49 protein-coding genes and 1 tRNA gene (1 of these 50 cut by a window edge) are annotated in these 57,671 nt (G+C 56.8%); 24 read left to right on the forward strand and 26 right to left on the reverse strand.

Annotated features, from left to right (window positions below):
* Together VGE55_RS04935 and VGE55_RS04940 are read right to left on the reverse strand one after the other, a co-directional pair.
* Positions 1-60: the beginning of a 4a-hydroxytetrahydrobiopterin dehydratase gene (locus tag VGE55_RS04935; RefSeq protein ID WP_331130593.1), read on the reverse strand. The gene continues 324 nt to the left of window position 1, outside the view; only the first 60 of its 384 coding nucleotides appear in the window; its start codon is at positions 58-60; its stop codon lies off the left edge, out of view.
* Positions 57-1,346, reverse strand: coding sequence for a M48 family metallopeptidase (locus VGE55_RS04940; RefSeq protein WP_331130594.1), 1,290 nt, complete (start codon positions 1,344-1,346; stop codon positions 57-59). Before VGE55_RS04940 ends, VGE55_RS04935 begins: the two co-directional genes overlap by 4 nt.
* Positions 1,347-1,434: 88 nt before the next feature.
* Here VGE55_RS04940 and orn point away from each other — a divergent pair, with 88 nt between their 5' ends.
* A complete protein-coding gene (orn, locus tag VGE55_RS04945) occupies positions 1,435-2,046 on the forward strand; it encodes an oligoribonuclease (protein ID WP_331130595.1) in 612 nt (203 codons plus the stop codon).
* Here the strand turns inward: orn and VGE55_RS04950 are convergent.
* The 3 genes from VGE55_RS04950 to VGE55_RS04960 form a co-directional block, all read right to left on the reverse strand.
* Entirely contained in the window at positions 2,043-3,419 is a 1,377-nt protein-coding gene (locus VGE55_RS04950; protein ID WP_331130596.1) for an MATE family efflux transporter, read from the reverse strand. The two genes, orn and VGE55_RS04950, sit on opposite strands and share 4 nt — an antisense overlap.
* Positions 3,406-5,226, reverse strand: coding sequence for a hypothetical protein (locus tag VGE55_RS04955; RefSeq protein ID WP_331130597.1), 1,821 nt, complete (start codon positions 5,224-5,226; stop codon positions 3,406-3,408). The genes VGE55_RS04950 and VGE55_RS04955 overlap by 14 nt, the downstream gene beginning before the upstream one ends.
* A gap of 136 nt (positions 5,227-5,362) precedes the next feature.
* Positions 5,363-5,614 (reverse strand): type B 50S ribosomal protein L31, encoded by a 252-nt coding sequence (locus tag VGE55_RS04960; RefSeq protein ID WP_331130598.1) that lies wholly within the window; start codon positions 5,612-5,614, stop codon positions 5,363-5,365.
* 266 nt (positions 5,615-5,880) lie between these two features.
* On the opposite strand from VGE55_RS04960, the gene VGE55_RS04965 reads away from it, so the two are divergent.
* Positions 5,881-7,551 (forward strand): methyl-accepting chemotaxis protein, encoded by a 1,671-nt coding sequence (locus tag VGE55_RS04965; RefSeq protein WP_331130599.1) that lies wholly within the window; start codon positions 5,881-5,883, stop codon positions 7,549-7,551.
* 250 nt (positions 7,552-7,801) lie between these two features.
* Here VGE55_RS04965 and groL read toward each other — a convergent pair whose 3' ends face one another.
* The 3 genes from groL to VGE55_RS04980 form a co-directional block, all read right to left on the reverse strand.
* Positions 7,802-9,448, reverse strand: a complete 1,647-nt coding sequence (gene groL, locus VGE55_RS04970) for a chaperonin GroEL (protein ID WP_331130600.1) — start codon at positions 9,446-9,448, stop codon at positions 7,802-7,804.
* A 29-nt stretch (positions 9,449-9,477) separates the two neighbouring features.
* Positions 9,478-9,768: a co-chaperone GroES gene (locus VGE55_RS04975; protein ID WP_256764675.1), complete on the reverse strand. Its 291-nt coding sequence runs from the start codon at positions 9,766-9,768 to the stop codon at positions 9,478-9,480.
* A gap of 147 nt (positions 9,769-9,915) precedes the next feature.
* Positions 9,916-10,935 carry a TRAP transporter substrate-binding protein gene (locus VGE55_RS04980; protein ID WP_414674959.1) on the reverse strand — a complete coding sequence of 340 codons (1,020 nt, stop codon included), beginning with the start codon at positions 10,933-10,935 and terminating at the stop codon, positions 9,916-9,918.
* A gap of 111 nt (positions 10,936-11,046) precedes the next feature.
* Between VGE55_RS04980 and VGE55_RS04985 the strand changes: the two genes are divergently transcribed.
* Together VGE55_RS04985 and VGE55_RS04990 are read left to right on the forward strand one after the other, a co-directional pair.
* Entirely contained in the window at positions 11,047-13,068 is a 2,022-nt protein-coding gene (locus VGE55_RS04985) for a PAS domain S-box protein (protein WP_331130601.1), read from the forward strand.
* A complete protein-coding gene (locus VGE55_RS04990; RefSeq protein ID WP_331130602.1) occupies positions 13,019-13,687 on the forward strand; it encodes a response regulator transcription factor in 669 nt (222 codons plus the stop codon). Before VGE55_RS04985 ends, VGE55_RS04990 begins: the two co-directional genes overlap by 50 nt.
* On the opposite strand, the gene VGE55_RS04995 is transcribed toward VGE55_RS04990, so the two are convergent.
* From VGE55_RS04995 to VGE55_RS05005, 3 genes are all read right to left on the reverse strand, one after another.
* Positions 13,669-14,169, reverse strand: a complete 501-nt coding sequence (locus VGE55_RS04995) for a hypothetical protein (RefSeq protein ID WP_331130603.1) — start codon at positions 14,167-14,169, stop codon at positions 13,669-13,671. The genes VGE55_RS04990 and VGE55_RS04995 overlap by 19 nt on opposite strands.
* Positions 14,170-14,225: 56 nt before the next feature.
* Positions 14,226-15,578, reverse strand: coding sequence for a chloride channel protein (locus tag VGE55_RS05000; RefSeq protein ID WP_331130604.1), 1,353 nt, complete (start codon positions 15,576-15,578; stop codon positions 14,226-14,228).
* 114 nt (positions 15,579-15,692) lie between these two features.
* Positions 15,693-17,549, reverse strand: coding sequence for a DEAD/DEAH box helicase (locus tag VGE55_RS05005; RefSeq protein ID WP_331130605.1), 1,857 nt, complete (start codon positions 17,547-17,549; stop codon positions 15,693-15,695).
* A 375-nt stretch (positions 17,550-17,924) separates the two neighbouring features.
* Here VGE55_RS05005 and VGE55_RS05010 point away from each other — a divergent pair, with 375 nt between their 5' ends.
* From VGE55_RS05010 to VGE55_RS05030, 5 genes are all read left to right on the forward strand, one after another.
* Complete coding sequence (locus VGE55_RS05010; protein ID WP_331130606.1) at positions 17,925-18,494, forward strand: hypothetical protein; 570 nt, start codon at positions 17,925-17,927, stop codon at positions 18,492-18,494.
* Positions 18,495-18,567: 73 nt separating this feature from the next.
* Positions 18,568-20,076: a D-alanyl-D-alanine carboxypeptidase/D-alanyl-D-alanine endopeptidase gene (gene dacB, locus VGE55_RS05015; protein WP_331130607.1), complete on the forward strand. Its 1,509-nt coding sequence runs from the start codon at positions 18,568-18,570 to the stop codon at positions 20,074-20,076.
* 95 nt (positions 20,077-20,171) lie between these two features.
* Complete coding sequence (locus tag VGE55_RS05020; RefSeq protein WP_256764666.1) at positions 20,172-20,471, forward strand: DUF883 family protein; 300 nt, start codon at positions 20,172-20,174, stop codon at positions 20,469-20,471.
* Between the two features lie 8 nt (positions 20,472-20,479).
* A complete protein-coding gene (locus tag VGE55_RS05025; RefSeq protein ID WP_331130608.1) occupies positions 20,480-20,911 on the forward strand; it encodes a phage holin family protein in 432 nt (143 codons plus the stop codon).
* On the forward strand, positions 20,911-21,285 hold the full coding sequence (locus tag VGE55_RS05030; RefSeq protein WP_331130609.1) for a hypothetical protein: 375 nt from the start codon (positions 20,911-20,913) through the stop codon (positions 21,283-21,285). Before VGE55_RS05025 ends, VGE55_RS05030 begins: the two co-directional genes overlap by 1 nt.
* Here the strand turns inward: VGE55_RS05030 and VGE55_RS05035 are convergent.
* A complete protein-coding gene (locus VGE55_RS05035) occupies positions 21,254-22,837 on the reverse strand; it encodes a UbiD family decarboxylase (RefSeq protein ID WP_331130610.1) in 1,584 nt (527 codons plus the stop codon). The genes VGE55_RS05030 and VGE55_RS05035 overlap by 32 nt on opposite strands.
* A gap of 409 nt (positions 22,838-23,246) precedes the next feature.
* On the opposite strand from VGE55_RS05035, the gene VGE55_RS05040 reads away from it, so the two are divergent.
* The gene (locus VGE55_RS05040; protein WP_331130611.1) at positions 23,247-24,101 is read left to right on the forward strand and encodes a lytic transglycosylase domain-containing protein; all 855 of its coding nucleotides are present in this window, start codon (positions 23,247-23,249) and stop codon (positions 24,099-24,101) included.
* A gap of 31 nt (positions 24,102-24,132) precedes the next feature.
* Here the strand turns inward: VGE55_RS05040 and VGE55_RS05045 are convergent, their stop codons facing one another.
* The gene (locus VGE55_RS05045; protein ID WP_331130612.1) at positions 24,133-25,338 is read right to left on the reverse strand and encodes an aminotransferase class I/II-fold pyridoxal phosphate-dependent enzyme; all 1,206 of its coding nucleotides are present in this window, start codon (positions 25,336-25,338) and stop codon (positions 24,133-24,135) included.
* A gap of 122 nt (positions 25,339-25,460) precedes the next feature.
* Between VGE55_RS05045 and VGE55_RS05050 the strand changes: the two genes are divergently transcribed.
* The 9 genes from VGE55_RS05050 to VGE55_RS05090 all read left to right on the forward strand — a co-directional run bounded on the left by VGE55_RS05050 (position 25,461) and on the right by VGE55_RS05090 (position 37,050).
* The gene (locus tag VGE55_RS05050; protein ID WP_331130613.1) at positions 25,461-27,776 is read left to right on the forward strand and encodes an NADP-dependent malic enzyme; all 2,316 of its coding nucleotides are present in this window, start codon (positions 25,461-25,463) and stop codon (positions 27,774-27,776) included.
* Positions 27,777-27,852: 76 nt separating this feature from the next.
* Complete coding sequence (locus VGE55_RS05055) at positions 27,853-29,052, forward strand: patatin-like phospholipase family protein (RefSeq protein ID WP_331130614.1); 1,200 nt, start codon at positions 27,853-27,855, stop codon at positions 29,050-29,052.
* Positions 29,053-29,139: 87 nt separating this feature from the next.
* On the forward strand, positions 29,140-31,002 hold the full coding sequence (locus VGE55_RS05060) for a chorismate-binding protein (RefSeq protein WP_331130615.1): 1,863 nt from the start codon (positions 29,140-29,142) through the stop codon (positions 31,000-31,002).
* Between the two features lie 22 nt (positions 31,003-31,024).
* Positions 31,025-32,284, forward strand: a complete 1,260-nt coding sequence (locus tag VGE55_RS05065) for a putative Na+/H+ antiporter (protein WP_331130616.1) — start codon at positions 31,025-31,027, stop codon at positions 32,282-32,284.
* A gap of 71 nt (positions 32,285-32,355) precedes the next feature.
* Positions 32,356-33,840, forward strand: coding sequence for a magnesium transporter (gene mgtE, locus VGE55_RS05070; protein WP_414674968.1), 1,485 nt, complete (start codon positions 32,356-32,358; stop codon positions 33,838-33,840).
* A 48-nt stretch (positions 33,841-33,888) separates the two neighbouring features.
* Positions 33,889-34,581 (forward strand): TIGR04283 family arsenosugar biosynthesis glycosyltransferase, encoded by a 693-nt coding sequence (locus VGE55_RS05075; RefSeq protein ID WP_331130617.1) that lies wholly within the window; start codon positions 33,889-33,891, stop codon positions 34,579-34,581.
* Positions 34,582-34,592: 11 nt separating this feature from the next.
* Complete coding sequence (locus VGE55_RS05080; protein ID WP_331130618.1) at positions 34,593-35,264, forward strand: TIGR04282 family arsenosugar biosynthesis glycosyltransferase; 672 nt, start codon at positions 34,593-34,595, stop codon at positions 35,262-35,264.
* 43 nt (positions 35,265-35,307) lie between these two features.
* On the forward strand, positions 35,308-36,069 hold the full coding sequence (locus VGE55_RS05085; RefSeq protein ID WP_331130619.1) for a DUF3047 domain-containing protein: 762 nt from the start codon (positions 35,308-35,310) through the stop codon (positions 36,067-36,069).
* Positions 36,070-36,609: 540 nt separating this feature from the next.
* A complete protein-coding gene (locus tag VGE55_RS05090) occupies positions 36,610-37,050 on the forward strand; it encodes a hypothetical protein (protein WP_331130620.1) in 441 nt (146 codons plus the stop codon).
* Between the two features lie 12 nt (positions 37,051-37,062).
* Here VGE55_RS05090 and VGE55_RS05095 read toward each other — a convergent pair whose 3' ends face one another.
* From VGE55_RS05095 to tyrS, 6 genes are all read right to left on the reverse strand, one after another.
* The gene (locus tag VGE55_RS05095; protein WP_331130621.1) at positions 37,063-37,686 is read right to left on the reverse strand and encodes a riboflavin synthase; all 624 of its coding nucleotides are present in this window, start codon (positions 37,684-37,686) and stop codon (positions 37,063-37,065) included.
* Between the two features lie 19 nt (positions 37,687-37,705).
* Positions 37,706-38,881, reverse strand: a complete 1,176-nt coding sequence (gene ribD, locus VGE55_RS05100; protein ID WP_331130622.1) for a bifunctional diaminohydroxyphosphoribosylaminopyrimidine deaminase/5-amino-6-(5-phosphoribosylamino)uracil reductase RibD — start codon at positions 38,879-38,881, stop codon at positions 37,706-37,708.
* Positions 38,878-39,390 (reverse strand): transcriptional regulator NrdR, encoded by a 513-nt coding sequence (nrdR, locus tag VGE55_RS05105; RefSeq protein ID WP_331130623.1) that lies wholly within the window; start codon positions 39,388-39,390, stop codon positions 38,878-38,880. Before nrdR ends, ribD begins: the two co-directional genes overlap by 4 nt.
* A gap of 77 nt (positions 39,391-39,467) precedes the next feature.
* Complete coding sequence (gene glyA, locus VGE55_RS05110) at positions 39,468-40,715, reverse strand: serine hydroxymethyltransferase (protein WP_331130624.1); 1,248 nt, start codon at positions 40,713-40,715, stop codon at positions 39,468-39,470.
* 132 nt (positions 40,716-40,847) lie between these two features.
* Positions 40,848-41,570, reverse strand: a complete 723-nt coding sequence (locus VGE55_RS05115; RefSeq protein ID WP_331130625.1) for a histidine phosphatase family protein — start codon at positions 41,568-41,570, stop codon at positions 40,848-40,850.
* The gene (gene tyrS, locus VGE55_RS05120) at positions 41,567-42,838 is read right to left on the reverse strand and encodes a tyrosine--tRNA ligase (protein WP_331130626.1); all 1,272 of its coding nucleotides are present in this window, start codon (positions 42,836-42,838) and stop codon (positions 41,567-41,569) included. Before tyrS ends, VGE55_RS05115 begins: the two co-directional genes overlap by 4 nt.
* Positions 42,839-42,969: 131 nt before the next feature.
* Between tyrS and VGE55_RS05125 the strand changes: the two genes are divergently transcribed.
* Positions 42,970-44,376, forward strand: a complete 1,407-nt coding sequence (locus VGE55_RS05125) for a M23 family metallopeptidase (RefSeq protein ID WP_331130627.1) — start codon at positions 42,970-42,972, stop codon at positions 44,374-44,376.
* Between the two features lie 14 nt (positions 44,377-44,390).
* The gene (locus VGE55_RS05130) at positions 44,391-45,506 is read left to right on the forward strand and encodes an anhydro-N-acetylmuramic acid kinase (RefSeq protein WP_331130628.1); all 1,116 of its coding nucleotides are present in this window, start codon (positions 44,391-44,393) and stop codon (positions 45,504-45,506) included.
* Between the two features lie 7 nt (positions 45,507-45,513).
* Here VGE55_RS05130 and VGE55_RS05135 read toward each other — a convergent pair whose 3' ends face one another.
* Positions 45,514-47,280, reverse strand: a complete 1,767-nt coding sequence (locus tag VGE55_RS05135; RefSeq protein ID WP_331130629.1) for a HAMP domain-containing sensor histidine kinase — start codon at positions 47,278-47,280, stop codon at positions 45,514-45,516.
* A gap of 53 nt (positions 47,281-47,333) precedes the next feature.
* Entirely contained in the window at positions 47,334-48,002 is a 669-nt protein-coding gene (locus VGE55_RS05140) for a response regulator transcription factor (protein ID WP_331130630.1), read from the reverse strand.
* A gap of 317 nt (positions 48,003-48,319) precedes the next feature.
* Between VGE55_RS05140 and fabR the strand changes: the two genes are divergently transcribed.
* Genes fabR through VGE55_RS05155 form a run of 3 tightly spaced genes read left to right on the forward strand, consistent with a single transcriptional unit; the run spans position 48,320 to position 52,019 of the window.
* Positions 48,320-49,021 (forward strand): HTH-type transcriptional repressor FabR, encoded by a 702-nt coding sequence (fabR, locus tag VGE55_RS05145; protein ID WP_331130631.1) that lies wholly within the window; start codon positions 48,320-48,322, stop codon positions 49,019-49,021.
* A complete protein-coding gene (locus tag VGE55_RS05150) occupies positions 49,018-50,430 on the forward strand; it encodes a UbiA family prenyltransferase (RefSeq protein WP_331130632.1) in 1,413 nt (470 codons plus the stop codon). Before fabR ends, VGE55_RS05150 begins: the two co-directional genes overlap by 4 nt.
* Positions 50,431-50,456: 26 nt before the next feature.
* Positions 50,457-52,019: an ArnT family glycosyltransferase gene (locus VGE55_RS05155; RefSeq protein ID WP_331130633.1), complete on the forward strand. Its 1,563-nt coding sequence runs from the start codon at positions 50,457-50,459 to the stop codon at positions 52,017-52,019.
* Between the two features lie 58 nt (positions 52,020-52,077).
* On the opposite strand, the gene VGE55_RS05160 is transcribed toward VGE55_RS05155, so the two are convergent.
* The 5 genes from VGE55_RS05160 to ybgF form a co-directional block, all read right to left on the reverse strand.
* Positions 52,078-53,019: a hypothetical protein gene (locus tag VGE55_RS05160; protein ID WP_331130634.1), complete on the reverse strand. Its 942-nt coding sequence runs from the start codon at positions 53,017-53,019 to the stop codon at positions 52,078-52,080.
* Positions 53,009-55,315, reverse strand: a complete 2,307-nt coding sequence (locus tag VGE55_RS05165) for a galactose oxidase-like domain-containing protein (protein WP_331130635.1) — start codon at positions 55,313-55,315, stop codon at positions 53,009-53,011. The genes VGE55_RS05160 and VGE55_RS05165 overlap by 11 nt, the downstream gene beginning before the upstream one ends.
* A 289-nt stretch (positions 55,316-55,604) precedes the next feature.
* A tRNA-Met gene (locus VGE55_RS05170) sits at positions 55,605-55,681 on the reverse strand.
* A 36-nt stretch (positions 55,682-55,717) separates the two neighbouring features.
* On the reverse strand, positions 55,718-56,824 hold the full coding sequence (locus VGE55_RS05175; RefSeq protein WP_331130636.1) for a YeeE/YedE family protein: 1,107 nt from the start codon (positions 56,822-56,824) through the stop codon (positions 55,718-55,720).
* 73 nt (positions 56,825-56,897) lie between these two features.
* Positions 56,898-57,647: a tol-pal system protein YbgF gene (gene ybgF / locus VGE55_RS05180; protein WP_331130637.1), complete on the reverse strand. Its 750-nt coding sequence runs from the start codon at positions 57,645-57,647 to the stop codon at positions 56,898-56,900.
* Positions 57,648-57,671: the final 24 nt, after the last annotated feature.

The following is a 57,671-nucleotide window of genomic DNA, read 5'->3' on the forward strand; positions in this document are numbered from 1 at the left end:
AGCCACGTGCAGCCAGTCGGCCGTGCTGCGAATGTGTTGGTTGACTGGCTTTGCGCTCATTGGGCACCTTGCGCTTGAAATGTTTGCCAATGGGCGCTGCCCATGCGCTCTTTCAACCGTTGAATCCGGATGGATGCGGGCGGATGGCTGTCGTAAAAAGCGGAGTGAACCGGGTCGGGCGTGAGTGTGGACGCATTGTCTTGGTAGAGCTTGACCAATGCACTCACCAAGTGTTGCGGTGCGCTCTGCTCTGCAGCATAGGCATCGGCTTCAAATTCATGTTTGCGGCTTAGCCACGACATCACCGGGCGTATTGGAAATGTAAAGTAGGGCAGGACCATCATGAACAGCACCAAGGCCATGGCCTCCGAGCCATTCACCAGGTCGGGTGTGACGCCCAAGCCGACATAGAACCAGGTGGTGTTGGCGAGCATACCCAGCGCCCAAAACATCAACAAGCTGCCCATGCCTGAAAATGCGAGGTGCTTCACGATGTGCTTTTTCTTGAAATGCCCCAGCTCATGGGCCAGTACCGCCTCAATCTGGTCATCGCTTAAACGGGCCAGCAGCGTGTCAAAAAACACGATGCGTTTGGCTTTTCCCATGCCGCTGAAATACGCATTGCCGTGGGCAGAGCGCTTGCTGCCATCCATCACGAAAAGCCCGCTGGAATCAAATCCGCAGCGGTTGAGCAGGTTGAGGATGCGTTGTCGGGTTGCGCCGTCTTCCAGCGGTGTGAATTTGTTGAACAGCGGGGCAATCACGGTGGGAAACAGCCACATCATCAAGAGGCTAAAACCGAACCAGACCATCCAGGCCCACAGCCACCACTGGTCGCCAGCTTGACGCATGAGATAAAGCACCACAAACACCAGCGGACCGCCCAGTAAGGTGCCCAGCAACAGCCCCTTGGCCCAATCGGCAAAAAACAGGCCTTTGCTCATTCGATTAAAACCGAAGCGGGCCTCCACCACAAACTGTTTGTAATACGACAAGGGCAGGTCGAGCAGGCTGCCCAGCAACCCCACCATCGCGATCATGCCCAGCCCAGCCCATAAGCCACTGGCCCATTGCGACGACAAGGTCTGCATCAGTTGAAGCCCGCCCAACAAGGTAAAGCCCATCAGAATGATGGCCTCAAGACCCATGTTCAGCATGCCCAGTCGGGTTTTGGTGATGGAATAGTCGGCTGCTTTTTGGTGGGCTTCCAGGGATATTTGCCCTGCAAATTCAGCCGGTACAGCGGCCCTGTGTTGTGCAATGTTTTTCACCTGGCGGGTGGCCAGGTACAAGCGCAAAACCAAACTCACGGCCACCACGGCCACAAACACTTCTGTAAAAACCATCGCGGACTCACCTTTGGATATTCAGCAGGAGCCTGGGGCCTGTGCGACAATAACGCTCTCCCAAGGATCTCTCCCTCACGCCCCGATTATGTCACAAGCCAACGACACTGCCGTCAGCCAAACACCGAGCAACCTGCCCCGCGACGATTCGAGATTGCTTTGGGTCGACATGGAAATGACGGGACTGAACCCGATGACCGATCGCATCATCGAGGTGGCCATTGTGGTGACGGACAGCCAATTGAATGTATTGGCCGAGGGGCCTGTGCTGGCGATTCATCAATCGGATGAAGTCCTGGCTGGGATGGATGCCTGGAATACCAACACCCACGGGCGTTCCGGGCTTACGCAACGGGTGCGAGAATCGACGATTTCCGAGGAGCAAGGCGAGCAATTGTTGCTTGATTTTTTGGCGCAGTACATCGGCCCCAACAAAAGCCCCATGTGTGGCAACAGCATCTGCCAGGACCGTCGTTTTATGGCACGGTACATGCCCCGCCTGGAGGCGTATTTTCACTACCGCAACCTGGATGTGAGCACGCTCAAGGAATTGTGCAAACGATGGAACCCCAGCACGGCACGCAAGTTTGTGAAAAAAACCAAGCACACGGCATTGTCCGACATTCACGAGTCCATCGATGAATTGCGGTTTTACCGCGAGCACTTCATTGTGCCCGCCGAGGACATCCCGGGTATTTAATGCGCAGCCTGTATGGTCTGTGTGACGCTGCGCCGCATGGTGTGTAGCAACAGGCTGCCCAATCCGACTGCGGCCAGCAGCAAACCAGCCACGCTGGCCATCCAGAACCCCTTGGCCTGCAGTGGCGCTGGCTGCCAAACCCCCAGCCACATACCGCCGCCAATGCCCACCACCCACAAGGCGATGAAGTAGATCAACATGGGACGCCCGGACACCTTGTAGGCCCGCAACGAGAACGAGCACACGGTTTGTATGGCATCGATGAAGTGGTAGGCAATCACCCAGGGCATCAATGAAAGTGCCACGGCAATGGTTGTTTCGTCGCGCGTGTACATCTCAATGAGCGGTCGATCCAAGAAATAGAACAACAGGCACACCAGGGTCGCAATGCCCATGGCCAATTCCAGCCCGCGCTTGACCATGGCCACCGCCACGCGGGGTGCACCTGCCCCCAGTTGCTGTGCTGCCATGACTGTGGTGGCGTTTCCCATGGCCAGGCACATCATGTAGGCCACTGCCGCCATGTTGGACACAATTTGATGGCTGCCCACCTGGTTGACACCAAAACGGGACACCAGCAGGGCGATGAAGGTGAATGATGTCACCTCAATCAAATACGATCCCCCAATCGGCAGGCCCAATTTCAGGATATTGAGCAACCGTTTGCTGTCTGGGCCCACCCAGCGATGGATGCGAAACGGGGCGTAACGGGCGTCGATTTTCCACATCGCCACAGACACACCCAGCACCACCCACATGGTCAATGCGGTGGCCCAGCCAAACCCGGCTGCCCCCAGGGCTGGAAGCCCCCAACCCCCTTTCATGAACCACACATTCAACGGCACCTTGAGTGCCAGCATAAGTACCTGAAGGGCCATGACCACGCCCGGGCGCGAAATGGACTGATTCATGGCGTAAAACACCCGAAAGACCAGCGCGGCTGGCAGTCCGACACCGATGCCTGTCAGGTAACCTTTGGCCTCGGTGGCGATGCTGGCAGGGGTGCCTGTGAGCGAGAACAGGAAGTCGGGATTGAACAGAACCAGCAAGCCCAGCGCACTCAGGAGGAGCGCAATCCAGACACCCTGTGCGGCGTCCTGGCCCACTTCACTGTATTGCCCGGCGCCGTAGTGCCCGGAGCAGATGGGGGTGAGCCCGATGATGACCCCCATCAAGCCCACGTACAGGCTGATGTAGACCGATGAGCCCACTGCCATGGCCGCCAACACGTCCGAACCCGCATGGCCAGCCATCATGCTGTCCACCAAGCCATTGGCCATGACCGCCAACTGACCGACCAAAATCGGAATGGCCTGGCGAATCAGCGCACGTCGCGGGTGGTTGGCCGCAAATTCAACATCATTGCTCTGCATGGTTTGCTGCTGGGTGGTGGCTCAGCCAGTCACTTTTTTTCTGGTACAAAAAGAAGTATTCATACTTGTCCGAATTTCGGCGCCCGCTCCACACCTGCTGCCAATCACTGCCCTGGTTTTGCTCAAAGTCAAATTTGACCGGAAATGCCCGGCGGGTGTCATCTTGCAGGATCAGGAAACGGCAACGGTGACGATCCACCGCCGATTGCCGACTGTAAAAAGACAGTCCAGAGTGGTATTCCAGTGTGCCGCGCTGTGCATCGCCCAAGTTGAAATCCCGCACGCATTGCGGGCCTTCGCCCCCTTCTTGCTTCACGGTATTGGCCAGGTTTTGTCCAACCATTTTGAAGGTTTTTGCGTAATCAATTCTGGGAATCCACAGTGTCATCATCAGCAGCCAAATCAGGATCACGCCACCGCAGGACAGCACCATGGGTCGCCACAGCGCCTTCTTGCGTGAGGTGGTTCTCCAGATGATGAGGCGAACCCAGGCATAGGTCGCCAGCATGGCCACCACGAGTTCAATGCCAATCACGTCAGGCACATAGCCTGGCGACAGCTTTTCGAAATTGGACGCAATTTTTGCCGGGAAGCCGAAGGTTGCAGCCGTCCAGCCCAACCAAACCAACACGGCGATCAGCGTGAAACACAACACAGCAAACCAGTCGATGAGGCTGATCAAGCCACGCCGCATGGTCGACAAGCCCAAAGCCGCCAGCACCGACAAAGGCGGCAGCAAGGGAATGTAGTTGGCTTCTTCCGATGGGTTGGTGATCATGAGCACCACAAAACCAGCCAGTGCCGCTGCCATGGGAATGCGCATGGAGGGCTCGCGAAATGCGGCCCGATAACGCCACAGGGTCCAAGCGGCCATGGGCAAAATGGGCCACAAAAACCACAGGCTGGTTTTCAGGGCAGTCACCAGTGTGGCCGCATCCAGCGACTTGGTGGGGTCCAGAATGAGAAAACGCTGGCTGTTCCAGCCCATCCAGGCATGCCACCACGCTTCACCGTGCTTGAGGCTCATCAACCAGATGAACCAGGGGACAAATGCGATGGCCACGATGGCCGCGGCCCGCAGCATGCGCCGCAGTAAACCAAACCGCATCGAGGCATGCGATGCGCTGCTGAGCAGCAACAAAAGCAAAAAGGGCAGCCAATGCGCCCAGCCCCGTGCAAACAGGGCAATCACAATGCCCCAACCCAACATCCAGCCTGCACCAATGGGGCGGTCCAATGCACGCACGGCAGCCAGCAAAATCAGGGACAAACCAGCCAGCTCGGCCACCTCAGGCACCTGGGTGTGGGCCTTCACCAGCAGTCCCAGGGTGGCCAGCAAACACAACACCGATGCATCGGCCACTGCGCGGGCATAGTCTACCCGGGTGGGGGCGGCACCCAGTGGGTCTTCGGGTTGAAGTTCCACACGTTTGGCCAGGCGGTAGGTGGTGTTCCAAATGGCCCAGCCTGCCAAAATCAGCCAGAACACATTGCCCAAGCGCATGGCGTCGTCCAGCCAGGCGTAGGGGATGTGGATGATACTGGCCAATTTGCCCAGCAGGCCAGCCAACCAGGCTGCTGCCAATCCGCCCTCGACATACAGGCGGTCACCGATCTGGGAATAAGCCCACTGCTCGAAGGGCGCCTTGAAAAAATGAAAGCTTTGACCGAACCCGCTGGAGTCTTCCGGTTTCCAGGGCGTCCTGGCAAAAAGACCAGGCAGGATGTAGAGGAGGATCAAGCCCCAAAGCAGTCGCCTTGACAGTCGGGCGTTGTTGGAGGCGGTGAGGGCAGCAGTTAGGACCATGGTTCTTATTGTGTCTCGAATCGGATCAATTCGGTGGCCGGCTCATGCCAATTCCGGCCCTTGAAATGCAAAAGGCAGCCAGGGGTTGCCTGACTGCCTGTGCGCCGCTTTGACAACGGCGAGTGCCAACGTCGAATTACTTCTTGAAGCGGTCGAAGCGGCGACGGAATTTTTCAACGCGACCGGCTGTGTCCACAATGGTGTTTTGTGCGCCAGTGTAAAAAGGGTGCGAATAAGAGGAAACGTCCAACTTGATCAATGGCAACTCACGGCCTTCGTACTGAATGGTTTCTTTGCTGGGCGCTGTGGAGCGACAGATCCACTCTTTGCCGTTGGACATGTCTTTGAAAATGACTTCGCGGTAATTCGGGTGGGTATTCTCTTTCATGGTGCGCTCCGTTTGCAGCCACTTGGGTGGGTTCGATCAGCCCCTTGCCGTCGAACCTGTTAATACCCAAACACTTGCAAAAGTTAAGTTGATTCAAGTAACCCATGATTATAGAAGGGAAAGGATCGTCCGTCAATTCCCGTTTGGACGGGATTCTCACCCGTTTGGCACTCAAAGTCTCGCCCACACTGGGGGCGGAAGCCCCTCGGTTTAAACGAATACTAAGGTTCTACAGTGTGACAACTTGAGATGAGGGCTTGGTCAACATGAATACTTCTTGGACATTAAAACAGCGCGCCATCGGTGTTGTGGCCGTCATCAGCCTGTTGGTGGTGGCCACGGGCCTATTGCTGTATACCCGGGTCAACGCCATGGCCAGCGCGCAGGCTCAAGGGCTTGAGCGTGTGGTGCAGGAAAGCGAGGTGGCCCGTTTGGTGGCCAAAGGGGTTCATGACACCACCAAAATGGCGTCCTCATTCAAAAATGTGATGCTGCGCGGCGCCAGTGAAAAGCACCGGATAAAGTATTCCCGTGAGTTTGATGAATTCATTGCGGGGTTCTTGCAGGACAGTGATCGCCTTAAAAAAATTCCGGTGATTGCCGACAATCCAACACGGTTAAAGGCTGTTGAGGATTGGCGAACCCAATTCAATGCGGTGTCGGAGAAATACCGTGCGCAGCTCAATCAGTATGTGCCCGGCGATGACCTTCAGTACCTGCGTTTGGACGCTGCGGTAAACGGCATCGACCGAGCGGTTGTCGCCTCGGGAAATACACTGCTGAAAGACAGTGAGGCGGCGCAGCAGGCTGCAACGACCGAACTGAAAGCCATTATTGACCATAGCACTTCTAGCCTGAGCCTCTGGTTGACCGGTGCGCTCTCGATGACCTTGGTCGTTCTTGGTGGATGCTTGTATGGTTTTTCTCGATCCATCATTCGGCAACTGGGCGTGGAACCGTCTGAATTGGCAGAGATATCCCAGCGGATTGCGCAGGGTGACCTCAAGGCCACAATGTCGGGCAGCGTGTTGAAAGCATCCGCCGGCAGTGTGGCCCATGCGTTCGAATCCATGCGCGAAGGCTTGGCTGGCTTGGTGTCAGGCCTGCGCGAACGCGCGGCTCAGTTGGACGAGTCTTTGCAGGACATCCAGGCGCAACTGTCGACCGTTGATGAGTCTGCTCAAGAGCAGGCCTGCACCAGCAGCACCATGGCTGCCGGGGTGGAGGAGCTCAGCGTGAGCGTTCAGCAATTGGGCGGGGTAGCCGACCAGACCGCCCGTGCCTCTCAGGCTTCCTGTGCGGTGTCGGCAGAGGGTGTGGCGCTAATTGAGCAGTCAGCCCGTGATGTGCAGAACACGGCACAGGGTGCCGAACGTTTGAGTTCAACCGTCCAAGAACTGGGGCGGCAGTCTGAAAGCATTACCCAAATCATCGCCACCATTGAGGCAATTGCGGAGCAAACCAATCTGTTGGCGCTGAATGCAGCCATTGAAGCTGCTCGTGCCGGTGAAAGTGGCCGGGGCTTCGCAGTGGTCGCCGATGAGGTTCGACGCCTCGCCGAGCGCACCACCGAGTCCACTTCTGAGATCGAGCAAATGGTCAGCGCAATACAGCGCGGTACCCAATCGGCTGTGAACGAAATGGTGGTCTGGGCGGAATCGGTGGGTGCCAACCTGTCGAGAATGCAACAGGCCAGAACTGTTCTGGGTCAACTGGGCAATGCAGCGTCCGAGGTCAGTGGTTTGGTGGTCGAGGTCAATACATCGCTGGCCGAACAACAAAAGGCCACGCATCAACTGTCTACAGACATTGAAAGGCTGGCGGCGCGTTCGGAGGAAAATGCCAGTTGCGTCATGGGGATTCGTCGCACGCTGGACGGTTTGGCCAAGCTTTCTCAGCAACTCTCCAGTGATGCAGGGCGCTTTAAAGTGAATTGAATTGGCTTGTCGAATGCTGAACTTTGCATGACCACTTGACCACTTGACTACTTAATCCTTGAGATCATTTGTTATTCAGTTCGGACGATCTCTCGATTCACGCTCACTTTGGAGAACAGGATGTCTTGTTGCAATGTCCAGCCTGTGTCGTCCTAGACAGACCCAACAAAAAAGCGAGCCAAAGGCTCGCTTTTTTGATGTGCTGCGGGGTGTGCAAACCAACAAAATTGCCGGTTCGCAACGTGGGCAATTACATGCCCATGCCACCCATGCCGCCCATGCCACCCATTGCGCCCATGTCAGGTGCTGCAGGCTTGTCTTCCACCAATTCTGCAACCATGCAGTCGGTGGTCAACATCAGGGAAGCAACAGACGCTGCATTTTGCAATGCGGTGCGTGTTACCTTCGTGGGGTCCAGAACACCCATTTCCACCATGTCACCGTACTCGCCGGTGGCTGCGTTGTAGCCGAAGTTGCCTTCGCCAGCCATCACCTTGTTGGCCACCACGGAGGACTCTTCACCGGCGTTGGTTACGATCATGCGCAGCGGTTCTTCCATGGCGCGCAACACGATCTTGATACCAGCGTCCTGGTCGGGGTTGGCACCCTTCAGGCCAGCAATTTTGGCACGTGCGCGCAGCAGGGCAACGCCACCGCCAGGAACAATACCTTCTTCCACGGCAGCACGTGTGGCATGCAGGGCATCTTCCACGCGGGCTTTCTTTTCTTTCATTTCCACTTCAGTGGCTGCACCAACCTTGATCACAGCAACACCGCCAGCCAGCTTGGCCACGCGTTCTTGCAGTTTTTCACGGTCGTAGTCGGAGGTTGCTTCCTCGATCTGGGCACGGATTTGCTTCACACGTGCTTCGATGTTGGTTGCGTCACCGGCACCGTCGATGATGGTGGTGTTTTCTTTGCCGATTTCAATGCGCTTGGCCTGGCCCAGGTGCTCCAGGGTTACATGCTCCAGGCTCATGCCGGTTTCTTCGGAAATCACCACGCCACCGGTCAGGATGGCGATGTCTTCCAGCATGGCCTTGCGGCGGTCGCCGAAACCAGGGGCTTTCACGGAACAGGTCTTGAGAATGCCGCGGATGTTGTTAACCACCAGTGTGGCCAGGGCCTCACCTTCTACGTCTTCCGCCACGATCAGCAATGGGCGGCCAGCCTTGGCCACTTGTTCCAGTGTGGGCAGCAGGTCACGGATGTTGCTGATCTTCTTGTCATGCAACAGCACGAATGGGTTGTCCAGTGCAGCAACCTGTTTTTCCTGGTTGTTGATGAAGTAGGGGGACAGGTAACCACGGTCGAACTGCATGCCTTCAACCACGTCCAGTTCGTTGTCCAGGCTCTTGCCGTCTTCAACAGTGATCACGCCTTCCTTGCCCACTTTTTCCATGGCTTCAGCAATGATGTTGCCGATGGATTCGTCGCTGTTGGCGGAAATGGAGCCCACTTGGGCGATGGCTTTGGTGGTAGAGCAGGGCTTGGACAGTGCGCGCAGTTCTTCGATGGCGGCAGACACGGCCTTGTCAATACCGCGCTTCAGGTCCATGGGGTTCATGCCAGCAGCCACGAACTTCATGCCTTCCTTCACGATGGCCTGGGCCAGTACTGTCGCGGTGGTAGTGCCGTCACCAGCATTATCAGAGGTCTTGGAAGCCACTTCCTTGACCATCTGGGCACCCATGTTTTCAAACTTGTCTTTCAGTTCGATTTCTTTGGCCACGGAAACGCCGTCCTTGGTCACTGTGGGGGCGCCAAATGAACGCTCCAACACCACATTACGGCCTTTGGGGCCCAAGGTCACTTTCACTGCGTTGGCCAGAATGTTCACGCCACGCACCATGCGGCTGCGTGCATCGTCGCCGAAAAATACTTCTTTAGCTGCCATGTTTAATCTTCCTCTCTGAATTCTTGAAATTAGGCTTCAATGACGCCCATGATGTCTTCTTCGCGCATCACCAACACTTCCTTGCCGTCTACCTTGATGGTCTGGCCGGCGTATTTGCCGAACAACACACGTTGACCCACTTTAACGTCCATGGGGATCAGCTTGCCGGAGTCGTCACGCTTGCCTGGGCCCACGGCCAGAATTTCACCTTGGTCGGGCTTTTCGGCGGCTGCTTCGGGGATCACGATGCCGGATGCTGTGGTGCGCTCGCTGTCGAGGCGCTTCACGATCACACGATCATGCAACGGACGAATGTTCATGGAAACCACTCCTAAATTTGTCTTGAAAATGAATTGCTTAAGGGAATTTGGACGGGAATTTTTAGCACTCACCGTCACCGAGTGCTAATAATAGGGACGACCCGTTCGTATTTCAAGAGCCTGGCTTTAAATTTCTGGTCTCAGGAGTTAGTACAGGGGGGGTTGCGAGTTTTCGCCCACTCGTCGAATGGCGTTGATCAAGTCTCGATCAATCCGGCCTTCCATTTTCCGGTAGACCGGTTCGAGTGCTTTTCGCCACACCGCGCGCTCGGCGTCGGTCAGTTCAATCACCTGGGTTTTTTTCGATTTCTTGACCGCTTCAAGTGCGGACCGATTGAGTTTGTCTGCTTCCAAGTTGTTTTTGCGGGTCGCTTCCTCCAGGCAGTCGTTCAATAGCTTGCGCACATCTCCTGGCAGGCCATCCCAAAATTTTTTGTTCACGATGACCGCATAGCCCAGGTACCCGTGGTTGGTCACCGCCACGTATTTTTGCACCAAGTGCATGTTTTTGGAGTACAGGTTGGATGGGGGGTTCTCGGTGCCGTCCACCAGTCCGGTTTCCAGTGCTGCATAGGCATCGGAAAAGGCCAGCGGAATGGGCGTAGCACCCAATGCCTCCATCTGCGCTTCAATCACGCGCGAGGGTTGAATCCGCATCCGTTTGCCTTTCAGGTCTTCCGGAAAGCGCAAGGGAGCATTTGAACTCATGACCTTGAATCCATTGTCCCAATAGGCCAACCCCTTGATGCCCCGGGCTTCCAGTTGCTCAAAAAGCTTTTTGCCGATCGGGCCCCGGGTCACCGTGTTCAAGGTTTCCCGGTTCGGAAAAATGTAGGGCAAGTCGAAGACTTCGAAGTCTTTCAGCCCCAACTGACCGAATTTGGCCAGCGACGGGGCCAACATTTCAACCGCGCCCAACTGAAGTGCCTCCAGTTCTTCCTTGTCTTTGTACAGTGAGGAATTGGGATACACCTGAACCTGTACCCTGCCACGCGAGCGTGATTCCGCGAGCCGCTTGAATTCCAGTGCTGCCAGGCCTTTGGGCGTGTCCTCCTCCACCACATGGCTAAAGCGAATGACGATGCTGGGCTTGGCCTGCGCCCAACCCGGAGCGGTCAACATTGCACAGGCCAGCAATGTGGTAACCATCAGGACAGTAGGTTTCATGGTGCGTGATGCTTTGGTTTTTTTAGAACATCCCAGAGAGATGAGGCTTGGCCCATTGTGGCTTTCCACAGGACCGGGCTTTCGGATGGGGTTTCGTGGCATGATCCACGCATGCTCAAAAGTGTAGCCCAACTTCTTCAATCCAAAGACCTTCGGACCCGGCAAGCCCTGCGTTTTGGCATGCCGGTGTTGGTCTTTTTGTTGTTGATGGTCATTGTTGGCGGGGCGGTGTATTACACCAAGCAACAAGAGCGAGAAGCCAATCAGAAAAAGCTCATCAGCAACTCGCTGTGGACTGCCGATACCATCCAATTCCAGATCAAACGATTGTCTGCATCGCTGGATTCCCTGGCCAGCGATTCGTCCATCTACAAATCCAATCGGCTGAAAGCCAGCCTTGAGCAGTTGGCCCGCAGCTCGCCCGGTTTGGTGGCTGTTTATCGGGACCCAGCGGTTGAACTGGTGGGGTCCTACACCCAGCAATTGTCGGACATTGCCCTGATGAAAATTCGCCAACAGGTCGAAGAAGCCGTGAACACCCGCATGCTGCTGAAAAGCGACGGCGTCATCGGCCCGTTCAATCTGGATGATTTTCGATACGTGGCGTCGGTCAACATGGGGCCAGACGGCTATTCAGTGCTGGTGGGCATCATTGATCTGGATCGGTTTCTACAGGAAGAAATGCCCAAGTGGCTGTTGGAGTCGACCGATGTGACGATCACCGACTTGGATGGCAACGTGTTTGGCAGTGCCACCCGTCGCCCCCTGGGTGAGCGACCCGAGTTTTCCCAGGTCAGTGAACTGGAACTCGGGGGGCTTGCCCTTCAACTCAGGACCTACAGCAACAGCGATGGTCGACCAGTCTTGCTCAGTCACGTATTCAATTCTCTAACGGTTCTTTTGTTGGCCTTGCTGCTGGGCACCTTTTTGTTGTTGTGGCGTGACTCTCGACAGCGTTTGGAAATTGAAGAAAAGCTGCGCGATGAAAAGCAGTTTCGTCAATCCATGCAGGACTCCATGGCGGTCGGTTTGCGGGTCTGGGATCTGGATGGTGTCATTCGCTATGTGAATCCGGCCTTTTGCAACATGGTGGGCTACCAACCCGACGAATTGATCGGTGTGCCACAGCCGTTGCCGTATTGGCCTACCAAGAGTTCTGAGGAATACAAGCTGCTGGTTGCCAATGTGTTGTCTGGCAATGCGCCTCCGGACGGGTTCGAGACGGTTTATCAGCACAAGTCGGGGCGATTGATCGATGTGCTGATCGTAGAAGCACCCTTGAGAGACGGAAAGGGGGAGCAAACAGGTTGGATGAGCTCAGTGATCGACATCACGGACCGCAAGCGATCGGAAGCTTTGGTCGCCGAGCAGCGTGAAAAGCTGCAGGCTGCATCGCGATTCGCATTGGTCGGTGAGGTGGCGACCAACATCGCCCATGAGTTGAATCAACCCTTGGCCACCATGGTGTCTTTCGCGCAGGCTGGTTTGAACCTGGCCCAGCGGGGTGCTTCGGTGGACAAATTTGCGCAGTTGTTTGAAAAACTGCGCGACCAGGCGCAGCGCGCCGGGCGGGTGGTAGGGTCCGTACAAAACCTGGTCCGGAAACGCAAGCCACAACGCGAGCATGTGCGAGTGGACGAGTTGGTGGATGCAATTCGTTTCATGGTCACCAGCCTTGCGGTTCGACACGATGTCCGTTTGCATTTTCAGATTGAACATGGCGAATGGGTCTTGTTTGTGGACCGGATCATGGTGGAACAGGCCGTGGTCAATCTCGTTAAGAACGCGGCTGAGGCATTCACCGCAGCCCAACGCATTCGAAATGTCTGGATTGTGACCCGCTCCAATTCAGATGTTTTTGAAATTGCTGTCCGAGACGACGGGCCAGGCCTTAGCCTGAACAATCCCGAGAAAATGTTTGAAGCATTGGTTTCCACCAAGCCGGATGGCTTGGGGCTTGGTTTAAGCCTATGCCGCTCTGTTGCTGAAGCGCATGGAGGCCGTCTGCGTGCGGAACCTGTGCCCACCGGAGGCACCTGTTTTACCATGAACCTGCCCATGGCCCTGAAGGATTTCATTGACGATGAACGACCTGGAAATCAGCCGAACCAATCAAGTGCTACTGCTGGATGACGATCAAGACCTTCGAGAAGGCTTGAAATGGATGTTTGAAACCGCCGATCTGCCAGTGCAGGGCTACGGTCGGTTTGACGACTTCAAACGGGATCTGGACAGTTATGTTCACAGCGCGGCGCGGCTGTGCCTGTTGCTCGACCTTCGCATGCCTGACATATCCGGACTGGAGGTTTTTCAGTGGTTGCTGCGGGAAAAGTACAGTCTGGAGCGGTTGCCGGTTATTTTTTTGACTGGCCATGGGGATATTTCCACAGCCGTAGAGGCAGTTAAAAACGGCGCATTCGATTTTTACGAAAAGCCGACGACCGATGCCCGATTGATTGAGCGCGTTCGGCAAGCCCTTCACAAGTCCAGCGAGTTCCTCGACAACCAGGATTCACTGAAAGAGTGGATGAATCGGATTGACACCCTCTCGCCCCGTGAACGAGAGGTCATGGCCCTGGTGGCCCAAGGGCGTTTGAACAAAGTGATCGCCGCCGATCTCGACATTTCGATGCGAACGGTTGAGGTGCATCGGGCCAATGTGTTTGAAAAATTGAAGATTCGCTCGGCCGCTGAGCTGGCCACGTTGCTGAGCAAGCTGCAAGAACGGTTGGGTTACGATCCACTGGCCTGAGAAAAGTAAATCTCAACCACACGTGGCACCTCAACAGAGTCTTCAATCAGCGGGCTGGATGGGGCGGGGTGTAGTTCAAGGATCAACGCGGTGCGCGCCACCCGTTGATTTCGAAAGTACGTTTTCAATTGCTCCAGCCGCGCATCGGCAATCGCCAAGTCCATCTCTGAACTGCTGGCTGTTTTGGTTGCAGATCGAATCAGCAATTTGCTGCCCCGCGTGGACTTGACCCGCTCGGCCAGTGTGTTGAGTGTGTTTTGGCAATTGTTGGGCACAGCCGATGAGCCCGCTGCAAAGTGAATCACCAAGGCGAGTTGCCGGTTCCCCCGACGCAACTTGAGGTCGGACGCGTTGCTTGGCTGGGTGGCCAAAGCGCCCATCAAACCTTCGTAGGCGTCCAATTCATACGCTTCGCCGCAGTGCAGGTCCGGGTTTTTGATGGTGTCCAGCGCTGGTTGAGATGCCTGGGCAATGACAGTCATGCAAAGGCTGCCGCAGCTTAGAAGCGCACAGGCAATTCGATTGACCCATGCCTGCTTCAAGGCTTTGAGTCCTCGGGTTTGTGTTCGGGCGGTGTTGGGTTGTGAAAACTCACTTTGATTTGGTTGGCCAGCATGTGGTAGATCGATGCAGGCAAAATCCGCTTGCTGACCTGTGTTGAAATGGCGGACACAAAAATCAGTGGCATCACCAATTCGTGGTTGTCCACCATCTCCAGCAAAATCACAAATGCGGTGATTGGGCAATGTGTGATGGCAGACAATACGCCCACCATGGCCAGCAGCATCAGCGGCGCAGCATCGTGATTCACCAAACCTGCGAAGAACTGACCCACACCAGCACCAATGGACAAGGTGGGTGCAAACACGCCGCCCGGTACGCCACTGGCGTAGGAAATCAGCGTGGCCACCATTTTGGTGGCGAAATAACCGGCCGGCAGTGCTTCGTCGTCTTGCAGAGCCAGCTTGGTTTCGTGGTAGCCGGCACCCAATACTTCTGAGCCTATGAAATAAGCCATGAGTGACAGCAACCCACCGCAGATGGCAGCAAACCAGTAAGGGTGTTGGCTCCGGAATCGACCCACAGCAGTGTTCTTGTTCACCACAATCAGCATGGCCCGCCCATACAAACCACCAATTACCCCGCAAAACACGGCCAAAGCCAGAATGGTGAGCCATTCCTCGCCCCAATCAATGGTCGCATTGGAATAGCCGAAATAGGAGTAATTCCCTTGGGCAATCAGGGTCACCAAGCCTGCGAGAACAATCGCCATCAATAGCGTGGACGTGTGTTTCATGAGTTTGCTGCGGCCCAGTTCCTCGAAGGCAAACATCAGTCCACCCAGCGGCGTGTTGAATGCTGCAGCCAAACCCGCAGCGCCGCCGGCAATCACCAAAGAACGCGCATCAAACAAACGGGCAATGGCCGGTACCCGGTGGGCAAAACCCATGAATGCAGCACCGAGTTGAATCGTGGGGCCCTCACGGCCACTGGATGCCCCGGCGGCCAGCACCACCGGTGTGAGAATCAGCTTGCCAAAAAAGGACTTGGGCCCCAGAAGGTGGCTGATGAGTCGAGGTTTGGGGTGACGAATGATTTTGATGGCTTGGGGAATGCCGCCGCCTGCGGCCCCCGGGAAAAATTGATTGCATATCCAGAGCACGGCGGGAAACACCAAAGGTGGTAGGCAAAGGGCCAACAGCGTGTGGTTCTCGAACAGCTCTTTGTTCCACTCGGCCGCGTAGTCAGCCACGTAAGCAAAGCCCACGGCCACAGCCCCAACCATCAAGGCGAATGCATAGACCATGATGGCGACAATGCTGCGGTCTGCCATAAAGCGCGACCGACGGGCACTGTGTGCCAGCCACTGGTATTTGGGTTTGGGGTTCACGTGGACAACATCCGGATTGGGTTTGTTTGAGTTTGAATGGATTGTCGCACAAAAAGAAAAAACCCTCAGTGAGCACACTGAGGGTTTTGGGTTGGGGTTTGTCCCGTCTACCGATTAACTGGCGCGACGTCGAGCAAATCCACCGCGATCCTGACCAAACTTGGCCGCTTGCTCACGGCGGGCACCGCTGGGGGCACCGGGCCGGAAGGCTGGACGGTTGCGGTCCTCAGAGCGGGGTGCTGCTGTGCGCTCTGTGTCGCGGTTCCATTTTTTGTTGGGGCTCGCTGCTTCGCCTGCGCCGCTTCGGTCGCGGTTAAATGGCTTGCGGTCGTCGAACTTGCGCTCGCCGCCGAAACTGCGCTCACCACCAAAACTGCGCTCACCCTGGGGTTTGCGGTCACCGCCGAATGGGCGGTCTTGGCCGAACGAACGTTCGGCACGTTGAGGGCGATCTTCGCGGTTGAAAGGCTTGCGGTCGTCAAACTTGCGCTCGCCGCCGAAGCTGCGCTCACCACCAAAACTGCGTTCGCCGCCGAAGCTGCGTTCGCCATGCGGTTTGCGGTCACCACCGAATGGGCGGTCTTGGCCGAACGAACGCTCGGCACGCTGAGGACGATCTTCCCGATTGAACGGTTTGCGGTCTTCGAACTTGCGTTCGCCGCCGAAACTGCGCTCACCACCCCCAAAACTGCGCTCGCCACCAAATTTGCGTTCGCCTTCGTAGCCTCCGCTGCGACGGCCACCTTGGCCACCACCAGAGCTGCGACCACCGCCACTGCCACCGCGTTTGTTGCCACCGCGTGGCGCAACGTTGAAGTTGCCTTTGGGTTCCAGGCCTTCGACTTGTTCTTCAGGAATGCGGGCGTTGATGAAACGCTCGATGCCGCGCACGGTGATGATGTCACTGGCTTCGGCCAAGGTGACTGCAATACCGGAACGGCCCGCGCGACCTGTACGGCCAATGCGGTGCACATAGTCTTCCGACTTCATGGGCATGCCGTAGTTGATCACGTGGGAGATGGCTGGCACATCCAGACCGCGGGCCGCCACGTCGGTGGCCACCAACACCTTGATGTCACCTTTGCGTACGCTGGCCAGTCGGCGGTTGCGCACAACCTGGGGCATGCCACCGTGTAGCGCGCAGGCACGCATGCCTTCGTCCATCAGGTCACGGGCCAGGTTCTCGGCGTCAATTTGTGTGCTGGTAAAGACCACGGCCTGCACCATGTCCGGGTGTTCCAGCCAGTGGTTCAGCAGTTTGCGCTTGTGGCCACGGCTGTCGGCCCACATCAGCTTTTGTGCAATGTCTGCATTGGTTTCATTTTGTGCGGCCATTTCGACGCGCACCGGTTCATTCATCAGGTTTTCAGCCAGGCCCACAATGCGTTTGGCAAAGGTGGCCGAAAACATCAGGGTTTGTTCGCGCTGGGCGCACAGGGCGTTAATCGCTTCCAGGTCTTCAGAAAAGCCCAGGTCCAACATGCGGTCGGCTTCGTCCACAATCAGCGCATTCACAGTGGACAGGTTCAATTTGCCTTGTTGGGCCAGGTCTAGCAGACGACCAGGCGTACCCACCACCAGGCGGGCACCGCGCAGCGCAGCCATTTGTTTGCCGTAGGGCATGCCGCCCACCACGGTCGCAATGCGCAGGCCTTTGAAAAACTTGACCAGATTGATCGCGTCTTGGCTCACTTGTTGGGCCAGTTCGCGGGTGGGGCAGAGCACCAGCACTTCAGGGCCGGCCAGTGCAGCCATTGGGCTTTGCTCGCTTTCCATCATGCGGTGCATGACGGGCAGCAGGAAACCGAAGGTTTTACCAGAGCCGGTTTGGCTGGACACCATGAGGTCGCCACCGGGCAAGGCCAATGGAATGACTTCAGCCTGTACGGCGGTGGGTACAGAAATATTCAGGGCATTCAAGGCTTGCAGCAAAGGCGCGGCAAGACCCATTTCTTCAAACGAGGTCAACATGACAATTGTTCCAAATCGATGTGGAATCTAGCAATCATCGACGAACAGAAATGACGCAACCTTAAGTGCGTGGCGAGTATAGCCAAGCGGTGGTGCAGAAGAACTGGCGGCGATGGGCGAAAGCGAAAGCCAAAACGGCTTGCGCAACAAAGGCAACCCAACGCGGTCCAGAAAAGGGGTGATAACGACCCGTTGATTTGCAATCTGCGCGCAGTGTACTGGGTTACGGTGCAATGCACAAGAAAAATGTGCTGTCGCCGTGTGTCTTTAGAAGCGCTCCTCGATTGGGTGAAGTGCTGACCCTTCGAGACCATCAACTTTTGGATTTTCCGGTCGTTAACCCATTAGAGGTCCATTGTTGACAGGAAATTGGTCATGAGAAAACTGAAACTATTCATGGTGGCGGGTGCAGCCACCATGCTGAGCTCGTGCGATCTATCGCAGATCCCCGGGCTGGATGGCAAGTTGTCGATTGAGGACAGCAAAGCCATTGGTGCGGCCTGTCGACACTCAGGCCGGGCGCTGGAGGATTGCTTTGCGCTAAACCCAAAGAGTCACCCGGCTGGTGTGTTTGATGGCTGGCGGGACATGAACGATTACATGATTGCCAACCAGATTGATGTGGTGAAGCCAGAAATCCAGCCCTCGGCGTACAAGCCGGAGCACGGAGAGAAGGCATCTTCAGCCAGCGGCCCCGGGGCAGACTCTTCAGACAGCTCAGCGAGCACGCCTTCGGAAGGTGAGGGGCCACCTGGCGCGCCCCGGCAGCGTTGGTTGCCGAAATCAGCCTCGCCCGAGTCACCGACAGCCGCCAAAAAGCCCGACGCGGTGGTCGAAGAAGGTGCAGCCGTGAAGGATTCCGCCCCCGTGGAGCCAAAGTCGGAGGTGAAGCCGGACAAAGCGCGACCCTGGGAGCGCAAAAAAGACGTCCACAGTCGAACCTGATTCAAGCCTGTCCTCATGAGTGCGCAAGGTGGAGTGATAAGCTCATGTCCTTCAGTATTCAGGGGGCAGCGGCATGTTGGGGCAAATCGGCAGCGAAAAGCGGGATGGGTTATCCACATGGATGCAGGCGTTGATCGGTGCAGGCCTTTTGGCCTTTGCCAGTGCGCTCGCTACTCCCGCCACGGCGAGCCCCTCCACCGCAGCGCCAAAAAGCTATCCCGAGCCGGTTTTCCGTGACTTGCCCGGCAAGCTCCTCAAGCCCTTCAGCAAGGTTGGTATTTCACCTGACGATTTGGCTGTGCAAGCCATGCCCATTCCCCCCTATGTCAAATCACGCCCCCTGGCTTATACCCATGGTGCGGACCGTTTGATGAACCCTGCCTCGGTGGCCAAGGTGTTCACCACCGGTTTGGCATTGGATGCCCTAAACAGCACGTACCGGTTCAAAACCGCATTCATGGCGGCGGCTGAACCTGTGGACGGCGTGCTCAATGGGCCACTGTACATTCGGGGTGGTGGCGCACCCGACTTCATGACGCAAGACCTGTGGTCTGCCCTGCGTGCGCTGCGGATGAAAGGTATTAAAACCATTCGGGGCCCGGTGGTGTTGGACGACACCCTGTTTTCAGACGTGGGTGTAGCGCTGACAGCCGCCGATGCAGAGGCGTTTGATGAGGCCCCCCACCGTGCCTACAACGCACAACCTTATGCACTGCTAATGAACCTCGGTGCCATGTCGTTAACCCTGGAGATCAATCAAGGGGTTGTACAGGTTATCGCAGAGGAAGCGCCTGCCAATTGGGCTTTTGTGTCTGACATCAAGCTGACGCCTGGTGTTTGCGGTGCCTGGAAAAACAGCATGGATGTGGATTTTGCAAAGAAGGGCGGCAACGTGGTGGTGACGGTGAAAGGCGCCTACCCGCGTGGATGTGGCACTGCGCGCTTGCCGATCCGTATTCCGCCGCAGGACTGGTTGTGGGAATCCTGGTTTCGGGAGATTTGGGCGCAGCTGGGAGGTGAGCTTGGTGGCCCTGTCATCAAAGGAAAAACGCCGACCAACACCGTGGAGTTGTACACCGCAGTGGGCAAAACGCTGGCTGAGGATGTGCGGCAGGTCAACAAGTGGTCCAACAACGTGATGGCTCGGCATTTGGAACTGGCTGTGGCGGGTTCACCGCAGGCCTTCAACAACAAGATGATCCAGTGGTTGCAAGGGCAGGGCATACGCACGCCGGACTGGTATTTCGAAAATGGGTCAGGTCTGTCTCGCTCAACCCGCGTCGATGCGCGCGGACTGACCGAGTTTTTGCGGAACATGGCCTTGAGGGCTGATTTCCCCGATTACCTGTCGAGCTTCCCGCGGGCTGGCGTGGATGGAACACTTCAAAAACGCGTGAATTCAGTGGATGGATATGCCTATTTGAAAACAGGCAGCTTGAGTGGCGTGCGCTCGGTAGCGGGCTACCTGCGCGACCGTGAGGGGCAATGGTGGTCTGTGGCGGTGTTGGTGAAAAGCCCCAATGCAGCGGAGGCGTGGTCCGGCATCGACGCAGTGATGGATTTTCTCTACAGAGGTGATTGAAATTGCGGCCCTACAAGCGGCTGGCAGCCTCGCAAGCGGCCTTCCTTTGTTAGACTAAACCCTCGAAAACCCCAACCCTTGTCGAGGATAAAAACATGGACAACAGCAAAGACAAACTGTTCAGTGACATGAAGATCGTGCTGAGCGATGCCGAGGACCTGCTCAAGGCAGCCGCTTCTTCTTCTGGCGAGCGTGCTGTTGAACTGCGTGAAAAAGCCCTGACCAGCCTGCGCCGCGCGCGGGAAGTGATGCAGGACGCCCAGTCTGCCGTGGTTGAAAAAGGCAAAGCCGCTGCCCGCGCTACCGATGACTATGTGCACGATCATCCATGGCGCGCAGTGGGTATTGCCGCCGCTGTTGGCTTCGTGTTGGGTTTGATCGTTAACCGCCGCTGATCGCTTCCGTGTTGAATCCCAATTCACGCTCTGCCCTGAAACGGGTGGCGGCCAGCCTGCTGGGCATGGGGCAAACCCGACTCGAGCTCATGGGTGTTGAGTTGGCCCAAGCGCGCCAAGCGGTGGTGTCCACCGTGCTGTGGGGCGTGGTGGTGGTTATGGCGGTGGCCTTTGCCTCACTGTTTTTGGGCATGGCCGTGGTGGTGTTGGCCTGGGATTCACATCGCCTGGCCGCCATACTGGGTTGCATGGTTGCTTACCTGTTGATGGCTTTGTGGGCTTTCAGCCGTTTGAAAGCGGCGTTGGCCGCTCAGCCTCCGTTGTTTGAGGCAACCATTGCTGAATTTGGTCGAGACCGGCAGGCCATTCTGGATTCCATGGCTGAGGCCCCGCAGGGTTCGCAGGCTCCGATGACCAGTTCCTCCGGGGGGTCAGTCTAATGGCCCAGAAATTTGATGCCTTGGCCGCCCGCAAGGAACTGCTCCAAATGAAGGCTCAACTTCAGCGCATGGAGTTGGGGGCTGAAGTGACTGTGCTCAAGCAGGAGTTTGCCTGGTTGGGCGCATTCAAGCAGGTGGGGGCGTTTTTCGCCAACCGGAATTTGAGCAGCTTGGGCCCTTTGTCTGCCCTCGGTGGTCAGTTGGTGCAAGACCAATTGAAAAAACATCCCCTGCTGGGTTTTGTGGCCTCGGCCGCACTGGTGCGTTTTCGCCAACCTTTGGTCAAGGCAACCTGGCGTGCTGGCCTGGGTGCCTTGGTGTTGGCCGGCGCCATGATGTGGTTCAAAGGCCGAGGCGGAGCATCAGCTCCCTGACCCGTTCATTCAAGCCCGCATCGGGTTCAATGGCGCGGCCCCATTCCCGGTTGGTCTCCCCGGGCCACTTGTTGGTGGCATCCAGCCCCATTTTCCCACCCAAGCCACTCACTGGGCTGGCAAAGTCCAGGTAGTCGATCGGTGTGTTTTCCAGCAAAACCGTGTCACGCACCGGGTCCATGCGGGTCGTGATGGCCCAAATCACTTCCTTCCAGTCACGGGCATCCACATCGTCATCCACCACGACGATGAACTTGGTGTACATGAATTGACGCAGAAAACTCCAGGTGCCCATCATGACCCGCTTGGCATGACCGGCATAAGCTTTCTTCATGGAAATGACCGCCATGCGGTAGCTGCAACCTTCTGGCGGCAGGTAAAAATCCACAATTTCCGGAAATTGTTTTTGCAAGATGGGTACAAACACTTCATTGAGCGCCACACCCAGGATGGCGGGTTCATCCGGTGGTTTTCCGGTGTAGGTGGAGTGGTAGATCGCATCGTCTCGCAGGGTGATCCGGTCGACCGTGAACACTGGAAACCAATCCTGCTCATTGTAGTAGCCGGTGTGGTCGCCATACGGGCCCTCCAGCGCCACATCCCAGCCTTTCAAATAGGCTGGTACGGGCGGTGGGTCCCGCAACACTTTTACGCCGTCGCGGATGGTGGGCACTTGGCCATCGCTTCGCCCTTGCCGTGCAGCCACTGCAATCGGGTGGTTAGCCGGGTAAATGTGGCCTTCCAACACCATTTCCGCTTCAGCAGGCACTTGCAGCGCATTGCCCAAACACTGGGTCAGTTCGGTGCGGCTGCCGCGAAGCAGGCCGGCAAACTGGTATTCAGAGAGTGTATCGGGCACGGGTGTAACAGCGCCCAGGATGGTGGCTGGGTCTGCACCCAGCACCACCGAAATCGGGAAGGGCTGCCCCGGGTTTTTTAGTGCATGGTCGCGAAAGTCGAGCGCACCGCCCCGGTGGGCCAGCCACCGCATGATCAGCCGATTCTTTCCAATTTGCTGCTGGCGGTAAATACCCAGATTTTGCCGTTTGCGATGGGGGCCTTTGGTGACCACCAAACCCCATGTCAGCAATGGCGCTGCATCGTCGGGCCAACAGGTCCAGATGGGAATCTGGTTCAAATCCACGTCCGAACCCTCCAACACATGGGTGTGGCAGGGAGCGTTCCGAACCGTTTTCGGCGCCATCGACAGCACCTGTTTAACCAATGGCAGCTTGTCGAATGCATCCCGCAGCCCCTTGGGTGGATCGGGTTCTTTCAAATACGAAAGTGTTTTTCCGATCTCTCGCAGGGCCTGTGTGTCGGAGGCACCCATGCCCATCGCCACCCGCTTTGGGGTGCCAAACAGGTTGCCCAATACCCTGTGGGGGTATCCATGGGGGGCATCGAACAACAAGGCTGGGCCTTGAGCACGCAACACTTTGTCGCACAAATGCGTCATTTCCAGCACCGGACTGACCGACTCGGGTACCCGCAACAACTCACCATTTTTGTACAGCAAGTCTATGAAATCACGGAGGTTTTTGTATTTCATGCGGTGGCGCTACGGAGTGCGATTGATAAGGATTGTTGATTCAAGTAAGGGTTTTCCCTGATTCGAGTCGGTCTTCAGTTCTGCGGAACCCGCATGAACACACGCGTTCGGAGGGGGGGCCTGTTTTGAGTAGAAAAACTCTACCAGATTTTGGATTGACCCCCGGAACTCTTGCCCATAGAATCCGCTCAACTTCATCGGGGTACACACAAGCCCTGAACGAAATCCGCGTGGTCGGCATGCGCGAACGAACTTTAGCATGCCGCGTGACCACAATCCGAGTGCAAGGCCCCAGTCAACGGTAGTAGGGGGCCAAGCAGAACGTTCTGCCTCACGGGTCAAATCGAGGCAGATGCAACGCTGAGTCAAACAATGCAAGCAATTGCGTTTGCGTAGCGAAGGAGGTTGCATGAAGAAGCAGTACGACACATTTCTGACCGTTGAGTTGAATGAAGGTCAGATTAAAGCGTTTAAAAAAGTTCGCAATTGGATGTCCTTGTTGGGCGTTTCGTCTGTATTATTGGGCGCCGGCACCGCCACCGCTTTGGCAGTGAACCCAGAGCTGCGCAATCAGGTGTTTTTCTCTGAGCCTGTTCAGGCGGTGTTTGCCAATCAAATCGACATGGTGAGCACTGGTTTGGTCAATCCTGAAGCTCAGGAAGCCGTAGCGTCTGCGCAACCAACCAAAGTGGCGTTCAATCTGATCCCCGCCAAATACAGCGTGGCAGAAACACACAAATCCTTGAACCCGGGCCAAAGAGAGGTTGTTGAATACCTGTCAGAGCGTTATCGGGTGTCTTCTGAGGCATTGGAAACCATTGTTCGCCTGGCCTACAAAGTGGGCCGTGAGGAACAGGTCGATCCAACGCTGATTCTTGCTGTGGTTGCGGTTGAGTCGGGTTTCAACCCCTTTGCAGCCAGCCCAGTGGGTGCCAAGGGCCTGATGCAAATCATGCCCAAAATTCACCAAGACAAGTTTGAAGAGATTGCCCCCGGCGATTGGTCTGCCCTGAACCCTGAGCACAACATGCGGGTGGGTGCGCAAATCATCCATGAGTACACCCGTCGCACCGGTTCGGTTCAAACGGGTTTGCGCTGGTACGTGGGTGCGGCTGTGTCGGGCAACGACAATGGTTACCCAGCAAAGGTGTTGGGCATCAAGGCCAAAATCGACTCGGTGTACCGCACAGGCAGCTTGGTGGCCGCACGTGAAGCCGACGAAAAGGCTGGTGTAACCAAAGTGGCGACACGTTTCGAGGGCTAAAGCTGAGGCAGGTCAATTGCCTTGGCTTTTCTTAAGCCACACCCAAACTTGTGTTGAACGCGCGAATGCGCTCAACAGCTTGATGCAAGTTGTTCAAGCTGTTGGCATACGACAGGCGCATGCGTTCATGGCCCAGGTTAATTGAAAAATCCTTTCCGGGCACTGCACACACCCAATGTTGGTTGAGCAGGCGGTTGCAATAGTTGTCGCTGTCGATGGGTGTTTTTACATACAAATAAAAGGCAGAGTCTGGCGTGGTGTCTACCACCAGCCCAGCTTCAGGCAACGCCTTCAGCAAAAAATCCCGGCGCTGCCCAAATTCTGCACGCCTGGCCTCGCAAATATCCAGTGCGGCCTGATCAAAACACGCCAAAGCTGCCCATTGGGCGGGTGCAGGCGGGCAAATCGACAGGTTCTGCGCCAATTTTTCCACGCCTTCTACCAAATAGTCTGGAACAACCATCCAGCCCAATCGAAGCCCGGTCATTCCAAAATACTTTGAAAAACTGTTGATCACCACCAGTTGGTTGTGCTCATCGGGTGGGCCCATGGTTTGCAGAATGCTGCGGGCTGGCGAGCCATAGCACAGGGACTGGTATATCTCGTCCATGATCAAAAACCCCCCTCGCTGCGCAATTGCGGTGCAAATGGCTTGGCACTGCGATGCACTCAGGCGGGTACCCGTGGGGTTGTTGGGCGAGGCCAGCAGTGCGCCGCGGGTGTTTGGTCGCCATGCGGCGGACAAATCCTCGGCGGTGGGTTGAAAATTGTTCGCGGCGTTGGTCTGGACAAACCTGGGCTGACCGCCGGCCGCTTGCACAAAGGTTTTGTTGCAGGGGTAGCCAGGGTCGGTCAGCAGTACCTCGTCGCCCGGGTTCAACAGGGCCAGGCAGGCAAATTGAAGGGCTGCCGAAGCACCCGATGTCACCACAATCTGTTCGGGTCGAACCAACACGCCAAACTGACTTTGGTAAAAGCCGGCGATGGCTTCTCGAAGCGGCATCAGCCCCAAGGCAGCGGTGTAGCGGGTTTTGTGCTCAGCCAATGCGGTGCAATAGGCCTCCAGCACCGGGGGTGGGGTGCCAAAGTCGGGCTCACCAATCGACAGGTGGACCACTGGATGCCCCTGCTGGGCCAGTGCATCGGCCTGTTTCACCAGTTCCATCACGTGGAAGGGTGCAATCTGCTGGCTAAGCGTGGACTGAATGAGTGCGGGCTGAATGGGCGTGGACTGCATGATGGAGCCGTGGGGAATGGAAGTTCAGCGGAAGTTGAGCCTTTTGTGGAAACCCCTAAATACAGGCCTGTGGCCTGCACCTATAATTCCGGATTGGTCGTTAACCGCGAAGAGAAGATTATATGGCTCAACCGATGGATCAGCGCTTTCGTCAGGCTGCTTTGGAATATCACGAATTTCCCAAACCCGGCAAATTGCAGATTGCCGCCACCAAAAGCCTGGTGAACCAGCGCGACCTCGCTTTGGCCTATTCGCCGGGGGTTGCCGCAGCCTGTGAAGAAATCGAGCAGGATCCATCCACAGCAGTCCGTTACACAGCCCGTGGCAACCTGGTGGGCGTGGTCACCAACGGGACCGCCGTGTTGGGCCTGGGCAACATCGGTCCCTTGGCCGCCAAGCCGGTGATGGAAGGCAAGGCCGTGCTGTTCAAGAAGTTCGCGGGCATTGACGTGTTCGACATTGAAATCAACGAAACCGACCCGGACAAGTTGATTGAAATTATCGCCTCGCTAGAGCCCACGTTCGGTGGCATCAACCTGGAAGACATCAAGGCGCCGGACTGTTTCAAGGTCGAACGCGCACTGCGTGACCGCATGAAAATCCCCGTCTTTCACGATGACCAGCACGGTACGGCCATTGTGGTGGGCGCTGCGGTGCTCAACGGCCTGGAAGTGATCGGCAAAAAAATTGATGAAGTCAAACTGGTGACCTCGGGTGCTGGCGCTGCTGCACTGGCCTGTCTGGACCTGCTGGTCGAGTTGGGTTTGCCCCGCAAAAACATCTGGGTGACCGACATTGACGGTGTGGTGTTCAAAGGCCGTGAAGTGGGCATGGACCCCGACAAAGCCCAATACGCGCAGGAAACCGATGCACGCAAACTGGCCGATGTGATGGCTGGTGCCGACGTGTTCCTTGGGCTGTCTGCCGGTGGTGTGCTCAAGCAAGACATGGTGAAAGCCATGGCGCCCCAGCCGCTGATTTTGGCCCTGGCCAACCCCACGCCAGAAATTTTGCCCGAGCAGGTGTATGAAGTGCGCTCCGATGCCATCATGTGTACGGGCCGCACCGACTATCCCAACCAGGTCAACAACGTGCTTTGCTTCCCTTTCATTTTCCGGGGGGCACTCGATGTGGGTGCGACCACCATCACCAAGGAAATGGAAATTGCAGCCGTGCGCGCGGTGGCCGAACTGGCCCGCAAAGAGCAATCGGACGTGGTGGCCTCTGCCTACAGAACACAAAACATCAGCTTTGGCCGTGAGTACCTTATTCCCAAGCCCTTCGACCCCCGCTTGATTGTGCACATTGCACCCGCGGTCGCCAAAGCGGCCATGGACAGTGGTGTGGCCACGCGCCCCATCGAAAACCTGGAAGCCTACAAAGACCAACTCCAACAGTTTGTGTACCACTCGGGTACTTTCATGAAGCCGATTTTTGCCGTGGCCAAGCGCTGCGTGCAGGAGACCCCGCAAACATCCCGGGTGGTGTTTGCCGAAGGCGAAGACGAGCGGGTGTTGCGCGCCGTGCAAGTGGTGGTGGACGAAGGCATCGCCAAGCCCATCCTGATTGGCCGCCCGGCGGTGATTGAACGCCGCCTGGAACGCTTCGGGTTGCGAATCAAGGCCGGTGCAGATTTTGACCTCATCAACCCGGAATACGATGAGCGTTACAAGGAATTCTGGGGCACCTATTACGACCTGACCAAGCGCAAAGGGGTGACTGAAGCCTACGCCAAGATTGAAACGCGGCGCCGGCACACGCTGATTGGTTCGCTGATGATTCACAAAGGCATGGCCGATGCCATGATTTGCGGCACGTTTGGCACCCATGCCCTGCATTTGCACTATGTGGACCAGGTGATTGGCCTGCGCACCGGTTGCAACACCTACGGGGCCATGAACGGGTTGATGCTGCCCAACCGGCAGGTCTTCCTGGTGGACACCCACGTGAATTACGACCCCACAGCAGACCAAATTGCTGAAATCACGTTGATGGCTGCCGAAGAAATGTTGCGCTTGGGGATTGAGCCCAAGGCGGCCTTGCTGTCCCATTCCAACTTTGGCTCCAGCAACCAGCCTTCGGCCATCAAGATGCGCGAAGCCCTGCAGAAACTGCGCAACCTGGCGCCTTGGCTGCAGGTGGACGGTGAAATGCATGGCGATTGCGCGTTGGACGAGTCGGTTCGCAACACCATTTTCAGTGGATCGAACCTCACCGGCGAGGCCAATTTGCTGGTGTGCCCCAACATTGACGCGGCCAACATTGCCTACAACTTGCTGAAGACTGCAGCGGGCAATGGCATTGCGGTGGGCCCCGTGTTGTTGGGCGCAGCCAAGCCAGTGCACATTCTGACTGCATCGGCCACGGTTCGCCGCATTGTGAACATGACAGCTCTCGCCGTGCTGGATTCCAACTCAGAACGAGTCAGCGCGCTTTAACATATTGTCAAATTAAGCCCGCATTGTCGGGCTGTTCAGTCTTTCGCTGGCACTGATGCAGGTGCAGAATGGTTTCATGAACGAGACCCTGCCCCTGCACACAGAGCCTGCTGAAGACGTCACCGGATTGGTGCTGTCGGGTGGCGGCGCGCGCGCCGCCTACCAAGTGGGTGTGTTGCACCAGTTGGCCAAGTGGTTTGCGCAGGAAAAGCGCAGCGAGCTGGACTTCCCCTTCAAGATTTTGTGTGGCACCTCCGCGGGCGCCATCAATGCGGCGGCACTCACCTGCTGTGGTCGCAACTTTTACCAATCCACCGACCGCATGATGCGGGTGTGGGAGAACTTTCGATCCGAGCAGGTTTTTCGGTCCGATTCGCTGGGCATAATCCGCACGGGTGCGCGTTGGTTGTCGGCATTGTCCATCGGCTGGATGTTGCGCAAACGCCCAAAGTCGCTGTTGGACAACAGCCCACTGACCGATTTGCTGCACCAACTGCTGCACTTTCGCCGTTTGGACGAAGCGCTGGAAAGTGGCCACATCCATGCCTTGGCGGTGGCAGCCTCCAGTTACACCAGTGGTCGAAGCGTCACGTTTTTTCAAACACAGAAAGCGCTGGAGCCTTGGGTTCGAACCCAGCGGGTGGCGGTTCAAACCCGCATCACAGTCGAACACCTATTGGCATCGGCCGCCATTCCATTTGTATTTCCGTCGGTCCGCTTGGACATGGAAGGGGCGCTGGAGTGGTTTGGTGACGGTGCCATGCGGCAACTGGCGCCCATCAGCCCAGCCATCCACTTGGGGGCCAACCGCGTGATGGTGATTGGTTCAAGCCAGGAAGCCAAGAACCACACGGCGGCAATGGAAGTCCAAACGGCCTACCCAAGCCTGGCTCAAATAGCAGGCCATGCGATGGCGTCCATTTTTCTGGACAGCCTTTCCAGCGACATTGAACGCTTGAGTCGGGTCAACAAAACACTGTCCCTGTTGCCACCAGAGACCGCCGCTCAAAGTGCACTCAAGCCCATCGACCTGTTGGTGATTTCGCCCAGTGGTCGTATTGATGAAATTGCAGCGAAACACACCAACGACTTGCCACGCCCTGTTCGCACCATGATGTCGGCTTTGGGGGCCACTGAGGCCGGTGGCTCGTCATTGGCCAGCTACCTGCTCTTTGAGGGCAATTACACCCGTGAGTTGATTCGCATGGGCATTGCAGACACCATCGCCAAGCGCGATGAGGTGTTTGCCTTCTTCCGCTTGGGCCAACACCACTAAAAGCCCCTGCACGCCACTGAACACACAACGTCACCGCCGGTCTAACAGGCTACAATAGCCCGTCTCCGAAGTTTTGGTGCCCACGCCATGTCTGTGAAGCAGCCCACTGCCGCCTGGCATGCCCACATGCTGGACCCCTCTCTGCCCGCTGCACTGTGTGTGGCCGAGGGTAAGCCGCAGCATGTGTTGATGACACGAAGCATAGCGGAGGTACAAACCCTGTTGAACCAGGCTGAGAGCCTGTCGAGGCAAGGGCTGACCGTGGTGGGTGGGCTCAGTTACGAAGCAGCACCCGCATTCGACAACGCTTTTGACGTGCAGCAGTCCTCAACAGCTGCTGGGCCGCTGGTGCTTTTCCACGCCTACAACGCGGCGCAGGTTCACAGCCTGAGCCTGGATGCAGTCGCGCAACATCTCGAACCCGTCACGACGTCGCCGTGGCTCAACCAGCAGCGCACCGATGAATTCGTCGCCTTGTTCAACACCACGCGCGATGCCATTGCGGCGGGCGAGTTTTATCAAATCAACCTGACCACCCGGTTGAAGGCCAGCGCATCGAGCGTGTCGCCTTGGGCTCTGTTTCTGCGACTCTTCCATGCTCAACCTGCCAGCAACAGTCTTTACCTGGCCCATGCCGATGGCGCCATTCTCAGCCTGTCGCCTGAATTGTTTTTTCGATGGCAGGACGGTTCTCTGATCACGGCGCCGATGAAGGGCACGCGGGCCACACCTGACCATGCCAAAGGGGGCAGTGCCGCCGCGGGTCGATTGTCGGACTCGGCCAAGGACCAGGCGGAAAACGTGATGATTGTGGACCTGCTGCGCAACGACCTGGCCAGGGTGTGTTTGCCCCGCACGGTTCAGGTACAGTCCCTGTTCGATGTCATGGTGTTGCCCACGGTCGAGCAAATGACCTCCACCATCACCGGGCGCACCCGTGAGGACTGCCGATTGCGCGATGTTTTCCAGGCGCTGTTCCCGTGCGGCAGCGTGACAGGTGCACCCAAGGCGCAGGCCATGCGCCGCATTGCGCAATGGGAGCCAGCTCCCCGGGGTTTTTATTGTGGTGCCTTGGGCGTGTTGTCACCGGGCGGTGCCATGCATTTCAATGTGCCCATTCGAACCGTGGAGTGGCATCAACCTGCTGCACAGCCAGGCGCAAACCATGAGCCTGTGTTGACCTACGGGGTGGGCAGTGGCATCACCTGGTATTCCAGTGCGCAGGCTGAGCACCGGGAGTGGTGGGAGAAAACGGCGTTCTTGAGGCAGTCCACCTGCGATGTTCAAATTCTTGAAACCGTGCTGCTGGACAATGGGGTGTGGACACGTCAACACCTGCACTTGGAGCGAATGAAGCAATCAGCCCTGTTTTTCGGCATGGTGTGGGACGAAGCGCGTGTGATGCACGCCTTGGCCACTGCAGCCCAGCAACAGCCTACTGGGCCATGGCGCGGGCGTTGGCTGTTGCACGCGGATGGCCGTCTGGACGTGCATTGCGATGCATTGCCAGCCACGCCAGCCAGTGTGACGCTTCGTTTGGCGTCTGCGCCGTTCGACGCACCCCCCGCCTTTGTTCACCACAAAACCACGCACAGGCCCCATTACGACCAGGCGTTTGCCCAAGCCGACGGGGCTTTTGATGTGATGCTGTGGAATGCGGACGGTGTTCTGTTGGAAACCTGCCGCTGCAACATCGTGCTGGACATCGAAGGCACCTTGTGCACCCCAGCCAACAAACCGGGCGCCAATTTACTGGCAGGTGTGTTGCGCCAAGCCCTTTTGCAGCACAATACCATTCATGAAATGCCGCTCTGTATCGATGACCTCAAGCGCGCACGGGCTGTCTGGCTAATCAACAGCCTTCGGGGGTGGATCCCGGTCCGTGAAGTGTGGGGGCAAGCGCAGGTGTTTTCATACCCCACCATCGCCGTACCCACAACAATCCAATAACCACACAGCGAGACCGTCCACCGTGAACCCAAGCACACTCGACATCATCGGCGCCACATTGTTTGCCATCGCCGTGCTGCACACCTTCTCCACCAAGTTTTTCGAGAAGCTGGCCCATGCGCAACCCAACCATGCTGGCTTGTGGCACCTGCTGGGCGAGGTGGAGGCCGTGTTTGGTTTTTGGGCCATGGTGCTGGTCGTGTTCATGGCGTTTGCACAGGGGCATGAGTCGGCCGTGCATTACCTGGACACCCGCAATTACACCGAGCCCCTGTTTGTATTTGCCATCATGGTGATTGCGGCCAGCAAACCCATCCTGACGCTGGCCGGCATGATTGTTCGTGGCTTGGCTTCCATTTTGCCCATGAACCGACAAGTAGCGTACTTCGTCACCTCCCTGTCCGTTGTGCCGCTCATGGGCTCATTCATCACTGAGCCTGCTGCCATGACGCTGGCTGCATTCTTGCTGCGTGATCGTTTTTACACCCGGGGCTTGAGCAACAAGTTGATGTACGCCACCCTGGGGGCATTGTTTGTAAACGTGTCGATTGGCGGAACACTCACCCCCTTTGCAGCGCCGCCCGTGTTGATGGTGGCAGCCAAATGGGGCTTTGACATGTCGTTCATGTTGAGCACTTTTGGCTGGAAGGCCGCATTGGCTGTGTTCGTGAATGCCATCGTGGTCACTGTGCTGTTTGCCAAAGAGATTGCAGCCATTCAGGTGTCGGATGCCGACAAGGCTGAGAACACCATGCCGTTTTGGGTGATTGGCATGCACCTCTTGTTTTTGGTGGGTGTGGTGGTGTTTGCCCACCATGCTGCGGTGTTCATGGGCTTGTTCCTGTTTTTCCTGGGCTACGCCTCGGCCTACAAGGACTATCAAGACCGCCTCATTTTGAAAGAAGGCCTGATGGTGGCTTTCTTCCTGGCTGGCTTGGTGGTGTTGGGTGGCATGCAGTCCTGGTGGTTGCAGGATGTGCTGACCAAGCTCAGCCCAACTGCCTTGTACTACGGCGCCACTGCGCTCACGGCCATCACCGACAATGCGGCACTCACCTACCTGGGCTCGCTGGTGGAAGGTGTTGGGCCTGAATTCAAATATGCCCTGGTGGCCGGTGCCGTGACCGGTGGAGGCCTCACGGTGATTGCGAACGCACCCAACCCTGCCGGTTACGCCATTCTGAAGCCGTATTTCAGCAATGGTGCCATCAGCGCGGGCGGCTTGTTTGTTGCAGCCTTTCCGCCCACCGTGGTGGCCATTTTGGCCTTCCAGTTGTTGTAAACAGTGAGTGTGTTTTGACCGAGCCTCAATCACCCGACCCGCGCGAAGGCCAGTCTGCTCATTCAGAGGAACTGGCCATGGACTTTCCGCTGGAAGACCAGCCGGAAAGCCCACGCGACCTGGACGATGCGCAAAAGGCCCTGGCCGATGTGCAGGCCTTGTTGCGCAAGCAGCGGGTGATTGAAAGTGTGGTGCACAACCAGCAGCCTCATGTAAACCCCGAGCGCCACAAGCTGGTGGAGGAGTTGGTGCACCGCCAGCATGTGAACGAGTTATCGCAGAAACTGCACCAGCTGCACCCGGCCGATGTGGCCTATGTGCTGGAAAGCCTGCCGATTGAAGACCGTTTGGTGGTGTGGGGTCTGGTGCGTTCCGAGCGGGATGGTGAAATTCTGCTGGAACTGTCGGATTCGGTGCGAGAAACGCTGATCCGCTCCATGGACAGCGAAGAACTGTACGCTGCCACCGAGTCGCTGGATGCCGATGAAATTGCGGACCTGGCCCCCGACCTGCCACGCGATGTGGTGGAGAAGCTGGCCAGCAGCCTGAGCCTGGAAGAACGCGAGCAGTTGCGCGCGGCCATGAGTTACCCCGAAGACAGCGTGGGTGCACGCATGGACTTCGACATGGTGACCATTCGCGACGACGTGACGTTGGAAGTGGTGTTGCGCTACTTGCGCCGGTTTGATGAACTGCCCGAGCAAACCGACCAGGTGTTTGTGGTGGACCGGGTGGACCACTTCAAGGGCAGCCTGCCACTGGACCGCCTACTGGTCAATGAGCCAGAAACCCTGGTGAGCGAGGTGATGAGCCGGGAGGTGTTGATGCTCTCGGCGCTGGATGATGCGTCCGAAGCGGCCCAGGCCTTTGAGCGTTACGACCTGGTGTCGGCGCCGGTGCTCGACCCGTCGGGCAAGCTGATTGGCCGCCTCACCGTGAACGAAGTGGTGGACGTGATTCGTGAGGAAAGCGAGTCTGACATTTTGACCTCGGCCGGTTTGCGCGAAGAAGAAGACCTGTTTGCCTCGGTGTGGGAGTCTGCCAAAAACCGTTGGCTGTGGTTGGGCGTGAATTTGTTTACGGCATTTTTTGCCAGCCGCGTGATTGATGCGTTTGAAGGCACCATCGCCAAGGTGGTTGCGCTGGCCACCCTGATGCCGATTGTGGCGGGCATTGCCGGCAACTCCGGCAACCAAACCATGACGTTGATGATTCGCTCTCTGGCCTTGGGCCAAGTGACTGCGGCCAACCTGCGCCTGCTCATGAAGAAAGAATTTGCCATTGCTGGTTTGAATGGCCTGATGTGGGGGGGCTTGGCAGGTTCAGCCGCCTATGCCTTGTACTTCGGTACGCCCCATGCGTTGACGCTGGGTGTGCTCATGATGTTGGCCATGATGCTCAACCTCTTGGTGGCCGCCATGATTGGTGTGGCCGTACCGCTGACACTGGCCAAAATTGGCCGTGACCCTGCCATGGGTTCGTCGGTGCTGCTCACCTTCACAACCGACAGCATGGGTTTTTTCATCTTCTTGGGCCTGGCCTCCCTGTTTTTCTAGGTGGAGCTTGCGGTGCCCGGTGCTACGTCCATTATGCTCAGCATCATCATGCCCGTATACAACGAAGCCGTCCGGGTGGCCTATTTTGTTGAACGGGCCTGCGCACTGCTCAAGCCAGGGCATGAGCTACTGGTGGTGGATGGTGGTTCATCGGACGGCACGGTGCGCATTTTGCACAATCTTCAATCCCAAGGCCTGCCATTTGCGCTGCTTCAAAGCGCGAAAGGCCGTGCAGCGCAAATGAATGCAGGCGCAGCGCAAGCGGCTGGGCAGGCATTGCTGTTTTTGCATGCAGACACCGAAATGCCTTGTGCCTCATTCAACACCTTGATCAGCACCATTGAACAGCAGCAAAGCCCACTGTGGTGGGGGCGGTTCAATGTACGGATTGTGGGCCAAAGCCGGTGGTTGCCCATGGTCGCCTGGTTCATGAACCAGCGCTCACGCATGACCCGCATTTGCACGGGCGACCAAGCCCTGTTTTGCAGCCGCACCTTGTTTGAGCAAACCGGTGGCTTTCCCAGCCAACCTTTGATGGAAGACATTGATTGGTGCACACGTGCAGGCCGTGTTCCGGGTGCGGTGTTCATGCCCTTGCAGGCGGTGGTATTGACCTCGGGTCGTCGATGGGATGAACATGGGGCCTGGAAAACCATTGTGCTCATGTGGAGCCTGCGTCTGCGTTACTTTTTGGGCGAAAGCCCGGAGAAGATTGCCCAGCGCTACCGCGATTCTCGATGAGGGGGGCTGAAATGAAAGCCATGCTGGCCCTGTTTGCCAAATACCCGGAACCGGGGCGGGTTAAAACTCGCCTACAACCCTTGCTGGGCGAGCAGGGCGCCACCGACTTTGCCCGCTATTTGTTGGTGAGCAGCTTGGTGAAGGCTGTTGACTGGCGTTTGCACCTGAAACAACTCGACACAGAACCGCTGCAACTGGATGTGGCTGTGTGGACCGATGGTGGCAACCCAACACGGTGGCAGCCCTACACCCATGGTGGCGAGGTGCCTTTGTTTCAACAGTCCGAAGGGCACTTGGGTGCGCGCATGTTGCAAGCCATACAAACCCACCTGCAAACCCACCATGTGGTCGTGTTGCTGGGTCCTGATGCAGTGGGGTTTCAGGCCCAACATCTGCTGGCGTTGCTGCACCATGTTCACCAAGGCCAACCCATGGCATTTGCACCAGCGCTGGACGGTGGCTATGTGGCGGTGGCGTGCTCAAAAGCCATTCCGGCTGCCTTTGATGTAACCATTGAATGGGGCACAGCGAATGTGATGAAGCAGACCGTTCGTCAGTTGGCACAGCAGGGCATTGAACCGCCGTGTTTGGCCCCGCAGCTGGACATTGACGAGCCGGATGACTTAAAGCACGCCATGAACCTGGGGCTGGTGCCCTCTCATTGGCATCAGTTATTGGCATGAACTACTGGCATGAATGGTTGTAACCCCCATTGAAGGAATTCACGTGAATACACACAAGAAAAACCAGTGGCTGTGCGCCGCATTGCTGATCACACTCAGTCATGTGGGTTGGGCACAGGCTCAAACGGTGAGCCCCAGCACTGGAAATGCCCCCACAATTCCCGCTTGGCCCAAGCAGCCGGGCGCGCTGCCTGCACCTTGGAAAACCCAGTTTCACCCCAAGGTGCCCAAGCACACCGAGTTCAAACTCATCGGCTTTGAAGGGCAGACCGTGGTTCAGGCCAAATCAGAGGCTGGCTATGGTTCGGTTGCCTTGGCGTTTGACAAGCCCAGTGAGTTCAACACCCTGCAGTGGAGCTGGCTGGTGCAACAGCATCCCAAAAACGCCAACCCCAAAACCAAGGAAGGGGACGATGCAGGCGCCAAAGTGTGTGTGTTTGTACAAATTGATGAATCCACACTCAGCTTCGGCACGCGCTTGAAGCTGGGTGCAGCCCGCACCTTGTCGGGTGAAGATTTACCCGCTGCCACGCTGTGCTACATGTGGGCTGCCGAGGGCACCCCAACCGGTGAAGTCTTCAACAACCCCTACACCGACCGGGTTCGCAACATCGTGATACGCGCCAGTGCCGAGGGCACCGCGCTGGTGAGCGAGCAGCGCAATGTGCAGCAGGACGCCCGTCGTGCCTTTGGCAAAGAACTGCCGGAAGGGCCCGTGAAGTTTCTGGGCGTTGCGTTTGGTGCAGATGCCGACAACACCCAGAGCACTGCCATTGGGTTGTTTGGGAGTGTGGTTGCGCGGTAGTCAGGTGATCCTGAACGGATGAATCATTTCTAGCTTGGTGTGCCTTCTGCTAATTTTCGTTGTTTACTAAAACGACAACGTTGATGAGATGAGTACTTCCAATGATCGAATTTGTTCACCCACGGGCAGCAAAGAAATACGTTCATCTGATTTGTTTGGCGCAGGACGCTTTGGTGCGTCGCGGGGGCAGCGGATGCACATCGGTGTCGATCTTGTGGTAGCTCCTGGATCTGACGTGGTATCGCCAATCATGGGGAAGGTCGTGAGAAAGTCACGACCTTATGCGAACGATCTCAGGTTTGAAGGATTGTTGATTCAAGGTCTGGCCGGTGATTGCGACCTGGCTGTGCAGATTTGGTATGTAGAGGTGTCGGATTAGCTGATTGGGAAAACGGTTACTCGCGGTCAAAAAGTGGGAACGGCAGCAGATCTTGGAATCAAGTACCCGGGCATTACCAATCATGTTCACCTGAATGTCCTGTCACGTGGCGTTGTGGTCGATCCCACCCAGTTTCTGTCGATTGATCAGAGAGATTGCTCATGAATCGGGTCAAAAGCCTAATGATTGTCGGATTCATTCTGTCAGCATGTGCCCACAATCCTATTTCAAATCGCAGTACCTCACCATCAAGCCACGATGGGCAACAGAATGTTTCCCAAGGCTGTGAATTAACCTTCACAGGCGATGGCTGGTCTCTCACGCACAATCAATGTTCAAACGTGGTGGATCTTCATTTGCAGACCGCCAGTTTGACGTACCACGGTCAATTCCCCGATCAAAATCTGGCCTCTTTTCTACGTAGTGAGGGTTGTGAGTCTCCCAACCAATGCGCTTACAAACTCATCAAATTGAATTCCCAAACGGCGGTCCTACGATTTGAATACATGATCAATTTGAGCGAAGGACACATCACTTTTTCATTGGATGATCAAGGCCATTCAACAGTGCTGGAATTTAAAAATCAGGATAGTCCGTCCTGATTGTTCAAACGATTAACGGAGATTCATTGTCCGCACAATCCGCTCGCAGTAGCGGGCAATCTGGTCAATTTCGAGGTTGACCGGGCTGCCAGCTTTGAGGTGTTTCAGTGTGGTCATTTCCACGGTGTGCGGGATCAGGTTGATGTGAATGTCGCATTCACCTGTGGGCAAATCGTCCACCTTGTTGACCGTGAGGCTAACGCCATTCACCGTCACCGAGCCTTTGTACGCAAAGAACGGGCTGAGTGCCTTGGGTGAACGAATTTGCAGGTGCCAGCTTTCACCCACCGGCGAAAAATCAACCACATGGCCCAAGCCATCCACATGCCCACTCACCAAATGGCCACCCACACGGTCTGACAGGCGCATGGCTTTCTCCAGGTTCACTTCACCGGGTTCAGCCAGGCCCACGGTTTTGGACAGGCTTTCCTGGGACACATCCACCCAGAAGCGCATGTTCTCCATGCGAACCACGGTCATGCAGGCGCCCTGAATGGCAATGCTGTCACCCAGTTTTACGTCCGAGAAGTCGAGTGTGGGGGCGTGCACCTGAAGGCGCACACCAGCCCAAGCCGAGTCTTGCAAGGGGGAGACGGTTTCAATTTTTCCAATCGATTCAATAATGCCTGTGAACATGGTGCTGCTCCAAAAATGCTCAATGTGATTCTGGCGTGCGGACCCAAACCACCTTCAGGTCGGGGCCAACGGATGTGTGGCTGTGCAATTGCCAAGGGGTATGGTCGGGCAGGGCGGTTAGCTCGGGCAAGCGAAAGGCCTGCATGCCGGGGCCCAGAAAACGCGGTGCAATATACTGCACCACCTCGTCCACCAAGCCAGCTTGAAGAAACGACCCATTCAACCCAAAACCCGCTTCCAGGTGCAGCTCGTTGATGCTGCGCTCGGCCAGTTGGTTCAACAACAGCGCAAGGTCGGTTTTGGGTTTTTTGTGTTCGCCAGTCAGGCTCACGCCGTGAGCCTGAGCCGACAGGGTAGGGGCAACATTCAGTGTTGCAATGTTCGCTGCGTTGGGGTGCGAGTCCAGCCACGCCGGCCGCAGCGCATTGGCATGGGCAATCCAGATGGTGCCGGTTTGTAGCAGGGCTGCATCGGGTGCGACTTTAAAAAAACTGTCCACCACCACTTTGACGGGTTGGCGGGGTGTGTTGATGCCGCGCACGTTCAGCTGGGGGTTGTCGGCTTTCACGGTTCCAATGCCAGTCAGCACCGCACAGGCCTGTGCACGCAAATGATGGCCGTCTTGCCGGGCTTCCGGGCTGGTAATCCATTGGCTCACGCCATTGTTCAACGCGGTGATGCCATCGGCGCTGGTGGCCACCTTGAGCCGTACCCAAGGGCGCTTGCGTTCCATGCGGCTGAAAAACCCGCGGTTTATCCAGCGGGCTTCGTCTTCCAGTACACCGTGCACGGTTTCAACCCCGGCCGCTTGCAATATGGCCATGCCCTTGCCGGCCACCAAAGGGTTGGGGTCCAGCGTGGCGGCCACCACCCGTCTCACGCCGGTGGGAATGAGTGCTTCGGCACAGGGGCCTGTGCGACCATGGTGGGCGCAAGGCTCCAGTGTGACGTAGGCAGTACTGCCTTGCAGGCTCACACCGCGCGCTTTCGCATCAGCAATGGCCTGCACCTCCGCATGGCCTTCGCCCGCCTTGGCATGAAAGCCCTGGGCCAACAACTGCCCGTCTTTCACAAACACGCAACCCACCCGCGGATTGGGCGTGGTGGTGTATTGGCCTTTCCAGGCCAGTGCAAGGGCTTCTTGCATCCAGTGAATGTCGTGTTCGCTGTGCTGCAAATGCGGTGCGGCCATCATGAGGCCTTTTTAACAGCCCGGGGTTTGCTGGTGGGTTTCAACTCCGCCTGTTCCGCTGGTTTGATGAGCAGTTTGGCAATTTCTTCGGAGAAGCGCTGCAAATCATCAAAGCTTTTGTACACCGAGGCGAAGCGAATGTAGGCCACAGGGTCCAGTTGCTTCAATTGCTGCATCACCAGCTCACCCAGAAATTTGGTGTCGACTTCGCGCGTGGCGTTGATCAGCAGTTTTTCTTCGATGCTGGCCACGGCGTTGTCGATGGCTTCGGCGGGTACTGGGCGCTTGCGCAGTGCCAGCATCAGGCTGCCGCGAAGCTTCTCGCGTGAAAACTCAACCCGGGAACCGTCTTTTTTGACAATGGCCGGGAAAAAAAGCTCGGCCCTTTCGTAGGTGGTGAACCGCTTGCTGCAACTGCCGCATTGGCGACGCCGGCGAATGGCGTCGCCATCGTCCGAAGTGCGCGAGTCGACCACCTGGGTGTCAACGTGGTTGCAGAAGGGGCATTTCATCCGAGGGGCCGTGTTGAGAGCACATGAAAAAACACCGAGAAGCGGTCAGGCAGTCTCGGTGTTTTTTTGATGCACATTTAGTTGCTGTACACAGGGAACTGGCTGGTCAGCGCCTGTACTTTGGCGCGGACGGTGGCCAATGTGGACTCGTCTTCCGGATTTTCCAGCACATCGGCAATCAGATGCCCAACCTGGCGGGCCTGCTCTTCTTTAAAGCCCCGTGTGGTCATGGCCGGGCTTCCCAAACGGATACCGCTGGTGACGAATGGCTTTTCCGGGTCGTTCGGAATGGCGTTTTTGTTCACGGTGATGTGCGCTTTGCCCAACGCAGCCTCGGCTGCTTTGCCGGTAATGCCCTTGGCACGCAGGTCCACCAGCATCACGTGGCTTTCGGTGCGGCCCGACACAATGCGCAAACCGCGCTCCACCAGGGTTTCAGCCAGGGCCTTGGCGTTGGCCACCACCTGTTGCTGGTATTCCTTGAATGCGGGCTGCAGCGCTTCGTGGAAGGCCACTGCCTTGCCTGCGATGACGTGCATCAGCGGGCCACCCTGAATGCCGGGGAAAATGGCGCTGTTGATTTGCTTGGCAATGGCCTCTTTCATGAGAATGACGCCACCGCGTGGGCCACGCAGGCTTTTGTGCGTGGTGGAGGTGCACACGTCGGCATGGGGCACAGGGTTGGGGTATACGCCTGCGGCAATCAGGCCGGCGTAGTGGGCCATGTCGACCATGAAGTAGGCGCCCACTTCCTTGGCGATTTTTGCAAAACGTTCAAAGTCGATGCGCAGGGCATAGGCGGATGCACCGGCGATGATGATTTTCGGCTTGTGCTCGCGGGCCAGTTGCTCCACTTGCTCGTAATTGATTTCTTCTTTCTCGTTCAGGCCGTAGGACACCACGTTGAACCATTTGCCGGACATGTTCAGCGGCATGCCGTGCGTGAGGTGACCGCCTTCGGCCAATGAGAGGCCCATGATGGTGTCGCCGGGTTGCAGCAGGGCAAAAAACACAGCCTGGTTGGCTTGCGAGCCCGAGTTGGGTTGCACGTTGGCGGCTTCGGCGCCAAACAGTTGCTTCAAACGGTCGATGGCCAGTTGTTCAACCACGTCCACATGCTCGCAACCGCCGTAGTAACGCTTGCCGGGGTAGCCTTCCGCATACTTGTTGGTCAGCTGGGAGCCCTGGGCTTCCATGACGGCGGGGCTGGCGTAGTTTTCAGAGGCGATGAGTTCGATGTGGTCCTGCTGGCGGGTGTCTTCCAGCTGGATGGCTGCCCAGAGTTCGGGGTCGGTTTGGGCAATGCCCTTTTGGCGGTCAAACATGGTGATTTCCGTGGGAAAGATTTCCGTCAAGAACGGGATTTTAAAACTGCGTGTGTTTTGCACCGGCGGCGCCCAATGTGCTGCAACGTCCGCGAATGAATTCAGCCCGCTATTTTAATGGATTTCAGGCATTTAGGCCACTCGGCCGTCGACTTCGTCGGCCGCCACGCTGCCTTCAGGCCCCTCGAGATGATCGGTGTAGGCCCAATGGATCACATCCCGGCGGCCGACCTCATAAAAGTCAACGATGTGGATCCCGCAGTTGGGCAGCAACCAAGCCCTGGGCTTGTGCAGGGGTTCGGCCGTGCAGTGGCGGTAAATGCAGTCCAACACCCCGCCATGGGCCACCAACAGCACTGTTTTGCCCGCATGGGCCTGGTGCAGGGCTTGCACACAGTCCACCACCCGTTGGCTGAATTGAATCAGCGACTCGCCACCCACAATGGCTGCTTCCGGGTCGCGGGCTTTGAGTGCCGCAAACTCGGTCGGGCTTTTGGCCTGCATCTCGTCGCCCGTCAGGCCAGACAAATGCCCGTAATTCCGCTCCCGCAGGGCGGTGGTGACCTGCAGGGGGCTTGGCCGCGCCCCGTGGATCAGCCGAGCCGTGGTGAGCGCCCGGTCCAGGTCGCTGGACACACCATGTTGATACAGGCCATGAGGCTCGCCCATGGCAGCTTCAAGGCTGTTCAGGCAGTCAGCCACCTGACGGGCTTGTTGCAAGCCCCGGGCATTCAGCGGGATGTCCGTGTGGCCCTGAAACCGCTTTTCCTGATTCCAGTCGGTTTCGCCGTGGCGCACCAACACAAAGCGGGTTGCGTCAACGGGTTTGGGCCATGCCGCCAGCAGGGCTTTCATGCCAAGTGGACGCGGGCAAATTTGCGCTTGCCCACCTGAATCACATAACTGCCTGCAGAAAGCCGAGTGGCTTTGTTGCTCACCTTTTCGCCATCGATCTTGACGCCACCCTGTTCAATGTTGCGGTTGGCCTCCGATGAGGAGGGCGCCAATTCTGCGGCCTTGAGCACCCAGGCCAGTCCTGCGGTATCCTCGCCTGTGGGCAGGCTGAGGTTCACCTCAGGCATGTCCTCGGGCAGCACGCCTTGCTTGAAACGGGCTTCAAATTCGGTCAAAGCATCCACAGCCGCTTGGGCATTGTGGAAGCGCGTCACAATTTCTTGGGCCAGTGCCACCTTGGCGTTTCGAGGGTTGGCACCTTGGGCGCATGCTTCTTTCAGGGCGGCAATCTCGGCCAGCGATTTGAAGCTCAGCAAGGTGTACCAGTTCCACATCAGCTCGTCCGAAATGGACATCACCTTGCCGAACATCTCGGTGGGCGATTCGGTCACGCCGATGTAATTGTTTTTGGACTTGGACATTTTGTCCGTGCCGTCCAGCCCCACCAGCAGCGGCATGGTCAAAATGCACTGCTGGGCCATGCTGTGTTGCTTTTGCAATTCACGGCCCACCAGCAAATTGAATTTCTGGTCGGTTCCGCCAATTTCGAGGTCACTTTTCAGAGCGACCGAGTCATACCCCTGCATCAAGGGGTATAAAAATTCATGCACCGCAATGGGGACACCCGATTGGTACCTTTTGGTGAAATCTTCCCGCTCCAGCATTCGGGCCACGGTGTAGCTGGAGGCCAGGCGAATCATGCCGTCCGCGCCCAGGGGCATGCACCATTCGCTGTTGAAACGGATTTCGGTCCTTTCCGCGTCCAGGATCTTCACGGCCTGTTCGTGGTAGGTCTTGGCGTTTTCCTGAATCTGTTCCTTGGACAGGGGGGGGCGTGTGCTGTTGCGGCCAGAGGGGTCGCCAATCATGGAGGTGAAATCCCCAATCAGGAAAATCACTTGGTGGCCCAAGTCTTGCAACTGCCGAAGCTTGTTGAGCACCACGGTGTGGCCCAAGTGAATATCGGGCGCTGTGGGGTCCAGCCCGAGCTTGATGCGCAGGGGAATGCCAGTCTGCTCACTCTTTTGGAGTTTTTGAATCCATTCGGCTTCGATCAGCAGTTCTTCGCAGCCTCGTTTGGTGACTTCAAGGGCGTGAGCAACCGAGTCGGATAATTTCGTTTCCGCTTGTAAATTATTTGACTCACCGCTAACAGGTGACTGGTTCATTTGGCAATCCTTTGTTACACTCCGGTTCGGTCAGTGTTGTTTTTATGGAAAAAGCCCTTTTTGGGTGCCCGTTTTGGGTCCCGGCAGGTGTCCAAGAATTACAACAAATTCAAAACCTACAATACAAGAACATGATGCTTCAGACATTCCTAGAGCGAGCAATCGCCGCTGCAGTCAGAGGGTTTACCTCCGCAAAGCACCTGGTGCACAGTGGTTTGCAGTTTGCGGACTCCGCATTGCCTGCCTCACCAGCCCACCGAAAGTGGGTCATTGTAGGGTTTTTTTCCCTGCCGGTTTTGGGCGCAGTTGTTGCAATTGCCAGCTCTGGTGAAAATTCTGCCGCTTCTTTTCAAGCAGGTGACCCCACCGCCGTGGTTCAGGCCATCGACCTGAATCTGTCGCAGGTGGGTGTGTACGCGGTCGACCCCCTGGTGGCTGAGGAAAAAATTCGTCGCGGCGAAACCCTGGTGGAAATGCTGGAGCGCCTCAATGTGAACACCGCCGGTCTGGCTGCTTTCATCAAGGGTGACCCTGTTGCCAAAAAGCTGGCCAATTTGCGTGCAGGCCGGGTGCTGAGTGTTCAGCAAAACGCTGCTGGCGACTTGGTGTGGCTGCGTTACAAAAGCGGCGTGGACGAAGACAGCCAGGAATCCATCCTGGTGCAAAAAACAAACGGTCAGTTTTCAGCCAAGCTGGAATCCGTCAATTTTGAAAAGCAGGTGGTGTTCAAGTCAGGCCGGATTGAGTCCAGTCTGTTTGCTGCCGCCGACAAAGCTGGCCTGCCCGATTCGGTGGCCATTCAGTTCACTGAAATTTTTGGCTCAGAGATCGATTTTCACCGCGAACTTCAGCGGGGTGATGAATTCCGTGTGGTCTACGAAGACATGCTGGTGGATGGCCGCTCTGCACGCGCTGGTCGAGTGCTGTCGGTTGAATTCGTGAACGGTGGCAAAGTGCACAAAGCCTACTGGTTTGCGCCAAAAGGTCAGCAGGCAGGCTATTACAACGACGAAGGCCGCAGTTTGAAGAAGTCATTCCTGCGTGCACCGCTGGCGTTTTCTCGTATTTCGTCCGGGTTTACCAACGCGCGGTTCCACCCCATTCTGCAAACCTGGCGGGCGCACAAAGGTGTGGACTACGCCGCTGCAACGGGCACACCAGTCATGGCCACTGCCAATGGCACGGTGAAATACGTCGGCCAGCAAAACGGGTACGGCAATTTCATCGAAATCCAGCACCCTGGCGGTATCTCCACAGCATATGCGCACCTCAGTGGTTTCGCGCGCGGGTTGCGAAAAGGTCAGTCGGTTGAGCAGGGACAAATCATCGGTTACGTGGGTTCAACCGGTTGGGCCACAGGTCCACACCTGCACTACGAGTTCCGCGTGAACGCTGTGGCGCGCGACCCGCTTTCCGTCAAAGTGGCGCAAGCCATTCCGCTGGACAAGGCGTCTTTGGCCGAGTTCAAGCGTGCGCAATTGGGATTGGACCGCCGCATGGCCCTGGCTGCCCAGGTGCGCGTCGCCAACGCACAATGATTTTATTCGGAGGCATGTCTGGCACCAGCACAGATGGTGTCGACATAGCCGCTATTCACTGGCTGCCCGATGGGCAGCTTCGTTTTTTGGGCATGGTTTCCCAGCCTTTCGATGCTGGTTTGCAAGCCGACCTGCTCACCTTGCAAGCCGTGCCGCCACGGAACGGAAGCCTGACCGATGACCCGATTCTCTTCTTGTTGAAGGTCCGGCAGCGTTTGGCCGATGCCTACATTGAGGCGGCCAAAACGTTGCTTTCGACCACAGGGCTGGATGCGTCTGATGTTCGTGCGTTTGGCGTGCATGGTCAAACGCTGCGCCACAGGCCAGACTTGAACATCACCTACCAGTTGATGGACGCCGCACGCGTGGCAGCGCAGTTGAGCATTCATGTGGTGCACGACTTTCGCTCAAAAGATGTGGCCTTGGGGGGGCAAGGCGCCCCCTTGGTGCCGGCATTTCACAGGGCTTGGCTGCAGTCCAGGGGAATGGCCGCCAGCACCGCGGTCCTCAATGTGGGCGGGTTTTCAAACCTGACCATCCTCGGTTCGATCGATGCCCCGGTCCATGGGGGCGATTGTGGCCCTGCCAATTGCCTCATGGATGCCTGGGCGTGGCGCACCCGCCAGCAACCCATGGATGTGGATGGTCTGATGGCAGCCGCCGGACAGGTCAATCCGGATCTGTTGGTCCGTTTGCTGTCCCACCCATTTTTGAGTCGCCCCTGGCCCAAAAGCACCGGTCGGGATGAATTCACCCTGGATTGGCTGGATCAGTGTTTGGCAGGCATGAATACGCAGCCCAGTGATGAGGACGTGATGCGCACTTTGCTGGAGTTGTCGGTGCAGTGCATCGTGAAGTGCTTGCCCGACGGCTATTCTCACGGGGTTGGCCGCTTGGTCGTTTGCGGTGGTGGGGTTCACAACGCGGTGTTCATGAGCACGCTGAAGGCCGCCGTGGCCCCCCTGGAAGTGGTGTGCTTCGATGATCTCGGTTTGCCTGCACAAGCCGTGGAAGCGTGTGCATTTGCCTGGATGGCTGGCGCACTGCTCAGTGGTATTGAAGCCAATTGCGTGGGGGTGACAGGCGCCAGTCGTCCCGCGTTGTTGGGCAGCGTACAGGCCTGGAATTGATTGTCTGTTAAAGGCTCTCGGCGTCTTCCGTGATAGACACCGAATCCTTTCTTGAACGGACAGGGAATAACTCCGACAGGATTTTGAAACCCTGTTCTGGTTCTCCAGGTTTGTAAGCAATGTGGATGGTGTTGTCTTTAAAAACAACGGATTTGCGCTGGTTGGAATTCGCCGGGCAAACAGTGACCAAGCACGGCGCGGTACGCCGGCGATTGCGGATGCCCTCGACCGCACGCAATGCCTCGCTGGACTCATGCTCTGTGCCTGCATAAAACACATACACCATCAGTTGTCCGTTCAGGTTGGACTGATCTTGATGGTTTCCGGCTCGCAGACGTTCAAATTCAATCTGGTCGAAATGTTGCGCAGGCATGTGGCTTTGTGCGCATTCCAGGGACTCATTGGAGGGCGCCAACACCCGCGCCACCAAGCCAGAGTCCGACCGTCTTTCATCATGCAGCGAGAACAGGTGCCGATCATTGACAGATGGCAGCGCCACTTGAAACACCGACCCTCGAATCCGGTTTCCAAGCACGCGGTTTTTGCAGTCTGTTTGTGCTTGAATCTGTTCACTCAACTCCTGAACAATGGTCGATCCATGTCCCCAGCCTTTGTTGCATTGATGGGTTGGGTCTGTGTGGACGCCCGGTCCGGTGTCGATGATTTGAATCAACACTTTTTTACCCCGACCGCGCACACCAATGACCACACCGCCGCGCTCGGTGTATTTGATGGCGTTGTCCAAACCGTTGCGCAGGATTTTCGTCAGTGATTCAACATGGGTCAAACCTTCATGTGCGTTGGGCGAATAGCGCAGGTCCAGCCCTTTGGCTTGAGCGAGCAGTCGGTATTCTTCCACCAAAGGTTCAATCACATCGCGCAGCCGAACAGGTTTCAGTAGCCCAAATTGATCGTTGCTCGGGTATTGAAAAGCATCTTCGAGTTGGATGAAAAACTCCTCCATCATCTGCTTGAGTGCCTTTTGCGCGGTTTGTATGTGTTGATACCGGGCGCTGACCTCGGGGTCTTTTGCAATCGCTTTGCCGACACTGGCCAAAATTCCCAGTGTGCTGAGCGGTTGCCGAAGGTCATGTCTGAAATCCTTGAGGACACGTCGGCTTTTGTAGGCAATTTGCATCGCGGCGGTTTCAATTCGGTGCTGAGGTGCCTGAATCTCTCCCTTTTTCAATTTGATGCGGTCCTGTATCAACATGTGAAACACTGTCAACACCGCCAACGTCCAGGTCAGCCCATGGGCGAATGCCGGCAACAAGGCAGACACCACAATACCCTGGGCCTCCAGTTGAACGCACAAAAATGCCATGACATACAGTGCTGCAAAACTGAGCGCCTTGGCTTTGGACACCCAATTAATTCCTCGATAGCCCATCAATAGCCCAACCAGCACCAGGCTAAGCACTGCACTGGCCAGGATGATGCTTTCAAACCCACCAATGAAGCTTCCAATGCTGACACTGACGAAGCTCAGCGCGGGCCAGAGTGGGCTTTGCTGGTCATTTAACTGCAGCCCAACCGTTCGGTTCACATAGGCCATGGTGAACAGGCAACTCGACGCCCCGCTGATCAGTGCAAACCACGCGTTGTTTTCCAGGTCGTTTTCAACCGGGGTCATGCCACTGACCAGCAAGGCCAGCAGTAGCACTGCGCCCACCGCGCCGATGGCATTTTTTCTTTGATTGGGCAGCACGTTGCCCAAAAAGGGATACACCGTGACTCCCCAGAGTGCTGCTGCGAACAATGATTCAAGTGACATAGACTGCGGCGCGTTGACCCGATTCTGTCAATCGGGTCTTGTTGTGACAATGGTCAGGCTGACACGGTGTTCAAACGTGGGATTTTTCGATACAAACTGACCGCTTGGGTGCGGTTTTTTACATTCATTCGGGTAAAGATTTCCCGGAGATGGGTCTTGATCGTTTCCGGGGACAGGTCCAGTTTCCGAGCAATTTCTTTGTTGGACAATCCGGAAGCCAGGTACTGCATCACTTGCTGTTGTTTGTGCGTCAGTTGAATGCTGTGTGGCTGACCTGTTCGGCCGGTGATGTGATCGCCTGACGCGCTGCGGTTGTTCAGGGCATTGGGCCGCCACTGGACCTGTACCCCCGCACGTGTCAACGCCTCCAACAGCAGGGCAGAGGTGTGCTCGAAACCCTCCGCCTTGGACAATGTCCAGCTGGGTGCTCGTTCGTTGGGTTGAACGGTGTTGAGCAGTGATTCGTCACCACTCATGATGACCATGGGCAAATCGGGAGCCAGGGCCGCAATGCCGTTGATGACCTGCTGCCCCTGCGCATCGGGCAATTTGAGGTCGGTGATCACCAGCGATGGCTGGTGGTTGCGCAGCAGCTCTTTCGCATGCTCAAGCGAACCGGCGCACAACATCTGGGCGTTGGTTGCCACAAATTCAACAAGGTCTTTGATGCCCGTTGCGAATAGGGGGTGGTCTTCTATTACCAGAATCTGGTTGTTGGCCATGGGTGTTCTCCTCCCGAGTGGGTTAGTTAAAACGGCGTCACTACAAATGTGATGAACCCATCATCGGGGGATATCCACCGCTTTCCAACCCTCTTTAGGGTGAGTAAAGCGGTAGTCGATGAAGGCGTCAATCGTTTGCTTAACAAAATGACCCAAACTTGGTGAAAATACGTAATTACCCTAGGGTGGTTTTGTGGCTCAGATGCCATGAATTCTTGTCCTGCCTGCTGAATTTTCAGGAATGATCCGGGCGGATTTCATTACAATGGAGTCACTTCCAGACATGGTGACCCCAACAGAGGGTGGCTTAACACGGCATGAGATCACGCACAGGCAGCACACCCAAACCCCTTGATGAAACCCAAGCCCGCGTGCGTCGCAAAGAGCAAACTCGGCAGAACCTGCTTCAGGCCGCGCTAAACCTGGTGGGCAACGGCAGCAGTTTTACAGCGCTGGGTATTCGCGAAATAACCCGCGAGGCGGGCGTGGTACCCACTGCGTTCTATCGCCACTTCAAAACCACCGACGAATTGGGCTTGGCCTTGGTGGAAGAAGGTGGGATCACCTTGCGCCGTTTGTTGCGCGAAGCACGGCAGGCCAGTCTGCCCGGTGAGGACATGATTCGTCATTCGGTCAGCGTTTTTGTGGGTTATCTCAAACAGCACCACCTTGAATGGCGCTTTGTCAGCTCAGAGCGGTCGGGTGGCTCGCCGGTATTGCGTGCGGCCATTCGCAATGAAATTGCCCATTTCACCCACGAAATGGCGTCGGACCTTAGAGCACTGAATATTTTCCCCAAGCTGGCCACCAACACCTTGCAGCTGATTTGCAGTGTGGTGGTCACGCTCATGATGAATTCTGCCGTGGACTTTCTGGACATGAAGCCAGACCAGCCCGCCGTCGAGCGCGAGATGATTGACAACTTTGTGAAACAGATCGTGATGGTTTTTCTGGGTGCTGCCCACTGGGAAGAGGAGCCGACCCATTCCCTGTCTGACAAAATCGCGGGACGGCAATGACCCAGCCTGTGATCTACGTGGACTTGGACGGTACGCTGAGTCCATCGGATGTCTTGATGGAGTCCTGCCTGTTGCTCCTCAAGAGAAACCTGCTTTACGGGTTTTTGATGGTTTGGTGGGCGTTGAAAGGCGGCTGGATTTTCAAGCAGGAAGTTGCTCGCCGGGTAGACCCTGTGCTGGATCGGCTGCCGGTTCGCAGCGAGGTCATGGATCGATTGCAGCAATTCAAGACATCGGGTCACACATTGGTACTGGCCAGCGCCTCGCTGAAGCGCGATGTGCAAAAGGTGGCCGACCGTCTGGGCATTTTTGATCGCGTGATTGCCAGCGAGGACAGCAACTTGAAAGGCGTGCGCAAATTGGCCGCCATTGAATCGGATGCTGCTGGCGCACCGTTTGTGTACTTTGGTGATGCGGCTGTTGATTTGCCGATTTGGCAAAAGGCCGCATTGGCGTTTGGTGTGAATGTGTCGCCTGTGGTCCAGGCCCGTGCCAAAGCAGCTGGTGTTGAATTGCAACGCATTGACACGCCTCGCCCGTCCCTGCGGGTGTGGTTGAAGGCCATGCGCATACAGCAGTGGGCGAAGAATGGCTTGCTGTTTTTGCCGCTGATTGCTGCCCACAGCCGTGACCCCCAGCAGTGGTTGGCCATGCTGTGGGGGTTTGTTGCATTTGGCTTGGTGGCTTCAGCCACTTACATCTGGAACGACCTGATGGACCTGGATTCCGACCGTCAGCACCCCCGCAAGCGGAACCGGCCCATGGCCAGTGGTGCAGTGTCCATCCCGCAGGCGTTTGTGTTCATGAAGGTTTTGGGTGTCAGCGGTTTTTTGGTGGCCCTGCTGGCGGTCAATGTCCAATTTTTTGCAGTGCTGTGGATATACACCGTGGTCACCCTGCTGTACACGTTTGTGTTTAAGCGCACCGCCTTTGTGGATGTACTGTTGCTGGCCTTGCTGTACACCGTGCGGGTCATCGCGGGTGGGGTGGGAACCGGCATTGCCCTGTCCAGTTGGTTGCTGGCCATTTCGCTCTTTTTGTTTTTAAGCCTGGCCTTGGTGAAGCGCTGTGCTGAACTGGAGTTTTTGCAAATTGAAGGCAATGTGCCCCACGGACGTGGTTACCGCATGAGCGATTTGAGCTATCTGGTGTCCATGGGTATTTCCAGTGGTTTTGTGGCGGTGCTGGTGTTGGCCTTGTATGTCGACAGCCAGAATGGATCCCGTTTGTATTCCTCCCCCCAATATCTCTGGGGCGTGTGCCCGCTGTTTTTGTATTGGTTGATGCGGATCTGGATCCTCACTTCTCGCAAAGAGATGATTGATGACCCGGTTCATTTCGCGTTGAACGACCGCATCAGTTGGGGCTTTCTGCTGGCGACTGTTGTGCTGTTTTCTCTGGCCGCGTAATTTTCTCATCCATTGCCCTGATGCCTATGTCCAACACCGCCCTTGGTTCTTCCCCTTCTGTTACCCAAGCCCGACAGACATTCTGGATCGTGGTGCTGGTGACTGCTGTGCTCAAGTTGTGGTTGGCGCATTGGTTCCCCATGACCAGTGACGAAGCCTTTTTCTACCTGTGGGCCAAGTTTCCAAACTGGGGGTATTACGACCACCCACCGATGATCGGCTGGTGGTTGTGGGTGTTGGACCATCTTGAGGGGACGCCCCTGGTCGTTCGCAGTGCAACTGTGTTGCTGACCACGGTGATTGCCTTTGGCGTGGTGGCGCTGTTGAAACGCTTGCTGCCCGCTGAGCAGGAGGCCAAAGCATGGTTGGGTGGAGCGGTGTACCTCAGCTTGCCGGTGTCTTGGTATGGTGTGTTTGTGACCACCGACACGCCTTTGATTTTCTTCATGGCGCTGGCGGTGTTCACCTATGTGCTGGCCGTGCGCAAAGGCTCGCACTGGGGTGTTTTTTTTGCGGGCGCTTTCACTGGCCTGGCCTTTTTGTCCAAGTATTTTGCCGTGTTGCTGGGCATCGCCTTTGTGTTGCACCTGCTGCTAGTGCAGCGCAGCTGGCGCATGCTGTTGTGCCTGGCCGCGGGTGGTTTGCCGTTTGCCTTTGTCAACATTGCCTACAACGCCTTCAATTGCTGGAACAACATCATGTTCAACCTGGTGAACCGGCATGAAGATGCGCACCTGGGGTGGCAAACGGTGGCGACCTACATCGGCATGATGTTGTATGTGTTGTCGCCATGGGCCGTGTGGGCTGTTGTGAAAGGGCGGGCAGCCTGGAAGGGCCATTCAGCCTTGGTGGCTGTGCTGTGGGTACCGCTGGCCTTGTTCCTGTTTATTTCGCTGGAAAAAACCATCGGCTTGCATTGGGTGCTGGGTTTTGTCCCAACGGCTTTTGTATTGCTCGGCTTGTCCACCAGTGCCGATCAAATGGGGCGTTTTGTGCGCTGGAATGCGGTGTTGGCCGTGCCCCATGTGGTGCTGTTTGCACTGCTCATGCACGCCAGCCCCAACATTTGGAAAAGCAGTTTCCGGGATGATGTGGTGTTTCACCGGCAGACAGATGCTGTGTTGAAAGGACTGACGGCCGACATGCCCCAAGGGGCGGTGTTGACCACGGTGGCGTATTCGCCAGCCTCGCTGTTGACTTACCACTATGGACAAGTGGTGCCGGTGTTTGGGCCCGGAAAGTACCACGCCCGCAACGATGATGTGTTTGTGGACTGGCGACAAATGGCGGGGAAAGACATTCGCATTGTGGCCAAGGACAAACCGATTGACCCAACCAGCTACCAGCCCTACTTTGAGTCTTCCTCGGTGAAAACCGAGACCATTGAAGGCATTCCATTCACCGTGGTGGATGGACACCGCTTCAATTATGAAAAATTTCGGGATGTGGTGCTGCGCGAGGCGGTGACCAAGTACTACAAAATCCCCAACGGTTTGCCAGTGTTTGACTGTCCGTTTGGACGTAAATACGGCTTTGAAGCGGAATGCCGCATTGGTGACATGGGTGTGTTGAAATCGGTTCTGAAATAAAAAACGGGCTCACTAATAGGCTCAATGAGTGAGCCCGTCGAGAGTGAGCCCGAACAATTCAGCGGATTGGTTGCCAGGAAGACTCTCCGTCGATCCAGACAATGGCCCCATCGGGCTGGTGTCGCAAACCAATTTTCCAGGATTGAACACCCGGTTTATTGGGTTTTTGAACCTTGAGACGCGGGTCCTGCCAGGCCAGCGTGTTGCTGTTGGACACCTCACTCCAGCCGTCTGCAGTTTGTTCTGCGCGTGCAAACAAACCCAACGAATTGCTCCAGGGGTGCTGGCGGTTAAGCAGTGCCCCATCCGTCCCCAAACGGGCAAAGGCTTGCATGTGCTCATCCAGCACCTCGAAGCTGCCCTCTGTGCCCGGCAGTATCGACACCATCACGGTTTGCCCGCTTAGGCCGGGAATCACGGTCAAGAGCTGGTCCACCAGTGCCGGGTTGTCTGTGCTTCGAACCGCCAGAATTTTGGGTTGCCAAAAACCCGTCACTGGCTTTTCAGCCTCACGTGCCACACGCAGTGTGTGAACTTGTCCATCCACCCGAAGTTTGACCGTGAAGGCTTTGAGGGTTTCGTCCATGAGGCGGGCGTCGTACCAGCCAATGCCATCGGCCTGTTGCACCGCTACCCAGCTTTCAGGCAATTTGCCGGACTTCACTGCAGCAGGAATGGCACCGCCACCGGGTTGTTGAGCCCTGTACCAATTGGGGTTGTTGACGTCGGCCTGCACCTGGCCATTGCGCACCCGCAGAAATGGCTTGCCACGTTGATCCAGAATGTCCACTGCATGTTGACCGTTGGTGGCCAATGCAAACTGATAGGCTGTGGTTTGAACCACCGACACATCGACGCCTTTGGGCAGGGTGGATGTCTGTTTGAGCGTGGGAACACCACCTTCGTTGTGGTGCTCGGCATGCGCCCAACCCGGGGCGGGTTGGGCACAGGCGCAGGCGATGAGCCCGGCCAGCAGGCTGTTGCGAAGCTTAGGCCCCATGCTTGAGCATGAAACTGACGCTCTTGGAGGGCAACAGGTTACCGGCAGAGTCTTTGCTGCGTGCAAACACCATGTAGGCACCTTGTGGCACCACGGCGGCCTGGTCGGGAATGCGGAAGCTGATCTGCTTGCCATTCGCCTTGGTGAACATCGACTTTGGAATCACCACCGTGCGCTGGTCACCGTCAATCAGGTGGGTCATCACCGTGTGGCGTACCAAGGTGATGGAATCGATCTGGCTGGCGTTGGTTTTGTCACCCAGCTCGATCGTCACCTCTTGGCCCTTCAAGTACTGGTGCAGCATCGGCTTGCCGGTGGCAGGGTCGATGGCAGCGGCGTCCTTGAAGCCCTTCAGCTCGGGGCGGTCGGGGTGGAACACATAGGGCGGTGAATAGATCTCGAAGGATGGATCGCGGCCATCATTGGGAGCGAAACCAAATTGGGCCAGGTTGATGTTCTTCAGATACAGCGTGGAAATGGGGGCATGGCCACCGACCAGCACACGGCCATCCGGCATCAGCAAGGCGGTGTTGTGGTAGGTGCGGGGGTGGTTGGACACGGCCATCTGCTCCCACTTTTTGGTGCGTGGGTCGAAGCGCTCGGTGGTTTGCCGGGCAAATTCAACCCCCGGTGCGGCCACGCCGTCCCGGTCGCCACCGTTGAACACGGTCACCGAGTCATCAGGCAGCAACACACCCGTGCCATACCAACGTGTTTGATTCAACGCACCGGTGACTTCACTTTCATAGCCCACGATTTTGGCGTCTTTCACGTTGGGGGCCAGCTCAGTTTTCACCGTGTCGATGCGGGAAGAAGCCACTGCGACATATCCACCGGGTGAGGTCAATCCAACCAGCGGCAATACGCCACCGGCCGTCAGGAAGCTGGCATCGGTGTACTTGCCTTGGGCGTTGGGCTTCAGTGGCAGCATGACGGAGAATGTGGAGCCGCGCATGCCGCCACCCACTGCTTTTTGCAGCATTTGCTCGGGGTTGCCAGTGCCCAAGGTGCCGAGCAGGCTCATCAGGGCTTGCGGGCTTTTCACGGGTGCGCTCATCAGGGTATTGGTGAGGGCTGTCATGGCTGCATTGCGGGCTGTGGGCACGTTCAGGATTTGGGTGAACGATTCCAGACCTGCCTGGCTAAAGCGCAATGGGAAACCGGCGTAGGCCAAGTCAGACCACTGGTCTTTGCCCGGGTTGTAGGTGGCTGCGATGTTCCACAGCGGTTGGTCAATACTTTGACCAAACGGGTTGAAGGCCTGGCCGCCAGCGTTGTACAGCACGTGGCCGTTGGGCAGCAGGTGCAAACGCGGGAACAAGGGCAGGGTGCGTTGTGCCGCTTCACCATTGACCTTCCAGACGCCTTTGCCGCCATTGGCATTGGGGTCGAAGGTTTCGGTGTGCACCACATTTCGGCCGCTTTGTTCAGGCGCTTGTGGGTAGATGGGCTTGAGCAGTTTGGTCACGCCACTGGCGACAAAAATCTTGCTGTCGGACAAGGTCACCAGCGATGGATACCAGCGGCCGAAATTCATGTCGGCCATCTGGGTCCAGCGATTGGTGTTGGGGTTGTAGGCGCGGCTGTTGCGCAGGCCTTCCAGCTCGGTCAAACCATAGCCCAGTGCATTGCTGCCAGGCTCGCTGTAGTAGGACGTACCGCCCACCGCCAAAATACGGCCATCGGCCAGCATGGCCACGTCCGCGCAAAACAGGGCGCCATCGGCACTGTTGGTGTCTTTGTTGGACAGGCCAGGGATGAGTTCGGTGATGTTGTAACCGTTGGGGTTGGCGCCGGCGTCTACTTCAATGGGGCGCACCCAGCTGGTGGCTGCATTGGTGTCGCGAGGAATGCGCATGACGCGGGTTTGGTCGTTGATGGCTTTTTGGCCAAAGTCCACCAAAATACTGAATTCAAAATCTTCGGTGCCTTCCAGCGCATTGAAGTACAGAAAGTCGCCATTGGGCAGCAGGGAGATGGTGCCGGCTGCTGGCTTGCAGCGGTTTTTTCCGGTCACAGGGTCGACCAAACACTTTTGGTCGGTGCGGGTGCCCACAGCGTCGGGGTTGCGGTCTTCAGTGGGGCTGCGGCGGTACACAAACGGCTCCGCAAAAGGCTTCGTGAACGTGCCTTTGCAGTTGGTGGATGTGCAGGTTTTGGTACTGCTGGCGCCGGTGTTGAGGGGGTTTTTGCTGCCGATCAGGTCATCGAGCAAGCCTGCGTTTGCGGGCAATGCAAAGCCCGTGTTCAATACTGTCAGCGCGATGAGCGCATGCAGACGCTTGACTTTCATCATGTCTCTTTCCTCTTTGCAAGTTGATGCTGTCGCAAAGGGATTCACCTGTAACCCAGTGGGTTCAGGCGTTTCCTCCCTTGTTTGCCTCTGATGTTTTATTTTGAAAAACCTTCGTTCTTCGCGGGTGTTTTGAATACTTTGCGCAGTAACGAAGTGTTAACAAGTGTAATCACCAGAACGGGGTGGGGCAAGGGCAGACCCCCCTCCAAACAGGGGGGGGTGGCGTTGATAAAACCGGACAAGAAAAAAGCCCGACAGGGTTAATACCTATCGGGCTTTTTGGGATGTTTGGTGGCGAATCAGGGACTCGAACCCCGGACCTGCGGATTATGATTCCGTCGCTCTAACCAACTGAGCTAATTCGCCGAAAGACCGCGATTATAACGAATGTTTTTGAAAAAATCAAAGCATCCGTTCAACCCGCCATATTTGGTATTTCAAAGCGGCCCATGCACCGGCCACAATCGCCAGCACGGTGATCCATGATGCCACCGACAAGGTGCTGACACCGCTTAAGCCCTGGCCAACCGTGCAACCGAGGGCGAGAATGCCGCCAAAACCCATCAGCGCAGCACCCACCACATGGTTGGCGGTGTCTTCCACGCCCTGGAAGCCTTCCCAGCGGAATGTGCCTTCCTGCAGTGCGCTGGCGGCTGCGCCCAGAATAACCCCGGCGCAAGCCACCACACCCACAGTCAGAATGCGGCTGGCGTCTGAGTAAAACATGAGCCATTCCAGGGTATAGGCATAAGGCGCCACAAAGCTGAATGCTTCAGGTCGGTTGGCATAGGAGCCGAGGTAGGCGGCTTCCAGTGTGTCAGGGTGCTCTGGTAGGTAGGCCAAGTTGAACGCAATCCACCACACAACGGCAATTGCGATGCCCACGCCCAAACCACCCAGCAGGGTCTCCTTGTTCCATGCGGAGCGGCCAAACAGGCTGGCTGCAATCAACAACACTGGCAAGGCAATCGAGAGGGCTGTGGCCATACCGGGGTTGGCATGGCCGCCCAGCAAACCGGGAAGGCTGCTTGCGCTACCCAGATCAATCTTGAATGGGTCAAGCCAATTCACACGGACCACGCCCAAAACGCCTTTCAGCGCCATATAACTTGTCAACCCCAGCACCAGAAAAACCACCAAAGCCTTGAGGTTGCCGCCGCCGAGCCGAATCAGTGTTTTGCTGCCACAACCCGACGCGAGTACCATGCCTACACCAAAGAGCAGACCACCCACAATCCCGGACAACCAAGACCACTGTGGGTTGAGGTAAATCGTGTCTTCGGGGCGTGCATGGCCGGTGAGCGCCATGACTTGCAATGCCAGTGTGGCCACGCCAATGGCCAGTGTCCAGGCCCGCATGCGACTCCAGTTGCCGAAGTTCACGATGTCGGCCACGGCGCCCATGGTGCAGAAGTGACTGCGGTGCGAGAGCGCACCAAACCACAGGCCGGCGCCAAAGGTGGCCCACAGCACCACTAGGCGCAGGTGTTCGAGGTTGATTTCTTCCATGACTCGTTGAGCATAAACAAACGAGTCCGTATTGTACCGGTGGCTGCCCCGAAAGGGCAGGGCGGCGAAGGCTTTATTTCAGCGCGTCCAGCCGCGTTTTGGCGCTGCCTGCCGCAGCACTGCCCGGGTATTTGCTGATGATTTCAGCCAAAGTTTTTTTGGCGTTGGGAATGGCCTTCAGTTCAAGCTGGGCGCTGGCCATGCTGAGCAAGGCATCGGGCGCGCGTGGGTGGTCCGGGTATTCTTTGGCCAGGTCACGCTGCGTGACCAAGGCACCCTTGTAGTCGCCTTGTGCAAACTGGGCGCTGCCCAGAAAATACCGTACCTGGGGTTCCAGACTGCTTTTTGGGTATTTGCTGACGAAGCCCTGAAATTGACTGACGGCCTGCTGATAATTGCCCGCTTTGAAGTGGTCCAGGCCTGCTTGGTAGTCGGCGTATTGCTCTTGCGGCACAGCCAGAGCCTGACCATCCAGCTCGAGTTTTTTGGGTTCGAGTTGCTTGATCCTGTTTTCCAGGCTGGCGTACAGCACCTTGCTGTCTTCCTGAAGTTTTCGGATGTTGTTGTTGGCAACCTCCAGGTCGCCGCGAAGTTTCGCGATTTCCCGGTCTTTGTCCGAAACCTGCTGGGCCAGCGTGAGCTGGCCCTGTTGTGTGGTGGACTCCAACCGCCCGATTCTCTGCTCCAGTGTTTGAATTTGCTGTCGCAACTCGATGATGGCCCTGCGGGCCTCATTGTCATCAAAAATCGCGAAGGCGTTCATGGATGCCGCACTTAAACCGAACGCGACAGCCAGGGTGACAAACTTGGGCTTCAAATGCATGGGATAAGGAGTCCTTAACTGCGT

This window comes from Limnobacter sp. (genome assembly GCF_036405155.1).
Taxonomy (GTDB): Bacteria; Pseudomonadota; Gammaproteobacteria; order Burkholderiales; family Burkholderiaceae_B; genus Limnobacter.

Bases quoted from the DNA above. Each gene is read 5' to 3' on its own strand.
- orn (WP_331130595.1), top strand. From the start codon at position 1,435: ATGTCACAAGCCAACGACACTGCCGTCAGCCAAACACCGAGCAACCTG.
- VGE55_RS04960 (WP_331130598.1), bottom strand. From the start codon at position 5,614: ATGAAAGAGAATACCCACCCGAATTACCGCGAAGTCATTTTCAAAGAC.
- VGE55_RS05045 (WP_331130612.1), bottom strand. From the start codon at position 25,338: ATGCAGTCCACGCCCATTCAGCCCGCACTCATTCAGTCCACGCTTAGC.
- VGE55_RS04955 (WP_331130597.1), bottom strand. From the start codon at position 5,226: ATGGTCCTAACTGCTGCCCTCACCGCCTCCAACAACGCCCGACTGTCA.
- VGE55_RS05090 (WP_331130620.1), top strand. From the start codon at position 36,610: ATGAATCGGGTCAAAAGCCTAATGATTGTCGGATTCATTCTGTCAGCA.
- VGE55_RS05040 (WP_331130611.1), top strand. From the start codon at position 23,247: ATGAAGAAGCAGTACGACACATTTCTGACCGTTGAGTTGAATGAAGGT.
- VGE55_RS05050 (WP_331130613.1), top strand. From the start codon at position 25,461: ATGGCTCAACCGATGGATCAGCGCTTTCGTCAGGCTGCTTTGGAATAT.
- VGE55_RS05130 (WP_331130628.1), top strand. From the start codon at position 44,391: ATGTCTGGCACCAGCACAGATGGTGTCGACATAGCCGCTATTCACTGG.
- VGE55_RS05095 (WP_331130621.1), bottom strand. From the start codon at position 37,686: ATGTTCACAGGCATTATTGAATCGATTGGAAAAATTGAAACCGTCTCC.
- VGE55_RS04985 (WP_331130601.1), top strand. From the start codon at position 11,047: ATGCTCAAAAGTGTAGCCCAACTTCTTCAATCCAAAGACCTTCGGACC.
- VGE55_RS05150 (WP_331130632.1), top strand. From the start codon at position 49,018: ATGACCCAGCCTGTGATCTACGTGGACTTGGACGGTACGCTGAGTCCA.
- VGE55_RS04975 (WP_256764675.1), bottom strand. From the start codon at position 9,768: ATGAACATTCGTCCGTTGCATGATCGTGTGATCGTGAAGCGCCTCGAC.
- VGE55_RS05115 (WP_331130625.1), bottom strand. From the start codon at position 41,570: ATGAAAGCCCTGCTGGCGGCATGGCCCAAACCCGTTGACGCAACCCGC.
- VGE55_RS05175 (WP_331130636.1), bottom strand. From the start codon at position 56,824: ATGGAAGAAATCAACCTCGAACACCTGCGCCTAGTGGTGCTGTGGGCC.
- VGE55_RS05140 (WP_331130630.1), bottom strand. From the start codon at position 48,002: ATGGCCAACAACCAGATTCTGGTAATAGAAGACCACCCCCTATTCGCA.
- VGE55_RS04950 (WP_331130596.1), bottom strand. From the start codon at position 3,419: ATGCAGAGCAATGATGTTGAATTTGCGGCCAACCACCCGCGACGTGCG.
- nrdR (WP_331130623.1), bottom strand. From the start codon at position 39,390: ATGAAATGCCCCTTCTGCAACCACGTTGACACCCAGGTGGTCGACTCG.
- VGE55_RS05155 (WP_331130633.1), top strand. From the start codon at position 50,457: ATGTCCAACACCGCCCTTGGTTCTTCCCCTTCTGTTACCCAAGCCCGA.
- VGE55_RS05005 (WP_331130605.1), bottom strand. From the start codon at position 17,549: ATGTTGACCTCGTTTGAAGAAATGGGTCTTGCCGCGCCTTTGCTGCAA.
- VGE55_RS04965 (WP_331130599.1), top strand. From the start codon at position 5,881: ATGAATACTTCTTGGACATTAAAACAGCGCGCCATCGGTGTTGTGGCC.
- groL (WP_331130600.1), bottom strand. From the start codon at position 9,448: ATGGCAGCTAAAGAAGTATTTTTCGGCGACGATGCACGCAGCCGCATG.
- VGE55_RS05010 (WP_331130606.1), top strand. From the start codon at position 17,925: ATGAGAAAACTGAAACTATTCATGGTGGCGGGTGCAGCCACCATGCTG.
- VGE55_RS05165 (WP_331130635.1), bottom strand. From the start codon at position 55,315: ATGATGAAAGTCAAGCGTCTGCATGCGCTCATCGCGCTGACAGTATTG.
- VGE55_RS05080 (WP_331130618.1), top strand. From the start codon at position 34,593: ATGAAAGCCATGCTGGCCCTGTTTGCCAAATACCCGGAACCGGGGCGG.
- ribD (WP_331130622.1), bottom strand. From the start codon at position 38,881: ATGATGGCCGCACCGCATTTGCAGCACAGCGAACACGACATTCACTGG.
- VGE55_RS04995 (WP_331130603.1), bottom strand. From the start codon at position 14,169: ATGACTGTCATTGCCCAGGCATCTCAACCAGCGCTGGACACCATCAAA.
- tyrS (WP_331130626.1), bottom strand. From the start codon at position 42,838: ATGAACCAGTCACCTGTTAGCGGTGAGTCAAATAATTTACAAGCGGAA.
- VGE55_RS04990 (WP_331130602.1), top strand. From the start codon at position 13,019: ATGAACGACCTGGAAATCAGCCGAACCAATCAAGTGCTACTGCTGGAT.
- fabR (WP_331130631.1), top strand. From the start codon at position 48,320: ATGAGATCACGCACAGGCAGCACACCCAAACCCCTTGATGAAACCCAA.
- VGE55_RS05160 (WP_331130634.1), bottom strand. From the start codon at position 53,019: ATGGGGCCTAAGCTTCGCAACAGCCTGCTGGCCGGGCTCATCGCCTGC.
- VGE55_RS05075 (WP_331130617.1), top strand. From the start codon at position 33,889: ATGCCCGTATACAACGAAGCCGTCCGGGTGGCCTATTTTGTTGAACGG.
- dacB (WP_331130607.1), top strand. From the start codon at position 18,568: ATGTTGGGGCAAATCGGCAGCGAAAAGCGGGATGGGTTATCCACATGG.
- VGE55_RS05030 (WP_331130609.1), top strand. From the start codon at position 20,911: ATGGCCCAGAAATTTGATGCCTTGGCCGCCCGCAAGGAACTGCTCCAA.
- VGE55_RS05035 (WP_331130610.1), bottom strand. From the start codon at position 22,837: ATGAAATACAAAAACCTCCGTGATTTCATAGACTTGCTGTACAAAAAT.
- VGE55_RS04980 (WP_414674959.1), bottom strand. From the start codon at position 10,935: ATGAAACCTACTGTCCTGATGGTTACCACATTGCTGGCCTGTGCAATG.
- VGE55_RS05060 (WP_331130615.1), top strand. From the start codon at position 29,140: ATGTCTGTGAAGCAGCCCACTGCCGCCTGGCATGCCCACATGCTGGAC.
- ybgF (WP_331130637.1), bottom strand. From the start codon at position 57,647: ATGCATTTGAAGCCCAAGTTTGTCACCCTGGCTGTCGCGTTCGGTTTA.
- VGE55_RS05055 (WP_331130614.1), top strand. From the start codon at position 27,853: ATGAACGAGACCCTGCCCCTGCACACAGAGCCTGCTGAAGACGTCACC.
- glyA (WP_331130624.1), bottom strand. From the start codon at position 40,715: ATGTTTGACCGCCAAAAGGGCATTGCCCAAACCGACCCCGAACTCTGG.
- VGE55_RS05135 (WP_331130629.1), bottom strand. From the start codon at position 47,280: ATGTCACTTGAATCATTGTTCGCAGCAGCACTCTGGGGAGTCACGGTG.
- VGE55_RS04940 (WP_331130594.1), bottom strand. From the start codon at position 1,346: ATGGTTTTTACAGAAGTGTTTGTGGCCGTGGTGGCCGTGAGTTTGGTT.
- VGE55_RS05020 (WP_256764666.1), top strand. From the start codon at position 20,172: ATGGACAACAGCAAAGACAAACTGTTCAGTGACATGAAGATCGTGCTG.
- VGE55_RS05125 (WP_331130627.1), top strand. From the start codon at position 42,970: ATGATGCTTCAGACATTCCTAGAGCGAGCAATCGCCGCTGCAGTCAGA.